The 56,489-nt window shown below is 61.7% G+C and carries 56 protein-coding genes and 1 pseudogene (2 of these 57 cut by a window edge); 29 read left to right on the top strand and 28 right to left on the bottom strand.

Features of this window, described 5'->3' with window-relative positions:
* The 5 genes in view from ATY77_RS07270 to ATY77_RS07290 are tightly spaced (at most 59 nt apart) and all read left to right on the top strand, a layout consistent with a single transcriptional unit that may run on beyond the window.
* On the top strand, positions 1-798 hold the 3' portion of the coding sequence (locus ATY77_RS07270; protein ID WP_088686748.1) for an arabinose isomerase. 630 nt of this gene lie to the left of the window's left edge; 798 of the gene's 1,428 nt are visible here — the last part of the coding sequence; its start codon lies off the left edge, out of view; the stop codon is at positions 796-798.
* 59 nt (positions 799-857) lie between these two features.
* On the top strand, positions 858-1,919 hold the full coding sequence (locus ATY77_RS07275; RefSeq protein ID WP_088686749.1) for a sugar ABC transporter substrate-binding protein: 1,062 nt from the start codon (positions 858-860) through the stop codon (positions 1,917-1,919).
* On the top strand, positions 1,916-3,415 hold the full coding sequence (locus tag ATY77_RS07280; protein ID WP_088686750.1) for a sugar ABC transporter ATP-binding protein: 1,500 nt from the start codon (positions 1,916-1,918) through the stop codon (positions 3,413-3,415). Before ATY77_RS07275 ends, ATY77_RS07280 begins: the two co-directional genes overlap by 4 nt.
* On the top strand, positions 3,408-4,409 hold the full coding sequence (locus tag ATY77_RS07285) for an ABC transporter permease (protein WP_088686751.1): 1,002 nt from the start codon (positions 3,408-3,410) through the stop codon (positions 4,407-4,409). Before ATY77_RS07280 ends, ATY77_RS07285 begins: the two co-directional genes overlap by 8 nt.
* Positions 4,410-4,418: 9 nt before the next feature.
* Positions 4,419-6,182: a CocE/NonD family hydrolase gene (locus ATY77_RS07290; protein ID WP_088686752.1), complete on the top strand. Its 1,764-nt coding sequence runs from the start codon at positions 4,419-4,421 to the stop codon at positions 6,180-6,182.
* A gap of 30 nt (positions 6,183-6,212) precedes the next feature.
* Here ATY77_RS07290 and ATY77_RS07295 read toward each other — a convergent pair whose 3' ends face one another.
* Together ATY77_RS07295 and ATY77_RS07300 are read right to left on the bottom strand one after the other, a co-directional pair.
* Positions 6,213-6,935, bottom strand: a complete 723-nt coding sequence (locus ATY77_RS07295) for a response regulator transcription factor (RefSeq protein ID WP_088686753.1) — start codon at positions 6,933-6,935, stop codon at positions 6,213-6,215.
* A gap of 12 nt (positions 6,936-6,947) precedes the next feature.
* A complete protein-coding gene (locus tag ATY77_RS07300; protein ID WP_088686754.1) occupies positions 6,948-8,186 on the bottom strand; it encodes a sensor histidine kinase in 1,239 nt (412 codons plus the stop codon).
* A gap of 278 nt (positions 8,187-8,464) precedes the next feature.
* Here ATY77_RS07300 and ATY77_RS07305 point away from each other — a divergent pair, with 278 nt between their 5' ends.
* The 6 genes from ATY77_RS07305 (at position 8,465) to ATY77_RS07330 (ending at position 14,377) form a co-directional block, all read left to right on the top strand.
* Positions 8,465-9,481 (top strand): ABC transporter substrate-binding protein, encoded by a 1,017-nt coding sequence (locus ATY77_RS07305; protein ID WP_088678123.1) that lies wholly within the window; start codon positions 8,465-8,467, stop codon positions 9,479-9,481.
* A gap of 70 nt (positions 9,482-9,551) precedes the next feature.
* Positions 9,552-11,003, top strand: a complete 1,452-nt coding sequence (locus ATY77_RS07310) for a sugar ABC transporter ATP-binding protein (protein WP_088686903.1) — start codon at positions 9,552-9,554, stop codon at positions 11,001-11,003.
* Complete coding sequence (locus ATY77_RS07315; RefSeq protein WP_088678122.1) at positions 11,000-11,947, top strand: ABC transporter permease; 948 nt, start codon at positions 11,000-11,002, stop codon at positions 11,945-11,947. Before ATY77_RS07310 ends, ATY77_RS07315 begins: the two co-directional genes overlap by 4 nt.
* Positions 11,944-12,894, top strand: coding sequence for an ABC transporter permease (locus ATY77_RS07320; protein WP_088686755.1), 951 nt, complete (start codon positions 11,944-11,946; stop codon positions 12,892-12,894). The genes ATY77_RS07315 and ATY77_RS07320 overlap by 4 nt, the downstream gene beginning before the upstream one ends.
* 14 nt (positions 12,895-12,908) lie before the next feature.
* Positions 12,909-13,823: an SMP-30/gluconolactonase/LRE family protein gene (locus tag ATY77_RS07325; RefSeq protein WP_088678120.1), complete on the top strand. Its 915-nt coding sequence runs from the start codon at positions 12,909-12,911 to the stop codon at positions 13,821-13,823.
* Between the two features lie 110 nt (positions 13,824-13,933).
* Positions 13,934-14,377 (top strand): pyridoxamine 5'-phosphate oxidase family protein, encoded by a 444-nt coding sequence (locus tag ATY77_RS07330; protein ID WP_088686756.1) that lies wholly within the window; start codon positions 13,934-13,936, stop codon positions 14,375-14,377.
* 1 nt (position 14,378) lies between these two features.
* On the opposite strand, the gene rbsK is transcribed toward ATY77_RS07330, so the two are convergent.
* The 6 genes from rbsK to ATY77_RS07360 form a co-directional block, all read right to left on the bottom strand.
* Positions 14,379-15,305 (bottom strand): ribokinase, encoded by a 927-nt coding sequence (gene rbsK, locus ATY77_RS07335; protein ID WP_088686757.1) that lies wholly within the window; start codon positions 15,303-15,305, stop codon positions 14,379-14,381.
* Complete coding sequence (locus tag ATY77_RS07340; protein WP_088678117.1) at positions 15,302-15,763, bottom strand: RbsD/FucU domain-containing protein; 462 nt, start codon at positions 15,761-15,763, stop codon at positions 15,302-15,304. The genes rbsK and ATY77_RS07340 overlap by 4 nt, the downstream gene beginning before the upstream one ends.
* Before the next feature lie 44 nt (positions 15,764-15,807).
* Entirely contained in the window at positions 15,808-16,836 is a 1,029-nt protein-coding gene (locus tag ATY77_RS07345; protein WP_088686758.1) for a LacI family DNA-binding transcriptional regulator, read from the bottom strand.
* A gap of 17 nt (positions 16,837-16,853) precedes the next feature.
* A complete protein-coding gene (locus ATY77_RS07350; RefSeq protein ID WP_088686759.1) occupies positions 16,854-17,765 on the bottom strand; it encodes a carbohydrate ABC transporter permease in 912 nt (303 codons plus the stop codon).
* Entirely contained in the window at positions 17,765-18,883 is a 1,119-nt protein-coding gene (locus ATY77_RS07355; protein WP_088686760.1) for a sugar ABC transporter permease, read from the bottom strand. The genes ATY77_RS07350 and ATY77_RS07355 overlap by 1 nt, the downstream gene beginning before the upstream one ends.
* A 68-nt stretch (positions 18,884-18,951) precedes the next feature.
* Positions 18,952-20,592 (bottom strand): extracellular solute-binding protein, encoded by a 1,641-nt coding sequence (locus ATY77_RS07360; protein ID WP_088678113.1) that lies wholly within the window; start codon positions 20,590-20,592, stop codon positions 18,952-18,954.
* 329 nt (positions 20,593-20,921) lie between these two features.
* Between ATY77_RS07360 and ugpC the strand changes: the two genes are divergently transcribed.
* Both ugpC and ATY77_RS07370 read left to right on the top strand, forming a co-directional pair.
* Positions 20,922-22,001, top strand: coding sequence for a sn-glycerol-3-phosphate ABC transporter ATP-binding protein UgpC (gene ugpC / locus ATY77_RS07365; RefSeq protein WP_088686761.1), 1,080 nt, complete (start codon positions 20,922-20,924; stop codon positions 21,999-22,001).
* 204 nt (positions 22,002-22,205) lie between these two features.
* Positions 22,206-22,463, top strand: a complete 258-nt coding sequence (locus ATY77_RS07370; RefSeq protein ID WP_088686762.1) for a hypothetical protein — start codon at positions 22,206-22,208, stop codon at positions 22,461-22,463.
* Between the two features lie 81 nt (positions 22,464-22,544).
* Here ATY77_RS07370 and ATY77_RS32775 read toward each other — a convergent pair whose 3' ends face one another.
* The 3 genes from ATY77_RS32775 to ATY77_RS07375 are packed head-to-tail and all read right to left on the bottom strand — an operon-like array spanning position 22,545 to position 23,130.
* Positions 22,545-22,718 (bottom strand): hypothetical protein, encoded by a 174-nt coding sequence (locus ATY77_RS32775; protein WP_190237596.1) that lies wholly within the window; start codon positions 22,716-22,718, stop codon positions 22,545-22,547.
* Entirely contained in the window at positions 22,715-22,912 is a 198-nt protein-coding gene (locus ATY77_RS32400) for a hypothetical protein (RefSeq protein WP_141103913.1), read from the bottom strand. Before ATY77_RS32400 ends, ATY77_RS32775 begins: the two co-directional genes overlap by 4 nt.
* Entirely contained in the window at positions 22,909-23,130 is a 222-nt protein-coding gene (locus ATY77_RS07375; protein WP_088686763.1) for a hypothetical protein, read from the bottom strand. The genes ATY77_RS32400 and ATY77_RS07375 overlap by 4 nt, the downstream gene beginning before the upstream one ends.
* Before the next feature lie 176 nt (positions 23,131-23,306).
* Between ATY77_RS07375 and ATY77_RS07380 the strand changes: the two genes are divergently transcribed.
* Both ATY77_RS07380 and ATY77_RS07385 read left to right on the top strand, forming a co-directional pair.
* Positions 23,307-24,113: a nucleotidyltransferase family protein gene (locus tag ATY77_RS07380; protein WP_088686764.1), complete on the top strand. Its 807-nt coding sequence runs from the start codon at positions 23,307-23,309 to the stop codon at positions 24,111-24,113.
* 10 nt (positions 24,114-24,123) lie between these two features.
* Positions 24,124-24,846 carry a metallophosphoesterase gene (locus ATY77_RS07385; protein ID WP_088678108.1) on the top strand — a complete coding sequence of 241 codons (723 nt, stop codon included), beginning with the start codon at positions 24,124-24,126 and terminating at the stop codon, positions 24,844-24,846.
* A gap of 14 nt (positions 24,847-24,860) precedes the next feature.
* Here the strand turns inward: ATY77_RS07385 and ATY77_RS07390 are convergent, their stop codons facing one another.
* Complete coding sequence (locus ATY77_RS07390; RefSeq protein ID WP_088678107.1) at positions 24,861-25,067, bottom strand: hypothetical protein; 207 nt, start codon at positions 25,065-25,067, stop codon at positions 24,861-24,863.
* Positions 25,068-25,259: 192 nt separating this feature from the next.
* On the opposite strand from ATY77_RS07390, the gene ATY77_RS07395 reads away from it, so the two are divergent.
* Positions 25,260-26,429 carry a zinc-dependent alcohol dehydrogenase gene (locus ATY77_RS07395; RefSeq protein WP_088686765.1) on the top strand — a complete coding sequence of 390 codons (1,170 nt, stop codon included), beginning with the start codon at positions 25,260-25,262 and terminating at the stop codon, positions 26,427-26,429.
* Between the two features lie 12 nt (positions 26,430-26,441).
* Entirely contained in the window at positions 26,442-27,242 is an 801-nt protein-coding gene (locus ATY77_RS07400; protein ID WP_088686766.1) for an SDR family NAD(P)-dependent oxidoreductase, read from the top strand.
* A 30-nt stretch (positions 27,243-27,272) separates the two neighbouring features.
* Here ATY77_RS07400 and ATY77_RS07405 read toward each other — a convergent pair whose 3' ends face one another.
* Positions 27,273-27,536, bottom strand: coding sequence for a hypothetical protein (locus tag ATY77_RS07405; protein WP_088686904.1), 264 nt, complete (start codon positions 27,534-27,536; stop codon positions 27,273-27,275).
* A gap of 36 nt (positions 27,537-27,572) precedes the next feature.
* Positions 27,573-27,815: a hypothetical protein gene (locus tag ATY77_RS07410; RefSeq protein WP_088678104.1), complete on the bottom strand. Its 243-nt coding sequence runs from the start codon at positions 27,813-27,815 to the stop codon at positions 27,573-27,575.
* Positions 27,816-27,970: 155 nt separating this feature from the next.
* On the opposite strand from ATY77_RS07410, the gene ATY77_RS07415 reads away from it, so the two are divergent.
* The 4 genes and pseudogenes from ATY77_RS07415 to ATY77_RS07430 all read left to right on the top strand — a co-directional run bounded on the left by ATY77_RS07415 (position 27,971) and on the right by ATY77_RS07430 (position 31,625).
* On the top strand, positions 27,971-29,953 hold the full coding sequence (locus ATY77_RS07415; protein ID WP_088686767.1) for a protein-L-isoaspartate(D-aspartate) O-methyltransferase: 1,983 nt from the start codon (positions 27,971-27,973) through the stop codon (positions 29,951-29,953).
* 67 nt (positions 29,954-30,020) lie between these two features.
* Positions 30,021-30,530: pseudogene (locus ATY77_RS07420) on the top strand (protein-L-isoaspartate(D-aspartate) O-methyltransferase); the annotation flags it as partial.
* Positions 30,531-30,540: 10 nt separating this feature from the next.
* A complete protein-coding gene (locus tag ATY77_RS07425) occupies positions 30,541-30,993 on the top strand; it encodes a YetF domain-containing protein (protein WP_088678102.1) in 453 nt (150 codons plus the stop codon).
* A gap of 104 nt (positions 30,994-31,097) precedes the next feature.
* A complete protein-coding gene (locus ATY77_RS07430) occupies positions 31,098-31,625 on the top strand; it encodes a DUF4142 domain-containing protein (protein WP_088686768.1) in 528 nt (175 codons plus the stop codon).
* Between the two features lie 36 nt (positions 31,626-31,661).
* On the opposite strand, the gene ATY77_RS07435 is transcribed toward ATY77_RS07430, so the two are convergent.
* From ATY77_RS07435 to ATY77_RS07465, 7 genes are all read right to left on the bottom strand, one after another.
* Positions 31,662-32,426 (bottom strand): FadR/GntR family transcriptional regulator, encoded by a 765-nt coding sequence (locus tag ATY77_RS07435; protein WP_088686769.1) that lies wholly within the window; start codon positions 32,424-32,426, stop codon positions 31,662-31,664.
* Between the two features lie 24 nt (positions 32,427-32,450).
* Positions 32,451-33,515 (bottom strand): four-carbon acid sugar kinase family protein, encoded by a 1,065-nt coding sequence (locus ATY77_RS07440; protein WP_088686770.1) that lies wholly within the window; start codon positions 33,513-33,515, stop codon positions 32,451-32,453.
* The gene (locus ATY77_RS07445; protein ID WP_088686771.1) at positions 33,512-34,504 is read right to left on the bottom strand and encodes an oligopeptide/dipeptide ABC transporter ATP-binding protein; all 993 of its coding nucleotides are present in this window, start codon (positions 34,502-34,504) and stop codon (positions 33,512-33,514) included. The genes ATY77_RS07440 and ATY77_RS07445 overlap by 4 nt, the downstream gene beginning before the upstream one ends.
* Entirely contained in the window at positions 34,504-35,511 is a 1,008-nt protein-coding gene (locus ATY77_RS07450) for an ABC transporter ATP-binding protein (protein WP_088686772.1), read from the bottom strand. Before ATY77_RS07450 ends, ATY77_RS07445 begins: the two co-directional genes overlap by 1 nt.
* Positions 35,508-36,467 carry an ABC transporter permease gene (locus ATY77_RS07455; RefSeq protein WP_037145951.1) on the bottom strand — a complete coding sequence of 320 codons (960 nt, stop codon included), beginning with the start codon at positions 36,465-36,467 and terminating at the stop codon, positions 35,508-35,510. The genes ATY77_RS07450 and ATY77_RS07455 overlap by 4 nt, the downstream gene beginning before the upstream one ends.
* Before the next feature lie 2 nt (positions 36,468-36,469).
* A complete protein-coding gene (locus ATY77_RS07460; RefSeq protein WP_088686773.1) occupies positions 36,470-37,426 on the bottom strand; it encodes an ABC transporter permease in 957 nt (318 codons plus the stop codon).
* A 134-nt stretch (positions 37,427-37,560) separates the two neighbouring features.
* On the bottom strand, positions 37,561-39,198 hold the full coding sequence (locus tag ATY77_RS07465) for an ABC transporter substrate-binding protein (protein WP_088686774.1): 1,638 nt from the start codon (positions 39,196-39,198) through the stop codon (positions 37,561-37,563).
* 329 nt (positions 39,199-39,527) lie between these two features.
* Between ATY77_RS07465 and ATY77_RS07470 the strand changes: the two genes are divergently transcribed.
* The 4 genes from ATY77_RS07470 (at position 39,528) to pdxA (ending at position 44,161) form a co-directional block, all read left to right on the top strand.
* Positions 39,528-40,433, top strand: coding sequence for a dihydrodipicolinate synthase family protein (locus ATY77_RS07470; protein ID WP_088686775.1), 906 nt, complete (start codon positions 39,528-39,530; stop codon positions 40,431-40,433).
* An 11-nt stretch (positions 40,434-40,444) separates the two neighbouring features.
* Positions 40,445-41,632: an exo-alpha-sialidase gene (locus ATY77_RS07475; RefSeq protein ID WP_088686776.1), complete on the top strand. Its 1,188-nt coding sequence runs from the start codon at positions 40,445-40,447 to the stop codon at positions 41,630-41,632.
* 357 nt (positions 41,633-41,989) lie between these two features.
* The gene (locus tag ATY77_RS07480) at positions 41,990-43,123 is read left to right on the top strand and encodes an iron-containing alcohol dehydrogenase (protein WP_088686777.1); all 1,134 of its coding nucleotides are present in this window, start codon (positions 41,990-41,992) and stop codon (positions 43,121-43,123) included.
* Positions 43,124-43,153: 30 nt separating this feature from the next.
* Positions 43,154-44,161: a 4-hydroxythreonine-4-phosphate dehydrogenase PdxA gene (gene pdxA / locus ATY77_RS07485; RefSeq protein ID WP_088686905.1), complete on the top strand. Its 1,008-nt coding sequence runs from the start codon at positions 43,154-43,156 to the stop codon at positions 44,159-44,161.
* On the opposite strand, the gene ATY77_RS07490 is transcribed toward pdxA, so the two are convergent.
* The 5 genes from ATY77_RS07490 to ATY77_RS07510 form a co-directional block, all read right to left on the bottom strand.
* On the bottom strand, positions 44,136-45,227 hold the full coding sequence (locus ATY77_RS07490; RefSeq protein WP_088686778.1) for an acyltransferase: 1,092 nt from the start codon (positions 45,225-45,227) through the stop codon (positions 44,136-44,138). The genes pdxA and ATY77_RS07490 overlap by 26 nt on opposite strands.
* Before the next feature lie 160 nt (positions 45,228-45,387).
* A complete protein-coding gene (locus ATY77_RS07495) occupies positions 45,388-46,893 on the bottom strand; it encodes a lipopolysaccharide biosynthesis protein (RefSeq protein WP_088686779.1) in 1,506 nt (501 codons plus the stop codon).
* A 25-nt stretch (positions 46,894-46,918) separates the two neighbouring features.
* Complete coding sequence (locus ATY77_RS07500; protein ID WP_088686780.1) at positions 46,919-47,998, bottom strand: polysaccharide pyruvyl transferase family protein; 1,080 nt, start codon at positions 47,996-47,998, stop codon at positions 46,919-46,921.
* Positions 47,999-48,195: 197 nt separating this feature from the next.
* Positions 48,196-48,678 (bottom strand): RES family NAD+ phosphorylase, encoded by a 483-nt coding sequence (locus ATY77_RS07505; RefSeq protein ID WP_088686781.1) that lies wholly within the window; start codon positions 48,676-48,678, stop codon positions 48,196-48,198.
* Complete coding sequence (locus tag ATY77_RS07510) at positions 48,675-49,106, bottom strand: antitoxin Xre-like helix-turn-helix domain-containing protein (RefSeq protein WP_088686782.1); 432 nt, start codon at positions 49,104-49,106, stop codon at positions 48,675-48,677. The genes ATY77_RS07505 and ATY77_RS07510 overlap by 4 nt, the downstream gene beginning before the upstream one ends.
* Before the next feature lie 361 nt (positions 49,107-49,467).
* On the opposite strand from ATY77_RS07510, the gene ATY77_RS07515 reads away from it, so the two are divergent.
* The 4 genes from ATY77_RS07515 (at position 49,468) to ATY77_RS07530 (ending at position 54,108) form a co-directional block, all read left to right on the top strand.
* The gene (locus tag ATY77_RS07515) at positions 49,468-50,481 is read left to right on the top strand and encodes a sugar ABC transporter substrate-binding protein (RefSeq protein WP_088686783.1); all 1,014 of its coding nucleotides are present in this window, start codon (positions 49,468-49,470) and stop codon (positions 50,479-50,481) included.
* Positions 50,482-50,544: 63 nt separating this feature from the next.
* Positions 50,545-52,095, top strand: a complete 1,551-nt coding sequence (locus ATY77_RS07520) for a sugar ABC transporter ATP-binding protein (RefSeq protein WP_088686784.1) — start codon at positions 50,545-50,547, stop codon at positions 52,093-52,095.
* Positions 52,085-53,104 carry an ABC transporter permease gene (locus ATY77_RS07525; protein WP_088686785.1) on the top strand — a complete coding sequence of 340 codons (1,020 nt, stop codon included), beginning with the start codon at positions 52,085-52,087 and terminating at the stop codon, positions 53,102-53,104. Before ATY77_RS07520 ends, ATY77_RS07525 begins: the two co-directional genes overlap by 11 nt.
* A gap of 2 nt (positions 53,105-53,106) precedes the next feature.
* Positions 53,107-54,108, top strand: coding sequence for an ABC transporter permease (locus tag ATY77_RS07530; RefSeq protein WP_088686786.1), 1,002 nt, complete (start codon positions 53,107-53,109; stop codon positions 54,106-54,108).
* Between the two features lie 24 nt (positions 54,109-54,132).
* On the opposite strand, the gene glpK is transcribed toward ATY77_RS07530, so the two are convergent.
* Positions 54,133-55,635, bottom strand: coding sequence for a glycerol kinase GlpK (glpK, locus tag ATY77_RS07535; RefSeq protein ID WP_088686787.1), 1,503 nt, complete (start codon positions 55,633-55,635; stop codon positions 54,133-54,135).
* A gap of 149 nt (positions 55,636-55,784) precedes the next feature.
* Positions 55,785-56,489 carry the 3' end of an ABC transporter substrate-binding protein gene (locus ATY77_RS07540; RefSeq protein WP_088678086.1) on the bottom strand. The gene runs 1,017 nt beyond the window's last position, so the window shows 705 of its 1,722 coding nt (coding positions 1,018-1,722); its start codon lies off the right edge, out of view; the stop codon is at positions 55,785-55,787.

Here is a 56,489-nt window from a genome sequence, read left to right on the forward strand (position 1 = left end):
ACGCACATCGAAATCGTCGAGATCGACGAGTTGGCGCGCCTGCGGCGCGAGGCGACGGACGAGGAGATCGCTCTGTCTCTGACGACCATCAGGCAGGAATTCGACATCGATCCGGATTGCGATCCAGCCGAACTTCGAAGGGCTGCCGGCACCGCCGTCGCCTTGCGCAAGTTCGTCGATGCGAGGAAGCTCGGCTCGCTCGCCTATTACTATGAATCCACGCCGGGCCATGAATATGAAGACGTGATCACCTCGGTGATCGTCGGCTGCTCGCTGCTGACGGCGCAGGGCGTGCCGGTTGCCGGAGAATACGAGGTCAAGAACGTCCAGGCCATGAAGATCATGGACAGTTTCGGCGTGGGCGGCTCCTTCACCGAATATTATGCGATGGACTTTCGCGAGGACGTCGTGCTCATGGGCCATGACGGACCCGGCCATATCAAGGTCGCCGAAGGCAGGACCAAGATCCGCCCGCTCATGGTGTATCACGGCAAGGTCGGATCCGGCGTCAGCGTCGAGATGTCCGTCAGGCATGGGCCGGTGACCCTTCTGTCGGTGATCGAGCGTGAGGGGCGGATCGTTCTGCTCTGCGCCCAGGGAGAGTCCGTGCCCGGACCGATCCTGGAAATCGGCAATACCAACAGCCGCTACAAATTCGAGATCGGCGCTCGCCGCTTCGTCGAGAGCTGGAACGCCGAAGGGCCGGCGCATCACTGTGCCGTCGGCGTCGGACATATCGCCGGAAAAATCGAAAAACTCGGTAAGCTTCTGGATCTCGAGGTGATCCAGATCTGCTGAACATGCATGGGCCGCGGGCTGACGCCCCGGTCAAAAACAACAGGTGAGGAGGACCTGACATGCCTATAGGAAATTCGACATATCCCGCCCGCGGACGCCGCATCGCCGGCCTGCTCGTTGCGGCCGTTCTGGCGCTGGGAGGCCAGACGGCCGGTGCTGCCGAGATCCATCTGGACGCCCCGGCGCCGACACCGCCTGCGGAAGTGGCAAAGTTCGAGCCGATCCAACCCGGCAGCGCCAAGGGACTGACACTTGGCTTTACCCAGCTCATCCTCGGCGTTCCCTTCACGGATGCACTGCAGCGCGGCATGGAGAAGGCCTCCGAAACTGCCGGCTTCAAGCTGGTGACCTGCGATTCCAAGATGGATGCCGCCACCGCCCTCTCCTGCGTCCGCCAGTTCAAGACGCAGAATGTCGATGGCCTCATCACATTCCAGGCAGACGCTGCGGCCGCCGCCAACATCTGCGCCGAAGGCCCCAAAGTTCCCGTCATCGCAATCGATATCGAACAGAAGCCGTGCGAAACCGCCTTTGTCGGCGCGGCCAATTCCTATGCCGGTGAAATCGTCGGCCATGAACTCGGCATGTATTTCGCCAAGAACTTCAATTGCGAATACGATGCCTTCGTATCGCTGGAATCGACGGCCGTGGGCGTCGTCAACGACCAGCGGATGGGCGGCATCCGCAAGGCCTTCGAGGCCATTTGCGGGCCGGTGCAGAACCTGCGCATCATCGATACGGGCGCCGGCGGCCAGGCCGATGCAGCGCAACGCCAGTACACCGACACGCTGACCGCTCTGCCCGGCGCCACTAAGATCATCACCGTCGGCATCAACGAAGACGTCATCACCGCAGCGCTGGCCGCTGCGCGCACGCAGGGACGGAACCAGGATCTCTATCTGGGCGTCCAGAATTTCGACCCCGACAATTGCCAGATCTGGACCGCGCCGCATTTCATCGCGACGGCCGCCTATTTCCCGGAGCGTTACGCCGATCTGATCGTCCCCAACCTGGTCAAGGCCATCAAGGGCGGGAAGATCCACAGCCAGATCCTGGTTCCGCATGAGCTGATTACCCCGGCAAATGTCGCCAAGATCTACCCGGAGTATGCCTGCAAATGACGACGGACTTCCTTGCCGTACGCGACATCCGGAAATCGTTCGGCCCGGTCGAGGTTCTGCATGGCGTGGACCTCGATCTCGCAGCCGGAACGATCACCGCCCTTCTCGGAGAGAATGGCGCCGGCAAGTCTACCTTCGTGCGCATCCTGGCCGGTGACCACCGGCCGGATGACGGGACGATTTCCGTGGACGGCAAGCTTGCATCCTTCCACGGTGTCGGCGATGCGCGGGAAGCCGGTATCAGGCTGATCGCCCAGGAAATCGCCGACGCCCCCACCCTGACGGTTGCCGAGAACATCGTCCTTGGCGCCTGGCCGACAAAGGGCGGCCTTCTTGATCGGCGGCTCATGCAGCGGATGGCACAGGAGGCGCTTGATCTGCTTGGCGCCGAACTGCCGCTGATGGAGAAAGTCGCAAATCTTCGTCTCGGCGAGCGGCAGATCATCGAGATTGCCCGCGCAACGATCGGCGCGTCGAAGTGCATCATCTTTGACGAGGCCACCGCCGCCCTGTCGGACGCCGAGGCGCGCAAGCTGTTTCAACTGATCCGTCGCCTGGCCGAACGCGGAACTGCCGTTCTCTACATCACTCACCGGCTCGACGAAGTTTTTGCCTTGGCGGATCGGGTCTGCGTGCTGCGTGACGGCCGCGTCTCACTGGACCGGCCGACCCGGGAGGTTTCCCAGGAACAGGTGATCGAGGCAATGGTCGGGCGCGCGGTCGCTCATACGCGCCATTCGTTTGCTGCTCCATCTTCCGCCGCAGAGCCGGTTCTCGAGGCCAAGCGCCTCGGATCGGATGCTTTCGCGGATATCTCCTTTGCGCTGCGGCCCGGCGAGATCCTCGGCATGTATGGCAAGGTCGGTTCCGGCGTCCCGGAGCTCGCGGCCTCGCTCGTCGGTGCCCGGACGTTCGATGGAGGTGAACTCCTCGTCGACGGCAAGTCCGTCCGTTTCCACCATCCGGCCGAGGCGATAGCCGCGTCGATCGGGCATCTGCCGGCAGACCGGGCGAGCGAAGGGCTGTTGCGCACGATGACGCTCGCGGAGAACCTGTCCGCACCAAGCTGGCCAAGGCTGGCCCGCTCCGGCCTCCTGAGCGGCGAGCGGCTGCGGTCCGCCTATTCCCGCTGGCATCGCAAGCTGCGCGTGAAGGCGGATGCCACCGGCAGCCAGATCATCACCGAACTGTCCGGCGGCAACCAGCAGAAGGTCCTGCTCGGCCGCTGGCTCGAGGCAAACTCCAAGATCCTGGTGCTGACGGAACCGACGCGTGGTGTCGATGTCGGCGCCCGCCAGGAGATTTATCGCATCCTCGCCGATCTGGCAGCCAAAGGTCATGCCATCATCATCGCCACCTCCGACTACGAGGATATCAATGCCGTCGCCAGCCGCGCGCTCGTGCTGGTCCGCGGGCGGCTGGTTGCGGAAATCCCGCACGATCGCACTTCAACCGAAACTCTGACCGAAGCCGCGGGAGGCGGTGTCCATGCATGACAAGCTTCAATCCGAGGCCATGACTGCCATGGCGGATATCGACGCGACTGGCGGTAAAACCGGCTTCTGGCGCAAGACGCCGGAGTCGGCGGCGCTCCTCGCCTTCCTGCTCGTCGAGATCATCTTTTTCTCCTTGAGTTCGCCCTACTTCCTGACCTGGGGCAACTGGGTCAACGTCATCACGGCCTTATCGATAACAGGCGTGCTTGCGGCCGGCGGAACCATGCTTTTGATCGCCGGCCAGTTCGACCTGTCGGTCGGCAGCGGTGTCGCCTTCGTAGCCCTCGTCATGGCGCTGACCGTCAACAGTATCGGCATCGTTCCGGCAAGTGCCCTCGCATTGCTCGTCGGCATGGGGATCGGCGTAATCAACGGCTTTCTGGTGACGAAGATCGGTGTCAACGCGCTGATCACCACGCTTGGCACACTGGCGATCTTCCGCGGCCTGACCCAATCGATCGGCGGCGGCAAGAATATGCTGATCTCCAACTTCGACTGGGCGATCTGGCGCCCCTTCCTCAACATTCCGCTGTCCGCGTTGGTCTTCGTTCTCGTCGCCATCGTCGTCGGCGTCGTCCTCAAACGCACGGTCTTCGGCCGGTCGATCTATGCGATCGGCGCCAATGAGAATGCCGCGCGCCTGGTTGGGATCAAGACGAAGCGCGTGGTCTTTTTGAGCTTCCTGCTGTCGGGCGCGTTCATCGGGCTCGGCGGGCTGATGAGCGCCTCGCAGCTCGGTTCGACATCGGGCACGACCGGTATCGGCCTCGAGCTCGCCGTCGTCACCGCCGTCATTCTCGGCGGCACGTCTCTGAAGGGCGGCACGGGTACGATGTTCGGCACGGTGATCGGGCTGCTGATCGTCGGCGTGCTGAACAATGGGCTGACGCTGATGAACATCAACTCTTCCTGGCAGCAGGCCGCCACCGGCTTCCTGCTCATCCTCGCGGTCTCCTTCGACCAGTTGCGGCAGCGACTTGTCGGCAGGCGCTGAGAACCGGATATGACGAAACAAGCAACCTTCAGGCTGCTCGACAATGTCGATGTGGTGATGCGCGACGGCGTGAAACTCAAGACCGATCTCTGGCTTCCGGCGGCGGACGGCGCCAGGCCGGTGCTTCTGCAGCGAACCCCCTATCGCAAGGAAGCGCCGTTCGGATCGCAATATATTTCCGCTTTGGAGTTTCAGGCGGCGCTGCGCCGAGGTTATGCGATCGCAATTCAGGATACCCGCGGCCGCTATCAATCGGACGGCGAGTTCACGCCCTTCGAATTCGAGGGGCGTGACGGCGCCGATACGATCGAGTGGCTGAGGCGCCAGCCGTTCTGCAATGGGAAGATCGGGATGTTCGGCGCGTCTTATGTCGGCGCCACGCAGGTGCTCGCGCTGTCGGAAAATCCCGCAGGTCTGAAAGCGATCGCGCCGCAGCTGACGACGGCGCGTCACGGCGAAACATGGATGTATCGTGGCGGCGCGCTGGAACTCGCCTTCCTGCTGCTATGGGTGATCGAGGCGCTGGGCGCCGATCATATCCTGCATCGGATGGCGATGATGCCGACTGACGTGCGGGAGCGCTCGCAGGCGTTTCTAGAGCTCTTGCAGCGGGATCCCTTTTCGGCTTTCGCCCGGCTGCCAATCTTGAATGAAGCGATCGCCGAGCTTGCGCCTTATGTCCGCGACTGGTTCGATCCCGAGGTGATCAGCGGCAAGTTCGCGTCAGATCGACCGGATTGGATCGAGACGAACGAAACCGCAATGCTGGTCGTCGCCGGATGGAACGATATCTTTCTCGAGGGTTCGATCGAACTCTTCGAGAAGGCAAAATCGCGTTGGATGGGACGGCGCGAGATACCCGACCGGCTCATCGTCGGCCCGTGGTCCCATGGCAATCCAAGCGACTGGCAGGGCGAGGAATGGCTGGGTTACGGCGCATCGAGCATCGACCTCCCGGAGGAGAACCTCGCCTTCTTCGACAGCATTTTTCAGGATCGCCAACCGACCTCGCCAATGGTGCGCTATTTCCGTTCGGGGTCGAACAGCTGGCACGCAGCGCCGGATTGGCCGCTGCCGGATACGGTCGCCGTGCCGCATTTCCTCGATTGCGGCCGAGCCACGCTCGGCTCGGCACCCGGCGCGAAAGCGAGCGCCAGCTATGTCTCCGATCCGACGAGACCGGTGCCGACCGTCGGCGGCGCGACTTTCCTTCCCGGCCTTCTTCTCGGGAGAAATTCGGGGCCGCTCGATCAGTCGACGATCGAGTCGCGAGACGACGTGCTGGTCTTCACCGGCCAGCCCCTTCGTGATGATCTCGAGGTGACAGGTTTGGTAACGGCCTGCCTCTGGGTCACCTCATCGGCTCCGACCTGCGATTGGACAGCAAAGCTTTGCGACGTGGCTCCCGATGATCGGAGCCTCGCCGTCGTCGATGGCATCGTCAGATGGAGCCGCGGCGGCGAAACAGGGGATGATCCCGCCGAAGTCATCATCCGGCTCGGACATACCAGTCGCCTGTTCAAGAAAGGGCATCGGCTGCGGCTTCAGATCGCCTCTTCGAACTTTCCCCGTTTCGACCGCAATCCGCAGTCGGAAGTCGCTTCCACTCTCGCGAAGGCCTCGGATTTCGCTCTGGCCAGGCAGCAGATCTTCTCCGGCGCGGCCTATCCCAGCCGCCTCATCCTGCCCGTGGTGACCACTGCCTATCCTGCTGCCAACTCACTCGCCGCGGTGACGGGGGAACTTGGCTCCACGGAGTCTGACGATAACTGATAGCCACGAGCATTCGCGGCAACGTCTCAGCTACTTCCCGTCAAGCCATTCCTGCAGCTCCGCCTCGGCCCGTTCGAGGGCGCTGTAGTTCAGGAGTTTGCGCAGGAAGGCGATGGTGACGGCGCGGGCGCGGAGGTTGAAGCGGCCGTCCTCGTGCTCGTCGCCGGCGGTCTGGTAGACGTCGAGCTTGTCGTAGAGCTGCTGCAGGCGGTTCTGCACGCTGCGCAGCGACAGGCCCCGGCGTTTGGCGATGGCGCGGTCTGTCAGGCCGAGGGCGATGTCGACGAGGATCTCGTATTCGGAATCGGTAAAGCCGTTCGTCTGGCCGAGGCTCTTCTGCTGAAGGCCCCGCACCTCGCGGTCGATGACGCATTGGCTCTCGATGAAGATCGAGCGCAGCGCAAGCTTCAGCCGCTCGTCGGAAGCGGATTTCAGCACATAGCCATAGGCCGCGCCATCCGGCACGATGCGCGAGACGCCGCGCACATAAGCCTCGTCCGAATAATTCGACCAGAACAGGATGCGCGTCTCCGGCCGCTCCTTCCAGATCGTGCGCGCCGCCTCGATGCCGTTGCGGCTCGCCATCTGCAGATCCATGACGATATGCGCGGACTTGTGGTCGCGGGCGAGCCTCTCGCCGGCGGTTCCGTTCTCCGCCTCGATCACCGTATCGCATTCCGGCAGAGCGGCGTTGACCGCCTCATGCAGATAGGACCGGTGCAGCGGGTCGTCCTCGACGATCAGAACCTTCATCGCGCTTTCTCCTCAGTCTGGCTCGCCCGCGGGGCGGTTCGGCGCAAGCGGCAGCACGACGCGCACCGCGGTTCCGCGATTATTGTGGCCGGGTCCGGTCGTGAAGCGCGCCGAGATCAGCCGCGCCCTGGTCTTCATATTGTCGATGCCGCCGCCGATCCGTCCCCGCGTCTTGGCAAGCCCGGTCCCGTCGTCGGAGATTTCGATCGACAGCTGCTCGTCGTCGGCTTCGAGCCGCACCATGATCGCCAGCGGGGCGGCATGGCGCACGGCATTGTTGATCGCCTCTTGCGCGATGCGGAACAAGGCAACGCTGACGGTCGGCTCCAGCCTTTCCAGCGCGCCGTTCGTCTCGTCGGCTAGGCCCCATTCGATGCCGGCCCCGGTGTCGCGGGTCGATCGGTCGAGATGGTGCTCGATTGCCTGGGCAAGACCGAAGAGCTGGAGCACGGAAGGTTTTGCCTGCTCGATGATCTGCCGCAGATCCTGCATGCAATGCTGCAGGGACCGCGAAACGGGTTCGAGCGCCTCGGGCGTCACTTCGCCGTTGCGCGACAGCCGGTCGATCCGGCGGGCAAGCCGCGTCAGATCGGCGAGCGTCTGGTCGTGAAGGTCCATGCCGATGCGCTGCCGCTCCTGCTCCAGGGCTTCGGTGAGTTTCAGCGCGCCTTGGCGCAATCCCTCTTCGCGGGCGCGCGCCTCCGCCTCGACGATCGCCGAACGCTGCGCCTGCTCGGCCGCCTGCAGCGCGAAGAAATAGGGCGTCAGAAGATCGGCGATGATGCGGGCGCGCTCGACGTCCTCCATCGTATAGACGCCGGCCCGGTGAGACGAACAGGAAAGGGCCGCGATAATCGTGCCCTGCACCTTCATCGGCACATGCAGGCGGCTCCTGAGCGATTGTTCGACGATCGGCCGCTTGAAGGCGCCCTCGAAATGAAAGCGCGGATCTTTCATCGCGTCGTCGGAGAGCAGGAAGTCGACTTCCCCCCGCAGGAGCGAGCGGATGGGGCTGTTGACGACAGGCGCTCCGGCAATTTCGCCCCAGGCGGTTTCGATGCCCGTCTCATAGGCCGTGTGATAGTTGCCGCCCTCCAGCAGCACGCAGACATCGAGATGATCGTGCGGGATGATGTGGGCGACCTCGGCCGCGACGGAACGGATCGCCGAACGGAAGTCGAGCTGGCCGGCAAGCAGCCGGGAAATGCCGAGATAATGGTCGAACAGGGCTGCCGGTGCGAGATGCAGCATTGTCAGTTCCTCCCCGTCGCGACAGGCTCCTCAACCCGCCGTGATCGTTTCCCAGTAAGCGCCCGCGAATGGGCCGCCGTCTTGCGTAAACCCGCAGCTTGTTGCGCAAAACCCGCAAACGACTTGCCGCCTTGCCCCTGTACAGGCCGGCTGATCTCCCGCATCCTGCCCTTACTGAGAGGAGGAAGCTCAGTGCAAGAACAATTTTCACTTCGGCCCGCTTGAACCGGCAGGAGTGAAGCGATCGGCCGACCGGCGCGATCATGAGGGAGGAAGACATGACAATCCGTAAGATGCTTCTGGCATCGGCCGCTATTGCTTGCGCCGCCATGCCCGTATCCGCCTTTGCCGACACGTCGGCCAAAAAGATCGCCCTTTCCAACAACTATGCCGGAAACTCCTGGCGCCAGGCCATGCTGACCAGCTGGGGCAAGGTGACGGGCGAAGCCGTCAAATCAGGCGTCGTTGCCGCAGCCGACCCTTTTACCACCGCCGAAAACCAGGCGACGGAGCAGGCGGCGCAGATCCAGAACATGATCCTGCAGGGCTATGACGCGATCGTGCTGAACGCCGCCTCGCCGACGGCGCTGAACGGCGCCGTCAAGGAAGCCTGCGACGCCGGCATCACCGTCGTTTCCTTCGACGGCATCGTGACCGAACCCTGCGCCTGGCGCATCGCCGTCAACTTCAAGGAGATGGGCCGCAGCGAAGTCGAGTACCTGTCGAAGAAGCTGCCGCAGGGCGGCAATCTGCTCGAGATTCGCGGCCTTGCCGGCGTCTTCGTCGACGACGAGATCTCGGCCGGCATTCACGAGGGCGTCAAGCAGTTCCCGCAGTTCAAGGTCGTCGGCTCGGTCCACGGAGACTGGGCCCAGGACGTGGCGCAGAAGGCGGTTGCCGGCATCCTGCCGAGCCTGCCCGAGATCGTCGGCGTGGTAACGCAGGGCGGTGACGGTTACGGCGCCGCGCAGGCGATCGCCGCGACCGACCGCAAGATGCCGACCATCATCATGGGCAACCGAGAAGACGAGCTGAAATGGTGGAAGGAGCAGAAGGACGCCAATGGGTATGAGACCATGTCCGTCTCCATCGCACCCGGCGTCTCCACCCTCGCCTTCTGGGTCGCCCAGCAGATCCTCGACGGCAAGCAGGTCAAGAAGGACCTCGTCGTGCCCTTCCTGCGCATCGATCAGGACAATCTCGAAACGAACCTCGCCAATACCCAGGCCGGCGGCGTTGCCAATGTGGAATACACGCAGGCAGACGCGATCAAGGTCATCGAGTCGGCAAAATAATCTCCCGGCGATTGCCGCGCGGCCGCGAATGGCCGCGCGGCATTCCTTGCGAGCAGATGTGGCAGGCAGCATGGATGACGTATTGAAGGCTGTAATCGCCGTCGACGGCGCCAAGGTGAGCTTCGGCGCGGTCAGGGCGCTTGACGGCGTTACGCTCCGCGTCATGCCGGGCGAATGCGTCGGGCTCGTCGGACACAATGGAGCCGGCAAATCGACGATCGTCAGCGTGATCAATGGCGGGCTGACGCCCCATGAAGGAAGTGTGGCGAGCGATGGCGAGCGGCTGGAGCGATACGGCATCAACGCCGCGCGCGGCCGCGGCGTGCGCTGCGTCTTCCAGGAGCTTTCGCTCTGCCCCAACCTCTCGATCATCGAGAATACGCGCATCATGCACCGCGATCTCGGCGGCTTCGGCTGGCGCAGGCGTGCAGCAAGAGTGATCGAAAAGAGCCTCGATACCGTCTTTCCCGGCCACGGCATCGACAGCGGCCGGGCCGTCGGAGACCTTTCGATCGCCGAGCGGCAGATGGTCGAGATCGCAATGGCCTTTTCCGACGCCGGCATTGCGCCGCGGCTGGTGATCCTCGACGAGCCGACCTCCTCGCTCGATGCAAGCCTTGCCCGCCAGATGCTCGACCATGTCCGCCGCTTCGTCGCAGCCGGCGGCTCCGTCATCTTCATTTCGCATATTCTGCACGAGGTCCTCGAAACCTCCGACCGCATCATCGTCATGAAGGACGGCCGTGTCGTGGCCGAACGTCCGGCGCATGGCTTCGATCATCATGGTTTGGTGGAAGCCATGGGCACCGTTGCGAAGGAGGAGACGGGCAAGCGCCCGGCGCGCGAACAGTCCTCGGCCCCGCTCGTTCTCTCCCACCAGACGGAGGGCCGCCCTTTTTCGGCCCGCAAGGGCGAGATCATCGGATTGGCGGGCCTTGCCGGCCACGGACAGACGGAGCTGTTGCTCGCCCTGCATGCCGCCCAGTCCAGCAACTGGCTGCCGGAGCGCGATCCGCTCGTCACCTTCGTCGCCGGCGACCGCCGCCTCAACGGCGTCTTCGAACTCTGGAGCATCCTGCGCAACTTTTCCATCGCCTCGCTTGGCGACCTATCGCGGCGCGGCCTCATTCTCGCCGGCGAAGAGGAGACGAAGGGCGCCGACTGGAAGCGGCGGATCGAAATCCGCACGCCCGACATGGAAAACCGCATATTGTCGCTTTCCGGCGGCAACCAGCAGAAGGTGCTCTTTGCCCGCGCGCTTGCAACACGCGCGCCCGTCGTCCTGATGGATGATCCGATGCGCGGCGTCGATGTCGGGACCAAGCAGGAGGTCTACGCGATCATCCGCGACGAAGCTTCGCGCGGCCGCACCTTCATCTGGTATTCGACTGAAATGGACGAGGTGCGCCTCTGCGACCGCGTTTACGTGTTTCGCGAAGGCCGCATTACGGCCGAACTCGCCGGCGATGCCGTCAGCGAGACGAACATCATCGCCGCCTCCTTCGAAGGGGTCGCAGCATGACGTTCCGGCTCTCGTCCGACGCCATGCGTCTTGCCATTCCGGCGCTGTCGCTGACGCTGCTGCTCGCCGCCGTCTTCTGGCTGCAGCCGCGCGCCATGAGCTATGTCGGGCTCAACCTGCTTTTCAACCTGGCTGTGCCGATCGCGCTTGCGACGATCGCCCAGATGCTCGTCATGGCGGTCAACGATCTCGATCTCTCCATGGGCACCTTCGTCAGCTTCGTCGCCTGCGTCAGCGCCACCTTTCTGCGCGATAATCCTGCCATGGGCCTGCTGATCCTTACGGGCGCGATCGCAGCCTATGCGGGCCTCGGCGTCGTCATCCATCTGCGCAATCTGCCCTCCATCGTGGTGACGCTCGGCATGAGCTTCGTCTGGGGCGGCCTAGCCGTTCTGCTGCTGCCGGCCCCGGGCGGGCAGGCGCCGGACTGGGTGCGCTCTCTGATGACCGTCAAGCCGCCGCTGGCGCCGATGGCGATCGTCGCCAGCATCGTCATCGCCGCCGTCGCCCATCTTCTCGTCATGCGTTCCTCGCTCGGCGTGCTGATCCGCGGCATCGGCGGCAACCAGCGCTCCGTCGAGCGCGCCGGCTGGTCGATCGTCGCGGCGCGCGCCGCAGCCTACGGTCTCGCCGGCTTCTTCGCGGTGCTTGCCGGTATCGCCCTCGTCGGCCTGACGACCTCGGCGGACGCCAATATCGCGCTGCGCTACACGCTGCTCTCGATCGCCGGCGTGATCCTTGGCGGCGGCGAGTTCATCGGCGGCCGCGTCTCTCCGGTCGGCGCCGTGATCGGCGCGCTGACGCTGACGCTCGCCGGCTCCTTCCTGTCCTTCCTGCGCATCTCCCCCGACTGGCAGATCGGGGCTCAGGGCGCGATCCTGATCATCGTGCTGGCGCTGCGCCTGATGCTGAACCGCCTGGAGAAGCGGGAGAAACGCCGATGACCCATGCCCTTCGTCTGTTCGGTAAACCCTGGATCTGGTCATGGCTTGCCGCCTTCGTCGTCTGGTTTCTGACGATCATGGTGACGCTCGGCGCCAGCACGCTCGGCCTGTCGCAGGCAGCACTCACCTTCGCGGCCTTCTCGGTCATCGTCGGCATCGGCCAGATGTTCGTCATCACGCTCGGCCCGGGCAATATCGATCTCTCCGTTCCCGCCACCATGACGCTCGCCGCCACAGTGGCGCTGAAGCTGATGAATGTCGAAAACGGCTTGATCCTGCCGGGGCTTCTGGTCGCCATCCTCATCGGCCTCGTCGTCGGCCTCTGCAACTATGCGCTCATCAAGGCGCTGCGCATTCCGCCGATCATCGCCACGCTTTCGGTGAGCTTCATCGTGCAGTCCGCGGCGATCTGGACCAACCGCGGCCTGCGTATCAAACCCCCGAGCATACTCGCGGAATTCACCACCTCGAACACGCTCGGCGTGCCGAATGTGGCGATCGTCGCGCTCTTGGTCTCGCTCATCGCCTGGTTCCTGCTGGAGAAGACGATCTACGGGCGCTGGATCTCGGCGATCGGCCAGAGCATGCCGGCCGCGCGCATGGCCGGGATCCCTGTCGACGGCACGCGCTTCGTCACCTACCTCTTCTGCGCCGTTCTCGCCTCCGTCGCGGGCTACCTGCTCGCCTGCTTTTCGGGCGGCGCGGCGCTCAACATGGGTTCGGAATATCTGCTGACTTCGATCGCCGTCGTCGTGATCGGCGGCACGGCGGTTGCCGGCGGCGATTCCAACGTGCCGGGCATCTGGGGCGCATCGCTCTTCATGTTCCTCGTCGTCTCCATGCTCAACACCTACGGGCTCGGCGCGGGCATCCGCCTTATCATGACCGGCCTCATCATCATCAGCGTCATCATGCTCGCCGGCGGCCGCCGGGCGGGCATGCGATAAACGGGAAGACCGAAATGGCCGAGGCCAGCATCTATGAAATCCACGACCCGCGCTTCCGGCAGTTGATCGTGACGAGCGCCGGCCTCGACGAACTCCATTCCGGCTGCCGCTGGGCGGAGGGCCCGGTCTGGTTCAACGATGCCAACCAGCTTCTGTGGAGCGACATTCCCAACCAGCGCATGCTGCGATGGGCGCCGGAGAGCGGCGTCTCCGTCTACCGGCAGCCCTCCAACTTCACCAACGGCCATACGCGAGACCGGCAAGGCCGGCTCATTTCCTGCGAACATGGCGGGCGGCGCGTCACGCGGACCGAGGTGGATGGCTCGATCACCGTGCTCGCCGACCATTTCAACGGCGCGCGGCTGAATTCGCCGAACGACGTGGTGGTGAAATCGGACGGCACGATCTGGTTCACCGATCCGACCTACGGCATCATGTCGAATTATGAAGGCTATCAGGCCGAGCCCGAGCAGGCGACCCGCAACGTCTATCGGCTCGATCCGGCGACCGGCGAGCTTACAGCCGTCGTCACGGATTTCATCCAGCCGAACGGGCTCGCCTTCTCGCCTGACGAGGCGATCCTCTACATTGCGGATTCGGCGGCCAGCCACGACGAAAGCCTGCCGCGTCACATCCGCGCCTTCGACGTCGTCGACGGCAGAAGGCTCGCGAACGGCCGTGTCTTCTGCCACATCGACAACGGCATTCCAGACGGCATCCGGACCGACGTCAATGGCAACCTCTGGTCCAGTGCCGGCGATGGCGTCCATTGCTTCGATCGAACGGGAAAGCTGATCGGCAAGATCCGCGTGCCGCAGACCGTCGCAAACCTCACCTTCGGCGGCCCCGGACGCAACCGCCTGTTCATCGCCGCGACACGCTCGCTCTATTCGGTATACGTCGCCACGACAGGCGCGCAAATACCCTGAGCCGGCGACAGCCGCATAAGGGACGGTCATCACGAACGATCCGGCGGCTCGGACGGGAACAAACTCCGAGCCTGCACGCTATCCCCACGTCCAAACGTGGGAGATGAAAAATGGCGTCCATGACACTCGAAGACCTCGCGTCGCAGCTGAAGAAGATCGACTTCTGCATGCTGACGACGAAGGCAGGATCCGGCCGTATCTCAAGTCGGCCGATGAGCAATAACGGCGACGTCGAGTACGATGGCGACTCCTGGTTCTTCTCCTACGAGGAAACCCGGAAGATTGCCGAGATCGAAAGCAACAAGGACGTATCGCTGACGTTCACGGCTCCGCCCAGCCTGCTTGGCAAGCCAGGCATCTTCATTGCGATCGAAGGCGTTGCATCGCTGGTGCGCGACAAAGCCGCCTTCGAAGAGCACTGGGTCGCCAATCTCGAGCGCTGGTTCCCTGAGGGGACCGACACGCCTGGTTTCGTGCTGATCAAGGTGTCGGCGTCCTCTATCCAATACTGGGACGGCGAAGTCACCCTCGCCGGTTCCAGCGCGCGGTCTTGAATCAAGAACGCAGCAAGGCGTCGATTTCGGACCGGGAAGGCATGGCGGGCGCGGTGCCCGGCCGTGTCACGGCAATTGCCGCCGTCGCGCAGCCGAAGCGGATGGCCTCGATCGGCGCACGTCCTTCGGAAATCGCCGTTGCGAAACCGCCGAGGAAAGCGTCCCCGGCTCCCGTCGTGTCGACGACATTGCCCGCGGATAAGGCCGGTACGAGCTCGCTCTGCCCGCCCGTGTGATAAAATGCGCCGCGTGCGCCGAGCGTAATGATCACCGCTCTCGCTCCGCGATCGACCAGCGTTTTGGCCGCCGCCCGTGCCTGTTCATCCGTTTCGATCGCATGTCCCACCAATTGGGCTGCCTCGACCTCGTTGGGAACGATGAAATCACACAAGCCATAGACGCTGTCCGGAATGGCCCGAGCAGGCGCGGGATTGAAGATCGTCGTGACCCCTGCCCTTTTCGCCATGGACAAGCCATGGATCGCCGCCTCCAGCGGCTGTTCGAGCTGCGTCATGAAAATGGCGGCGCGTTCGACCTCCGCCCGGTTCGCATCGATATCTTCGATGCCGATAAGGCCCGCAGCACCCGGAGCAACGATGATGGCGTTGTCGCCGCTCACTTCGTCGACGAAGATGAAGGCCGCGCCTGACGAAACGCCGTCCATCTTCATCACCCTGGCTTCGACGCCGGCCGCCGCATAGGCGGCAAGCGCCATCTCCCCGAACGGGTCGTTGCCGACCCGCGAAATGAAGCTCACCTTGCCGCCGGCCTTTGCCGCGGCAACCGCCTGGTTGGAGCCCTTGCCGCCCGGCCCCAGCGTGAAACCCGATCCCAGCAGCGTCTCGCCGATATGCGGCAGGCGCTTTGCCTTATAGGCGGTGTCGGCGGCAAAAATGCCGAGAATGACGATTCCGCTTTTCGCACTCATCTCAGAGCGTCCTCCGCCGGAATGACGCCCTTGGTCAGAAGGAAGCAGCCATAGAACCGCAGCTCGCCCGTGGCGATGACGCAATAAGCCTTCTTGGCGATATCGTAGAACGCCATGCGCTCGACGGGATACATGGGCGACGGCTTGCCTTCGGCGCGGTCGACGATGGCCTGCACTTCCTGCTGGATCGGCGGAATTTCATCCGGCTTGCCGATCACCTCCATGCGGCCCGCCGAAGGCTGGATCGGCGTGTCCAGCGGAAAGACGGACAGGATCGCGTCGATCGCCTGCGGTGCCGGAATGTTTTCCATGGTCAGGAGCCTGCCCAGACGCGTCTGACGGGCGATCGAATCCGATGGAAAATTCATGTCGGAGACGACGAGATAGTCTCCGTGTCCCATATTGCTGAGCGCTTGAAGAATGTCGCCGTTGAGTTCGGCCCTGATTCCCTTGAGCATTGATCCTTCCATCCCTTTCTGGCGGCCGCAGTGCCGGCCTTGCTTCAATTCCTGTGCCTTGGAGTATCCGGCTTGGGTTGCGGACATGGGCCGCTCGAACCACGCACGATCAGCGATCCGTCCACCATCTCGTCATCCGTGCTCGATGGCTCCTCGAGGAGAAGGCCGACCGCGCGCCGCGCCAGCATGTCGGCCGGCTGGCGTATTGTCGTCAGCCGCGGGACGACGAGATTGGCGAGCGAAATGTCGTCGAAACCCGTGACCGACAGCTTTCGCGGCACGTCGATCTTGAGATCGCGGGCCGTGCGCAGCGCCCCGATGGCCTGCTGGTCGCTCGCCGCCGCAATCGCCGTCGGCCGATCCTGTGGCGAGCGCGAAAGCAGGTCGCGGGCAATTCTCTCGCCGGATTCGTAATCGAATTTGCCGTAGGCGATTTCCAGTTCGACCGGCTCGCCTTTTTTGCCGAGCCGGCCGATACGACGGACGAAGCCTTCCTTGCGCATGCGCCCGGCCTCGGTGTCGGGCGGCCCGGCAATGTAGGCGATGTGACGATGGCCCAGCTCATAGAGATGGTCCGCAATCAGCGCGGCCGCCTGCGTATGGTTGGTCGACACCAGCGGAAAGGCGCCGAAGCGCCGGTCCAGCGATATGATCGGAACCGTTGTCTCCAGAGGAAGCCCCGGACCATCGCTCGAAGCCACCACGATGACGCCGCGCACCGACCGGTCGAGAAACGCCAGGACGTGGCTCTCCTCCGCCCCGCGATCGTCATGCGAGCTCGCCAGCATAAGGCTGTGCCCACGTTCGAGCGCCGCGCGCTCGACGCTTGCGGCAAGCTGCGAGAAGAACGGATTGGTGATGTCGGGAACGATGAGGCCGATCACATCGGTTCTGCTGGTGCGTAGCGCTCTTGCGGTCACGTTCGGCCGGTAACCGAGCGCGGAAATGGCCTCGTTGACCTTTTCGCGCAGCGCGGGTTTGACCGCGGCTTCGCCCGACAAAACGCGCGAAACCGTGCCCACGGATACACCGGCATATTCGGCGACATCCTTGACTGTGGGCATCCTTGGCATGTTCGAGCGTCCCGCGGCTATTTTACCGCTCCTGCCGTCATTCCCGCGATGATGTGCTTTTCCAGCACGACGCCGACGATAACAAGCGGAAGGATGCCGGCGGTGGAAAGGGCGGCCATCGACCACCAGTTGATGCCCTGGCTGCCAGTTTGGCTGGCGATCATCACCGGCAGCGTATTGGTGTTGGTCGAAGTCAGCAGCGCGGCGAAGAAATATTCGTTCCAGCAGAGGATCAGCGCCAGCAGGAACGCGGCAACCATGCCCGGCAGAACGAGCGGCACGATGATGCGGGCAAACGCCCCCCAGACCGACAACCCGTCGACCAGCGCAGCCTCCTCGAGCTCCACCGGCACAGTGGCGAACTGATCGCGCATGATCCAGACGACGATCGGCAGGACCATCAGCGTGTAGACGGCGATCATGCCCACATAGGTGTCCAGCAGCGCCAGCTCCTTGTAGAGAACCAGGAACGGCAGGGCGAGAACGACCGGCGGCATGATCAGCTGCGACAGGAAGAAGAATGAAATGTCCGAATTGCGCATATGGCCGAATTTATAGGAAAAGCGGCTGAGGCCATAGGCCGCGAGCGATCCGAGCACGACCGCAAGGGCGGATGCCGTGACCGAGATGATGACGCTGTTCCAGAGCCTGCGCATGAATTCGTCGCGCACCGTCGATATCTGGAAGGCCGTATCCGGGGATAGCCCGAGCGAGCGCCAGCCGAGCCAGCTGGGCGCAAAGTTGAACCAGGGGATCAGATTGCCGCGCATGACATCCGAGGCTGTCTTGAACGAGGTCGACACCGTCCAGAACAGCGGGAAGATGCAGACGAACGCCCAGATGACGAGCAGGCCGTAAACGACGAAACGCATGGCCCACCAGCGAATGCGTTGGCCGCGACCGTATTTTTCGAAATCGATTCGAACCATCAGAGCCTCCCCGTCATCCGCTTCACGATACGGTCGGAAATCTTCATCAGCCCGGTCATGCCGACGACGATAATTACCAGATAGACGAGCGCGAGCAGGGTTCCATAGCCGACATTCGAACGGTCGCGGTATTCGCGATAGATGAAGCTGGTGACGGAATCGGTCGCTCCGCCGGGACCGCCCGATGTCACCGTGATGATGATGTCGGCGAGCTTCAACTTGAAGATGATGCGGATCATCACCGCCGTCACCGACACCGGCAGCATCAGCGGGAAAATGACCTGCCAGAAGCGCTGCCACTTGGTGGCGCCGTCGACTTCGGCCGCCTCAAGCACCTCCCTGGGCAGGGCCTGCAGTCCGGCGAGCAGCATGATCATCATGAAGGGGATGAAGGTCCAGGCGTCCATGATCATGATCGAAAGCCGCGCCGTCAGCGGATCGCCGAAGAAGGAGGGATTTTCCCAGCCGAGCCAGCGGGCGAAGCGCGCGACCGGGCCGAAACGGGTCTCCATCATCGACTTGCCGACCATCCAGCTCACCGCGACCGGCGACAGCATCAAGGGCAACAGAAAGGTTACCCGCCAGAATTTGCGCGCAAGGATTTCCTGGTTGAGGAGCAGCGCCAGGCCGAAGGCGATCGCATATTCGATCGCGATCGCCAGGCAATAGAGGATCATGTTGAAGAGGGCGTTGGCATAGAAAGGATCGGCGATCATCCGGCGGACATTGTCGAGCCCGTTGAAGCGCCGGCCGGCCGAGGAGGCGAGGTTCCAATCGGAAAAGCCGATCCAGAGCGCAAAGAGCAGCGGAAACACCACCATCGACACGACGAAAAGCGCGGCCGGCAGGACAAAGAGCGCCTTCTTGCCGGCCTCGCCGTAAATGACGACGCGGGTGACGCACAGAACCGCAGCCCAGAAAAAATAGGCATAGAGAACCGGCCGCCAGTTCGCGAAACCCCAACCGGTCCAGCCCAGTTCATAAGCACCCTGCAATGCGAACGACGCTATGAACCACAGGGCGCTCAGCCACAGAGCCGCGCGGCCCCAGAAGCGGCGGCCCGCGGAAATAGAGCCGGCTTCGACTGTGTGAAGCAGGTCGCCTTCGACTGTCGACATGATATTCCTCGCCCGGACAGAATGGGCGCTGGCGAAATCGCTTCCGCCAGCGCGTTTTGGTCAACCGGTCAGAGCCCGAGGCTCGCCCGGTAAAGTTTCAGCTGGCTGTCGCGGCCGATCTGGTCGGTGATCTTCTCCCAGGCGGCCGCAATCGCATCCGCGGTCTCCTGCGCCGATTTGTACTGCCCGGCAAAGCCCTTTGCCAGCTCGTCCTCAGCCACGGAGTAATACTGGAAGATGCCCGGGATACGCGGTTCGATCGCAGCATTCGGGTGGTTGTAGCTGTCGGCGTTCGAACCCAGATAATCCTCGATATAGGCACGGTCGTAACCTGCCTTTTCCCATTCGTCATAGTTGAAGTTGGACTGACGGTAGGGCTGGAAGCCGGAGGGATAGGCCGAGGTCCAGAGCGACAGATCCTTGCCGCCGAGATGGGCGGCGGCGGACCAGGCCGCCTTGCGTTTCTTCTCGTCGCCGGAGACCTGCTTGGTGACGTAGATGCCCCAGCCGAGATAGGCCATGTTGGGCGCTTCGTTGTACTTGTCTTCCCATTGCCCGGTCTTGCGGTTGTAGACGCGGTCGGAGCCACGGTTGATGCCGAAGCCGACCACATCGCCAACGACCGACGTGTCCGAGGTGCGCGCGCCGGAGCCGACGTCGCCCCACCACATCAGCATTGCGCCGGTGCCGGCCAGGAACTGCGAGAAGGCGGTCGTGCCGGGGTCGGCGTTGATCTGGTCGGCCGGATAGGCCTTGGCCGCGATCAGATCGAGCACGTCCTGGATCGCCTGGACCCATGCGGGGTTGTTGACCAGCGGCTTCATGTTTTCGGGATCGAACAGCCAGGCCGGGTCGCCCGGATATTTGGCATAGGCGGTCGCACGGTTCTCGATGAAATAGAAGCCGAAACCGCCCCAGCCCTTCAGCGGATCGAGATAACCATAGGCCGGCTGGCCGGTCAGCGGATCGGTCTTGCCGATCAGCGCCTTGGACGCCGCGTTGACCTCCTGCCAGGTCTTCGGCGGCTCGGCCATGCCGCTGATAGAGCCCTCGCCGAAGTAGTCCTTGCGGTAGGCGAAGGTGTGGCAGTCGCCGTCGATCGTGACGCGATAGGTCTTGCCATCCCAGGTGCCGACCGGCGGCTTGAGGTAGCTTACCAGGTCGTCGGCTTCGATCTGCTTTGCCGCCCAGTCCGGCATCTCGTCGAGAAGCCCGCGTCCAGCGGTGTCGCCTTCGAAGGGTGCGCCCATTTCCAGAATGTCGAAATCAACTGTGCCGGTTGCGATCGACTGCTGGAGGCGGGCGTTGTAGTCGGCCTGGGCGAGGTCGATCCAGTTGATCTTGGCGCCGGTATAGGCCTCCCACGGCTTCAGGAAGCCACGGAACAGGAAGTTGTGGAGGTTCTGGTTGTTGAGCCCCATGAAGGTCAGCTCGACACCGGCAAATTCGCCCTCCTTGACATTGGCCTTGGTCGGGCCGAGGCAGAGTTCGCCGACCTTCTGCCAGTCTGCATCCGTCGGCGAGCCCTTGCCGACGCCTGGGATCTGGAGGATCTGGGCGCGCAGATCATCGGCCGCGAATGCCGTGCCGGGAATGCCGCCCATTGCGCCGGACAGGCCGAGCAGAGCCGCGGCACTCGCCGTTCCGCGCAGGACGTCGCGGCGACTGGCCTGACGGCGCATCAATGCATCGTATATTTCGACTTTCATGTCTTCCTCCTCCACGTTTCGTTGCGCTACCGCCGGCCGACCCGGCCTGGCCCAGTCCCATTTAGGACTGGCCTGGGGCAGAACTATCTGGTAAGCAGAAAATGAAACGTTTCATATTCTGCTTGAAACCGCTCCTCCCGGTCTCGCCGCGGAGGATCAGACGGCTCGCTGAAAAAGTCAACAAGAAATGAAACGTTTCACGGAGGAGGTTTGACACGTGTTTCCAATCAGGCGCCGAGGGGCATCTGCCCGGCAGATGATTTGGAATACGCGGCAAGGCATGCACAACCCTGACGCGGTTCAGGGGCCGGAAAGCAAGTGGGAGGCACATGGCTGAGGTCAATATTTCAGGGGCGCGCAAGGCCTATGGCGCCATGGATGTTCTGCATGGCGTCAATATCGAAATTCGCGACGGCGAGTTCGTGGTGCTCGTCGGTCCGTCCGGTTGCGGCAAGTCGACCTTGTTGCGCATGGTCGCGGGGCTCGAAGGCATCACTGCCGGCAGCATTTCGATCGGCGGAAAGGTCGTCAACAATCTGCCGCCGAAGGACCGCGACATCGCGATGGTCTTCCAGAGCTATGCGCTCTATCCGCACAAGACCGTCGCCGAAAACATGGTCTTTGCGCTGCGCCTGCAGAAGCAGCCGGCCGACGTGATCAAGCAGCGACTGCAGGCGGCGGCCGAAACACTCGACCTCGTGCCCTATCTCGACCGATATCCGCGTCAGCTTTCGGGCGGCCAGCGTCAGCGCGTCGCGATGGGACGGGCCATCGTCCGGTCGCCGCAGGTGTTCCTGTTCGACGAGCCTCTCTCGAACCTCGATGCCAAGCTGCGCGTGCAGATGCGCAAGGAGATCAAGGAGCTGCACCAGCGGCTGAGAACCACGACCATCTATGTCACCCATGACCAGGTCGAAGCGATGACCATGGCCGACAAGATCGTGGTGATGCAGGGCGGCAAGGTCGAACAGATCGGCACGCCTCTGGAACTCTACGACCGCCCCGGCAATACCTTCGTCGCGACCTTCATCGGCTCGCCGTCGATGAATCTGCTGAAAGGCCGCTACAAGGCCGATGGCGCGATCTTCGTCACTGAGTCCGGCGACGAGATTGCGCTCGGCTTCACGCCGGAAGCCGCGGACGGACAGGCCGTGCTGCTGGGCGTGCGGCCCGAACATTTGTCGCTCGCCGACGCGGGTCTGAAAGCGACGGTCGCCGTCACCGAACCCACCGGCCACGAAACGATGGTGTTCCTGCGCTATGGCCCTGGCGAGCTTGTCGCGGTGTTTACGGAACGCCACGATTTTGATCCGGGTCGGGCCGTCACGATAGCCCCACGGCCGGAGAAGCTTCATCTCTTCGATGCGGCATCCGGCAAGACGTTGCGATCGCAGACGCCTCGCCCCTAGAACAGGATGATTTTAGGCCCGGTTGACCTAAAAATCTGAATCCTGTTCTAAATTAAAGAGTTAGAGCATGATGTCGTCCGAAAACCGCTCACACTTTTCGGCATCATGCTCCAGGCGGCGTGGGAACGAAAGCCGATCGATTTGGTTAGCCCTGGAAAAGCGGCTCCGTGAGAGCTGCAAGATCGCGCATCCAGGGAGCATGCTGTGAATGTTATCAGCTTTAATAGAAGTCGGAACGGTCATGACGATCCAGACGCGGCTTTCGTGACGACCGGCATCGACGGCCGCCAGCTTTACAGGTTTGCCCTGCAATACGAGATGGATGGCAAGACTTGGGCGACCGACATTTGGGCCTATTCGTCCGAGGATGCCGAAAAACGCGTCGCCGCCATGCGCGGATCGCTGACACTGTGCGGACAGCTCTACGCCGAAGTGGAAGCCGACGCTCCTCATCATACTTAGGCGCATTGCGGCGAGGGGTTGATGCCGCATGAACTGCCACGCCGGCGACAGGCGAATTACACGAAGCAGAATTGTCTGCTCTTACGAGCCTTTGATGAGGCCATAGAAGACGATCGTTCCGTAGAGTACGAATGCGACGACGGCAACGGTGCCGACCAGCATCAGCGCTATTCTGCCGGCATTGAGCCTGGTCCTTTTCCCCTCGGGGGACGACGATGGCCGCTGAATGGGGTCCTTTTCCGAATTCTCGCTCATCGTACCTGCTCCGTTGCCGGCGCCGGTGCTTTTTCATCAGGCTCGCCGGGATGGGTAATCAACATGAAAGCCAGGGCGAGAAGACAGGCAATGAGGAAAATCGTGATGACGAATATCAACATTCGTCGCGGCGGCTTCGAATTGTCGTGCCGCACTCCCGAGGCCACCGTCCTGTCTTTTCTGCTGTCGCTCACGGTGCGCCCCTCTGGGGAAGATCGGTCTGTTCGTCAAGTTCGTCCTTGAGATCGTCAAGGCGATCGCGCGACAGTGAACTCTTGATGCGTTGCGCTTCCTCATCCGTAACTTCAACCATTCTGCCGCTGTCGTCAGGAATACCGGGGCCGCTTTCGGCAATCGTCTCGTCCCTCGGCCTGTCGTTCATGCCGGTCGATATCTTCGCTTGCCTGTCCATCACATTCTCCAATTCAAATCGTAAGTCTGCGGACGCGGAATTGCGTCTCGTTGTCCGAACGAAGCGGCGGTAGCGAAGTTCCGATCCGGATTGACAGGTTTTGCCTCAAACCGAAGCTGTCCGGGAACATCAAGCCTCTCCACGTGTTGCTGTGCGTATCAACACAGGGACCGACGATGACCGCGAAAAATGCTGGCAAGGGTGACGACGATGACATGCTGATGAAAGTGAAGGCGGTTCCGCAACTGATCGATCCAGACGCAGAGCCGTTCGTGACCGAAGTGGTTCGCGAGCTTGCCGACTCCCACATCCCTTTCCTCGTTGCCGGCACCTATGCCGTCTGCGCCTATACGGGCATCTCGCGGCAGACCAAGGACTTCGACATTTTTTGCAAGGCGGGCGACTACGCACGCATCCTCGGACATTTCAAATCAAAGGGTTACGCCGTCGAAGTGGAAGACGAGCGCTGGCTTGGAAAGGTCTTGAAAGGCAATCATTTCTTCGACGTGATCTTTGCTTCTTCCAACGGGACCATGCCTGTCGGCGAGGACTGGTTCGAGGACGCGCGCAAGGTCGAAATGTGCAGCCATACAGTGAGGATCGTGAGCCCGACCGAACTGATTTGGTCGAAATGCTTCGTCCAGCTGCGGCACCGCTACGACGGCGCCGATATCGCCCATGTCATCCTCAAGGCGCATGATCAGATCGACTGGCGCAAGCTGCTCGCCTATCTCGAAGTTCATTGGGAAGTCCTCCTGATCCATCTCCTCAATTTCAGATGGATCTACCCGACCGAGCGCGACAAGATCCCGCAATGGCTGCTGGAGGAGCTTCTGGACCGGATCAAGGCGCAGCAGGAGCTGCCGCTTCCGCAGATGAAGATATGCCGCGGCCGGATGTATTCGCGCGTCGATTTCGAAATCGATGTGAAGGAATGGGGCTTTGCCGATGTCGGCGGCGAAGGTGAGCTACGAGGAGATTAGGAGAAGCGTAATGGACGATCAGCGAAAAAGCGTGCGAATCGCGGCGGTGGCCGACCTTCACGTGACGGAGGACGGCGCAAAATCCTACAAGGATCTTTTCGCCGAAATTTCTTCAGTGGCCGACGTTCTTGTCATCGCCGGCGATCTGACCGATCTCGGCAAGCCGAAGGAAGCCGAACTGCTCGCAAGCGACCTGCGCCATTGCACCGTGCCGACGGTCGCGGTCCTCGGCAATCACGATCACGAAAGCGGGCATGTCGACGAAGTCTGCAAGATCCTCACGGATGTCGGGGTCAAGCTGCTGAATGGCCAGGCGGCCGAGGTCGCCGGCGTCGGCTTCGTCGGAGTCAAGGGTTTTGCCGGCGGCTTCGGCCGCCATATGCTGGGTTCGTTCGGTGAGGCGGCGATCAAGGCGATGGTTGCCGAAAGCGTCGAGGAATCGATGCGGCTCGAAAATGCGATGCGGCAGGTCCGCGCCGACCGCTCGCTCGTCGTACTGCACTACGCACCGATCGCCGAAACCGTGGCAGGCGAACCTCTGGAGATCTATCCGTTTCTCGGCTCTTCACGGTTGGCTGAAACCATCGACCGTTTTCGGGTGGATGCGGTAGTGCACGGCCACGCCCATCGCGGCTCCTATGAGGGTCGCACGCCAGGCGGCGCGCCCGTCTATAATGTGGCTGCGCATATCGAAAAACCGACCGGCAAACCCTATGCGCTGATCGAACTCTGAATGATCCTGCCTCGTTACTTGTTGGTGCGGCCGCGATGTCGCGGATCGACGCCGCCCTGGGGTGTCGTATCGTTGGCGGTATCGCCTTCGACCGTATTGTCGGCTTGAAGAGCTTCGTCATCTGGCGGCGAGACGATGCCGCGCGAGCGACCGATGCCTGGATCGTCGGTGTTGTCCTTATCAGTCGGCTTCGTGGATTTGGCATGTTTGGGCGAGGTCATGGCGCCCTCCTTCTCATGATGTGCGTTGCTGTCGTTGCCCGGCTTGCTCAGGAAGGAACTTGCCGCACCACCCTTGGTTCCCCTGATCCACGCAGCGTTTGAACCTCCCCAAGCCGAAAGCTTCATTGACGGGAACATTTCGCAAAAGTTGAGGTTGGAGCGCCATCGAAGGATCGGCCGAGGAGAAACACCGTGAGAGCTCTCACATGGCACGGCAAACATGATATCCGCTGCGACAGCGTTCCCGATCCCAAAATCGAAGAGGGACGCGACGCCATTATCAGGGTCACCGCCTGCGCGATCTGCGGATCGGATCTGCATCTCTACGACGGCGTCATGCCTGATATGCACAGCGGCGACGTCATGGGCCATGAGACCATGGGCGAGGTGGTGGAAGTCGGCAAGGACAATACAAAGCTCAAGGTCGGCGATCGTGTCGTGGTGCCCTTCACCATTTCCTGCGGGGAATGTTTCTTCTGCAAGCGCGGCTTCTATTCCGGCTGCGAACGATCCAATCCCGACCGATCGAAGGTGACGAAACTCTGGGGAAATTCGCCGGCCGGCCTTTTCGGCTACTCGCATCTGCTGGGCGGCTATGCCGGCGGACAGGCGGAATATCTGCGCGTGCCCTATGCCGATGTTGGGCCGGTCAAAGTGCCGGAAGGGCTTTCCGACGAGCAGGTACTGTTTCTCTCCGATATTTTCCCGACCGGCTACATGGCCGCAGACTTCTGCAATATCCAGCCTGGCGATACGATCGCGATCTGGGGCTGCGGTCCGGTCGGCCAGATGGCGATACGCTCGGCCTTCCTGCTCGGCGCCGAGCGGGTGATCGCCATCGACACCGTGCCCGAGCGATTGGCGCTGGCGCAAGCGGCCGGAGCCGTCACCCTCGATTTCCTGGACAAGGACATCTACGACGAAATCATGGCGTTGACCAATGGCCGCGGTGCGGATGCTTGCATCGACGCCGTGGGAACAGAGGCCGAGGCGGCCGCCAGTTGGGATTCCCGCCTCGACCGCATCAAGGTCGCATTGTTCATGGGCACCGACCGGCCGCATGTGCTGCGCCAGGCCATCCACTGCTGTCGCAACTTCGGCACGGTCTCGATCGTCGGTGTCTATGGCGGTTTTCTCGACAAGATCCCGATGGGGTCCGCAATTAATCGCGGCCTGACGTTCAAAATGGCGCAGACACCGGTCCAGCATTACCTGCCGATCCTCATGGACCGGATCCAGAAGGGCGAAATCGACCCTTCCTTCGTCATCACGCACCGCGGCACGCTGGAAGATGGTCCCGAGCTCTACAAGACCTTCCGGGATAAGCAGGACGGATGCGTCAAGGTCGTTCTGAAACCTTAAAGGAGAAACATCATGGCTGATCATGAATCAGATAAAGGCCTTGCCGTCGTCACCGGCGCATCGACCGGCATCGGCTATGAACTGGCAAAATGCGCGGCGCAAGATGGCTATGATCTCATCATTGTCGCCGACGAAGAGCGCATCAACCAGGCCGCAGCACATCTCAGGGAGTTCGGCACATCGGTCGATGCCGTCGAAGCCGATCTTTCGACGCTTGAAGGCGTCGACCGGCTCGTCGAGCGTATTGCCGCCGGCGGCCGCTCGGTCGATCTCCTGATGGCCAATGCCGGACGCGGCCTAGGCAAGGGCTTCCTCGACCAGAATTTCACCGAAGCACGCAAGGTCGTCGACACCAACATCACCGGAACGATCTATCTGATCCATAAAGTCGGCAACCAGATGCGCAGCCGCGGCGAAGGCCGCATCCTGCTGACGGGCTCGATCGCGGGTTTCATGCCCGGCTCTTACCAAGCCATCTATAACGGCACCAAGGCCTTCATCAACAGCTTTTCCTTTGCGTTGCGGGAGGAGCTGAAGGACTCCGGCGTCACGGTCAGCTGCCTCATGCCGGGAGCGACAGAGACCGAGTTTTTCCGGCGCGCCGACCTTCTGGATACGTCGATCGGCCAAGCGAAGAAGGATGATGCCGGCGAAGTTGCGCGGATCGGCTACGACGCGATGATGGATGGTGAGGGCGACGTCGTCAGCGGCTGGAAGAACAAGCTGCAAGCGGCCGTCGCCAATGTCACGCCGGCGAGCGTGCTGGCCCATCAGCACGCCAATATGACAAAGCCGGGTTCAGGCGCCAAATAGCGGAGCCGGCGGCGGTGAGCCGCCGAACGTTCAGCCACGCTCAACGAATTTGTTGAAGCGGCTCGTCTTTCCGTCCTTGGTCTTGTCTTGGTACAGAAAGGCGAGCTTGCTTTCGTCGAAGATCTTGAAGAATTCCTCCCAGCCGATCTCGTCGAATTCCTCTTCCTTTTCGCCGAAATCGATGCGCAGGACACCGCCTTTGCCGCCGGCTCGGATGACCGCCGGCCTGCCCTTCCTTTCCTCCGCCCATGCACGGATCGCCTTATGGTCCGTTGTCGTCTCGGAACTGCTCATCGAAGCCTCCATTCATTTCGGTTCTATTTGCCGCAGTCAAAGAAGCGGCTGTCTCTGCTTCCAGTCGCGATAGGGCGCGAGCACCTGGCCGGGAAATCGCCGTTCGATTTCGCTCTCGGTCAAAGCGATCCGTGGAAGAATCTCGGCCGCTTCGTCCGGGGCGGCCTCGCTTGCTTTTTCCAGCTCGCTCATGGTCACGAACAACTCGTCCTCGGTCATCGCCTCCAGACGCGAGGCAAGATCTTCGACCGGTTCGGTGATGAGTGGATTTTCGGACATTGGCGCCTCTTCGCTCATGCCTGTCCAACTTCGCTCTTCAGACTAAGTTCCGTAACCGAGCGGAGCAAAACCGCTCGCCCAAGGAACTCTCCGGACGACCTGGTGTTTTGCCTTCTTATGACTCCCGAAATTACAATCGACGACGGAGCCGATCCATGGATATGACGCGCACCCGAGATCGCATGGTAGAGCAACAGCTGACGCGGCGCGGTATCTGCGACCAAAGCGTCGTCAGGGCGATGCGCGCGGTACCGCGCGAAAGGTTCGTCGATCCGGGCTATGAGGAATTCGCCTATGAGGATGCGCCACTCTCGATCGGCGACGGCCAAACCATTTCACAGCCGTTCATCGTCGCCCTGATGCTCGAAAAGGCAGATCTCGACGCCGGAGACAAGGTGCTCGAGGTCGGAACCGGCTCCGGTTATGCTTCGGCCCTCATCAGCCGGATCGCCAAGCACGTCTATTCCGTCGAGCGCCATGAGAGGCTGGCGTTTCAAGCCAAGGAGCGGTTCGAGAGGCTCGGATACAGCAACATCGATGTTCGTGTCGGCGACGGCAGCAAGGGCTGGGCGAAAGCCGCTCCGTTCGATACCATTATCGTATCCGCCGGTGCACCCGAGGTGCCGCTTGCCTTGAAGGAGCAGCTGGACCTAGGAGGACGGCTTATCATTCCCGTCGGCCGCGGCGACGCGCAGCGGCTGAAGCGGATCACGCGTATCGGGGCCGAAGCCTTCGAGGAAGACGATCTCGGCGGCGTATTCTTCGTTCCCCTGATCGGCGATGACGCCTGGACCGCAGCCCATCCGATGTATACGGCGACGGCCCCGTCATCGCGCCCGGAAGAGCTCCCTCACCGGCTCATCGCAGACGCGGCGGAAGAGTTCTCATCCCTTGATGACCAGAACTTTGCCGCTCTTTTCGATCGGTTTGCCGAAAGCCGCATCGTTCTGCTCGGCGAATCCACCCACGGCACGGCCGAATTTTACGAGGCCCGCGCCGCCATCAGCCGCCACCTCATCGAGCATCACGGGTTCAATCTGATCGCGGTCGAAGCAGACTGGCCTGATGCCGCCGCGATCGATCGATGGACCAAAGGACAAGCACTAAAAGGCAGCCCGCCCTTCGGCCGTTTTCCCGAGTGGATGTGGCGGAACATGGAGTTTTCAAAATTCGCCAATTGGATGAAAGAGGAGAACCAACGGCGCGCGGCTTTGCAAAAGGATCCGATACGGTTCTACGGGCTGGATCTCTACAACATGTCGGGCTCGATCCGCTCCGTGCTCGACTATCTCGAAAGCGTCAGTCCGGAAACCGCAGCCGTCGCCAGGGAACGCTACGGCTGCCTCAGCCCCTGGCAGAGCAATCCGGCGACTTACGGCAGAGCCGTCCTCACCGACGCTTATCGATCATGCGAGGATGCGGTGCTGAAACAGTGCACGGAACTCCTCGCCCAGTCGCTAGATGACGAGGCCTCCGATGGCGACGATTTTCTGAATGCCGCTCAGTCGGCACGCTTGCTCGCCGCGGCCGAACGATATTACCGCGTCATGTATTATGGCGGTTCGCAAGCCTGGAATCTCCGCGACACCTATATGGCCGATACGATCGAACACCTGCTCGACTTTCACGGATCGGCGGCGAGGATCATCGTGTGGGCTCACAATTCGCATATCGGCGACGCCCGCTACACCGACATGGCGGCCGCCCGCGACGAACTGAACCTCGGCCAGCTCTGTCGGCAGCGCTTTGATGGAATGACCAGTCTCATAGGATTGGGAACGCATTCCGGCGAAGTGATCGCCGCGAGCGACTGGGATGGAAAAGCCGAGAAAAAACAAGTCAATCCGTCGCTGCCGCAAAGCTGCGAGCGCCTATGTCACGATTCCGGAAAGCCGCGATTTCTCCTCGATCTCAAAGCCAATGAGGAGCTGCACGCAAACCTCGTCGAGCAGCGGCTTCAACGCTTCATCGGCGTTATCTACCGGCCGGAAACGGAACGGTTGAGCCATTACATGCCGACATCGCTCTCCCGGCAATATGACGCCTTCCTCTGGTTCGATGAGACCCGTGCGCTTTCGCCGCTGGCGCCGCGCGAGCCCGGCATTGGTGATCAGGAGACTTTTGCGTTCGGCTTCTGACCGTTCCCACAACCGTCAGGTAGTGCGGGAACTTTTAGGCTCAACGCCAGTTCTATGCGCAACGCGTAAGGGAGTGCGCATGGGAAAAATTCGTGAGCCCGCACTGCCGGAGGGCCTGGTCGATACCACCGATTTCCAGAAAAGATTCTGGGCAGTTCAACGCATTTCCTGGATCATCTTCACGCTCCTCCTGGTCGCCTGCCTATTGGGTTTGCTTGGGCGGGGAGGTGCGTTTTCACGCCAAACCCTCGTATTGCCGGAGGGTTCGGTAGATTTCCCGGCCATTTCGCGGTGGAATGCTCCCGAGCACATGATCTTGAACTTTGGGCCGTCATCCGAAGACAGGGTCTTCACGGTCGACGCGGAATTTCTTCAAACATTTTCGATAGAGGGGATCGATCCGCCTCAAAAGACGACCTTCGCCCGAAATGGCCGGATAGGCTACGTATTCCCCGCCGACCCGGCAGGACCAGCGCAGATCGTGTTCCGCCTGCAGACGGAGCTTGCCGGTCCACGACGCGCCACCGTCGGGATCGGTGCTGATACCCGCACCCAATCGACTTTCATCTTTCCGTGAGGGCGCCACCGTGGATGCCGTATTACGCGGACTGACGATCTATTTCACGCTGCTTGTGATCATCCGCCTGTCGGGAAGACGGACGCTCGCTCAGATGACACCCTTCGATCTCGTCATCGTGCTGGTGATCTCCGAAACCACGCAGCAGGCGATGCTCGGAGACGACTTTTCGATCACCAACTCCGTCATCCTGATCCTGACGCTGTTCACGACTGACATCGGGCTGTCTTACGTGAAGAGATGGTGGCCGCGCGCTGGCCACGTCATTGATGGCGTGCCGACTGTACTCGTGACGGATGGCGTCTATGACGAGCGTGCCCTCAAGGGAGCCAGGCTGCAAAAGGAAGACGTCATGGAGGCGGCTCGGAGCCAGGAAGGCATCGAGAGCGTTACGGAAATCAAATTTGCGATTCTCGAAGTCAGCGGCGCCATCAGCATCATCAAAAAGCAAAAATCCGACTGACGATCGATATTCTATCGTGACGCCCAATCGGGACATCGAAACAAGATCACGGGAACTCTCGTCTTTCTCGAAAGTTCGGCAGACCATCAACCGAGGAGATCCCGATGAAACGCCTTGTTATTGCTTCGCTCGCCGTCTCTCTTGCCGTTCCCGCTTTTGCGCAATCCGCCGCCGAAAAGACGGGCGTCAATTCCTTGATGGGCGTCCCGCCGAAAACGGAGGATTTCGTCCAGGAAGCAGCCGCCAGCGATATGTTCGAAATCGCCTCCAGCAAACTCGCTGCCGAGCGCGGCGACGATGCGACGAAGGCCTTTGCGCAGCAGATGGTCGCCGATCATCAGAAGACCAGCGACGAACTCAAGGCACTGGTGTCGAGCGGCAAGGTCAAGGCAACCCTTCCGAGCGCCATGACATCGGAGCAGCAGAGCATGCTCGACAAGCTGAACGGCCTGCAGGGAGACGATTTCAACAAGCAATATCACTCTGATCAGGAAGCCGCTCACGAGGACGCAGTCGATCTCTTCAAGCGATATGGCGACGAAGGGGACAATCCCGAGCTGAAGGCCTGGGCCGCAGCCACACGTCCCGCCCTGGAGCATCATCTCCAGATGGCCGAGGAACTCAACAAATAAGCCTCAGAAGCGTGAGGCGTTACCCCCGCGACCGGCTCAAAATGACAGGTCGAGCACCCTGCCCTCGAACAGGCGATCGCGAGACCCTTCGAGATGCGCTTTCATTAACCGTTGCGCATCGTCGGCGCGACCGTCGGCGATCGCCTTGTAGATGGCGTTGTGCTCCTCATAGACCTGTTCCAGCCCCTGGCGTGGGCCGAGCAGGGAGAGGCCGTGGAGATGCATGCCGACGGCGATATGGGCCTTCAGCGCATCAATCGACGCGGTGTAATAATGATTGTTGGCCGCTTCCGTCACGGCGCGATGGAAGGTGAAATCGGCGTCTGCGCGGTGAAGCTGGTGGCTTGTCGCCTCGCGCAGATCCGCCAGCGCGCTGGCGATCTTCTGGATCGCCTGCTCATTGCGCCGCTTGGCGGCGAAATAGGCGGCGGCCGGCTCTATCGTCAGGCGGAATTCGTAGCAGCGCTGAATATCGGCAATGGTCTTGACGGGCGAATAGGCAAGCTGCGTCGTCGGCGAGCCATGGGCGCTGACGAAGGTGCCGGCGCCTTGCCGGGCATAGACCATGCCCTGATCACGCAGCCGCGCCAGCGCATCCCGGACGATCGGCCGGGAAACGCCCAGCATCGAGGCCAGCTCGTGTTCGCCGGGAAGGCGTGAATCCGGCGGATAGTTTCCGCCGCGAATGCGCTCGAGCAGCTGGTCGAAGACACGATCGACCAGCTTGACGGCCTTGCCGCGTTCGGGCTTGCCCGGCGGGCCGGCTTCCGCGTTCAAAGATTCGCCATTCGCTTCAACCACGTCATTCTCCCCGACGGTATCCTACTAGGCCGCCTGATTCCGAAGAACCAGTCTTAGCAAACTATCGGGCGTGCCGAAGCCCCCCGACTTGACGGCGCACCGAAAATGCCGCCCGTCAGCGGCCGTGACATCGAACCAGGGAATACCGGCTTCGATCTCGCCCTTCGGCACCAGCACGCTGACCCCAAGTGCACGGAAAACGGCAAGGGCGGTATCGCCGCCGCCGACCATCAGCATATCCGCCCTCGTATCACCGATGACAGTCCTGACGCCTGCCGCAAAGCGGCTGGCGACGAGCCCGGCATCGGCCGCCATGTCGCCGGTGCAGCGCAGCAACACGGGCAGCGCCAGGCCCTCTCCGCATTCGATCTTACCCATCGGCGCGTCCACCACCATGCGCAGGGAACCCGAGGCTTCGAGCCGGTTCATCTGGACTTCGGTAATCGGATCGCGCGAGCCGAAGGCAAACAGGGTGCGCGGCGTCGCAGCAAACTCCGTCGCCGGCCGGCCTGCCTCGCCGAGCCAGCGGGCGAGCGCCGCGCCGAGGCCGCGCGCACCGACCGCGAGCGTCTTTCGCCAGTCATGACCTTCAGCGATCTGGTCGAGGTCGCTATCGTCCTCGGCATCGGCAACGACGACATTTTCCGCGCCTCTGTCCTCGAACAACTTGGCGATCGGCAGCGGCTTGTTGACGCCGCGTCCGACGACACAGCCCCGGTAAGTCAGGCGCTCCTGATCGGGAATGGCGGGCGCCACGAGAATATTCTGCAGGCCGAACACATCCGCCAGCACCAGGCTTTCGGCCGCGACATTGCCCTTCAGCCGGGAGTCGATCTTCTTCATGATGATGCCGGGCTTCACGTCGCGAAACATCCTGGCCGCCGATCGGACCCTGTCGGCGGCTTCACGCTCGCCAAGGGCGCGAGAGGCGGTATTGACGACGACGACATCGCACCCGGTGGCAACCGCATCCTGCGCCGCCTCGATATCGACGGCGACCGCGACCGAAAGGCCGGCCGCGACGAAGGGCGTGCCGGTGTCGAGCGCGCCCGTCAGATCGTCGGCAATGATCGCGGCCTTCAGCGTCATGCGATCTCTTCCGTATTGACGGCGTGGCAGGCGACGAGATGACCGGGCTTGGCTTCCTTCCAGACGGGTATGACCTTGCTGCAGACATCCATGGCGATCGGGCAGCGCGTGTGGAAACGGCAGCCGGAGGGCGGGTTCAGCGGGCTCGGTACGTCGCCCTGCAGGATCTGGCGCTGACGGGTGCGTTCATGTTCCGGATCGGTCTCGGGAACGGCCGACAGCAGCGCCCTGGTATAGGGGTGCAGCGGATTGTCGAAAAGCTCCTCGCGGGTCGCAAGCTCGGCGAGCCGCCCGAGATACATGACGCCGACGCGGGTGCTGATATGGCGCACCACCGCAAGATCATGGGCGATGAAGAGATAGGTCAGGCCATATTTCTCCTGCAGATCGAGCAGCAGGTTGATGATCTGCGCCTGGATCGACACGTCAAGCGCCGAGATCGCCTCGTCGCAGACGATGAATTTCGGCTGGCAGGCGAGCGCGCGGGCGATGACGACGCGCTGGCGCTGGCCGCCGGAAAGCTCGTGCGGGTAACGCTGGGCGAAGCGTGTGGGCAGGCCGACATCGGTCAGCAGCGCCGCCACCTTCTCCTTGAGCTCCGCCTTGGTGCAAAGCTTGTGAAAGAGGATCGGCTCGCCGATCGCCTCGCCCACGGTCATGCGCGGATTGAGCGTCGAATAGGGATCCTGGAAGACGATCTGAAGGTCGCGGCGGAAGGGCCGCATCTGCTTCTCGTCGAGTGTGGCGAGGTCCTGTCCCTTGTAGACGACCCTGCCGCTGGTTGCCTTATAGAGGTTGAGGATGGTGAAACCGGTCGTCGATTTGCCGCAGCCGGATTCGCCGACGAGGCTCAGCGTCTCGCCCTCCATGATGTCGAGATCGACATTGTCGAGCGCATAGACGGTCGCCGAGCGTTCGCCGAAGGCGCCGAGCTTGACGTGGAAATGCTTGACCAGGTTTTCGACCTTGAGCAGCGGTTGAGCGCCCATCACGCGGCCTCCTGCATTCTCTGGACGACGAAACAGGCGGCGCGGTGATTGCTGCTGCCGCTCAAGGGTTCGAGCCGCGGCACCTTCTCGTGACAGATGGCTTCGGCGAGCGGGCAGCGCGGTGCAAAGGGGCAGCCCTTCGGCCGGCGGCCGGGTTCCGGCGGCGTGCCGCCGATCGAGGAGAGCCGGCTTGCCGGCGGATCTGACAGTTTCGGGATCGAGGAGAGCAGGCCGCGCGTATAGGGATGACTCGGCCGCGCATAGAGCTCGTCGACCGGCGCATCCTCGACGACCGTGCCGGCATAAAGCACGGCGACGCGGTCGACGAGGCCGGCGATCAGCGCCAGATCATGGGTGATCCAGACGACCGACATGCCGAGCTTGGCGCGCAGATCCTTCACCAGATCGACGATTTGGGCCTGGATGGTGACATCGAGCGCCGTCGTCGGCTCGTCGGCGATCAGGAGCTTTGGATTGCAGGCAAGGCCGATCGCGATCATCACGCGCTGGCGCATGCCGCCGGAGAGCTCGTGCGGAAAGGCTTGCAGCCGCTCTTCGGGGCCAGGAATGCCGACCAGGCGCAAAAGCTCGACGGCGCGGGCGCGGGCCTCCGCCTTTTTCATTTTGCGATGATAGATCAGCGGCTCGCAGATCTGGTCGCCGACGCGCATGACGGGGTTGAGCGAGGTCATCGGGTCCTGGAAGACGAAGCCGATATCGCCGCCGCGCACCTTGCGCAGCTCGCCATTCGACATCGTCTGCAGGTCGCGGCCGTCGAAGCTCGCCGTTCCCTTGGCGACCTTGATCTTGTTCGGCAGGAGCCGCATCAGGCTCAGCATGGTGAGGCTCTTGCCGCAGCCGGATTCGCCGACGACGCCTAGCGTCTCGCCCTTGTCGACATGCAGATCGATGCCGTCGACGACGACGGCCGGGCCGTTGCGGCCGTCGATCTCGACGGTGAGGCCCCTGACATCGAGCAGGCGTTCTCTGTTTTGCGTGTCCATCATTTGCTGCCCCGCGGATTGAGCGCGTCGTTGAGGCCGTCGCCGAGGAAGCTGAAGGCAACCGAGGCAAGGCCGAGCACGGCCGCCGGAGCGGCGAGAAGATGCGGATAATGCTGCCAGACGCGAAGGCCGTCCGAGATCATGTTGCCCCAGCTCGGCGTCGGCGGGTTAACCCCGACCCCGAGGAAGCTGAAGGCGCTCTCCAGCACCATCGCCGTGCCGAGACCGGCGCTGACCGAGACGATCAGCGGCCCGAGTGCATTCGGCACGACATAGCGCTTGATGATCACCCAGTTCGAAAGCCCGAGCGCCTGGGCCGCGGTAATATAGGGCCGGCTGCGGATCGACAGAACCTGGGCGCGCACCAGGCGGGCATAGGGCGGCCAGGAGATCAGCGCCATCGACCCGAAAACGAGGATGAAATCCACCCAGATCGTCTGGCGGTAGAAGGGATTGAGGGTCTCGAGATAGCGCGCTTCCATCCATCGGGTGATCGGCGATTTCAGCGAGGCGTTGATGACGACGACGAGCAGCAGGTTGGGGACCGACATCGTGACGTCGGTCAGCCACATGATGGCGCGGTCGAAGGGATTGCCGAAGAAACCGGCCACCGCGCCGAGGGTGAGGCCGATCAGCACGGCGAAGAAGGTGACGATAACGGCGACGAGGAAGGCAGTGCGCGTGCCGAAGACGACGCGGCTGAAGACGTCGCGGCCGAGATCATCGGTTCCGAAGAGGTGGCTCATCGACGGCAGTGCGTTGCGGGCGTTGAGGTCCTGACTGAGATAATCATAGGGCGTGAGATACGGCCCGAAGATCGCGGTGAAGGCGAGGATCAGGACCACGACGAGGCCGAAGACGGCGAGCTTGTTGCGCCGCAGCCGATGCCAGGCGTCGCGCCACAGGCTGACCGGCGGCTCCTCGATGGTCTCGGTGGTGGAAAGAGGGATTGCGGACATGGTCAGCGGCTCCTTCTTGAATCGTTGGCGCGCGGATCGAGCAGCGGATAGAGCACGTCCACCAGCAGGTTCGACACCATCACCAGGAAGGATCCGATCAGTGTGATCGCCAGGATGACGGGATAATCGGAATTGATCAGCGCCTGCACCGTCAGGCGGCCGAGGCCCGGCAGGCCGAAGACGAGTTCGACGAAGATGGCTCCGTTGACGATGGTGATCATGATCAGGCCGAGCTGGGTCACTACGGGCGTCAGCACCGGCCGCAGGATATGGCGCAGCGCCACGACGATCTCCGGCACGCCCTTGGCGCGCGCGGTGCGGACGAAATCCTCCGACAGCACCTCGATGACGGCGGCGCGCGTCTGGCGCACGATCAGCGCGATCGGCTGGAAGGAGAGCACCAGCAGCGGCAACAGGATGCGGACATCGAAGATGCCGCCCCAGCCATAGGGCACGCTCGTGCTCGGCAAGAGGACGATGAGGCCGACCATCAGCAGCGGACCGGCGACATAGGCGGGGATCGCCCAGAGGAAGAGCGCCGAGCCCAGAATGACGTAGTCGAGGCGCGAATTCTGGTTCAGCGCCGCGATCATGCCGAGCGGGATCGCGACGACGGCCGTCAGGATGATGGAACAGAGGGCAAGCTGGAAGGAGACGGGTGCCGCGGCCGAAACCATCGCCCAGACGGCGCGGCCCGATGTCAGCGAATTGCCGAACTGGCCGTGCAGCAGGTTCCAGATGTAAAGGCCGAATTGCTCGATGAAGGGCTTGTTGAGACCGGCACTTTCGCGAATAGCCTCGATGCGTTGCGGATTGTAGGCGACGTCGCCGGGCGCGCGCAGGAAGATGAGCTTGATCGGATCGCCGGCGCCGTAGAAAGCCAGCGCGTAGACGGCCAGCATCACCACGAGAACGGACGGAATCCAGATGGCGAACCGGGTTAGCACGTAGCGCAGCAAGGCCACCTCCCACCTGTTGTACGATGCGTTCCCGCCCTTTGCTAAAGCCCGGCGGATCGCCTCTCTTCTTCTTGAAACTTGCGCGAAGGCTTTGCGGCCCTCGCGCGCTCATCGCCAGAAACGATAGTTCCGGATCAGCCGATGGAGATGTTCCAGGGCTCGGCGATCTGCCAGTCGAGGTTCTTCTCCATGCCCTTGACCTCCTTGGTGGCCCAGCGCGACATCGCCTGAGAATACCATGGAATGAAGGCCCAATCCTCGCGGAACGCCTTCTGGGCTTCCTGGGCGAGAGTGACGCGCTGCGGATCGTCCGCAGCCTTGGTCGCCGCTTCCGCAAGAGCGCTGTCGACCTTGTCGTTCTTGTATCCGCCGAGCTTGTTCTGTGCGTTCGACGAGGTCGAGGCGATGCTGCCCGCCAGATAGGAAACGGCATCGGGAACACGGGTGCCGACGTCGTCGCGGAAGATCTGGACCGAGTTCTGGTCCGGACCGGCATAGGCGTCCTGCTGCGGCTTCATGTCGACGGCCGTGATGCCGAGATTCTGGCGCCACTGCTCGGCGATGAACTGGGCGGCGGCCTGAATGGCCGGCGCCGAGATGCCGACGAACAGGAGCTTCGGCAGGCGCTCTGGCCCGCCATAGCTCGATTCGGCAAGCAGCTTCTTGGCGGCTGCCGGATCATAGGGAAAAGGCTCGAAGCCGGAATTGTCGGCGCCGGGAACCGAATTGAGGATCTGATCGGCCTTCTTGTGCGGCCCATCCGGATAGGAGGCCTTGAACAATCCGTCGCGATCGACCGCCATGATCAGCGCCTGGCGCACCTTCGGATCGTCCATCGGCGCGCGGGAAGTGTTGAACCAGAAGTGCTGGCTGGTCGGGATCAGCGGGCCGGCCGAGAATTCCGGGCCGAGATCCTGAATGATCGTCGAGGTGACGAGCTCGGTATGGGCGTTGAACTCGCCCGACTTGATCAGCGACGTCGCAGTGACATTGTCCTCGATCGAGGTGATGTCGATGCGCGCAAGCTTCGGCTTCTGCCCGAAGAAGTTCTCGTTCGGCTCGAAGGTGATCTTGCCGGCATCGATATCGATGCTCGTCAGCTTGAACGGACCGGAGAAGACTGGGTTGTTCTCCGGCTTGTACCAGTCGATGATTTCCTCGCCGTCGCTGCCGCGCGACTGCGATGCCTTGGTGATCGGCGCGATGTGGTTTGCGAGACGCATGAAGAAGATCGGATCGGCGGCGGCGAGCGTCACCACGACCGTCCCCTCGTCGGGCGTCGCGACACCGGTCAGTTCGTTGCCCGAGCCGGCGGCGATTTCGGCGTAGCCCTTGACCTTGCTCAGCACCTGGTCGGCGCGCTGGCTCTTGGTGTTCGGCATCGAGGCGACTTCCCACGATCCCTTGACATCGGCCGAGGTGATCTTGCTGCCGTCGGAGAAAACGGCCTTGGGGTCGATCTTGAAGGTCCAGATCGTGTTGTCGGCCGATTCCCAGCTGGTGAAGACGTACGGCTTGATATTGCCTTCGCTGTCGAAATACATCGGCGAAGCCCACCAGATCGAATTCCAGCGGAAGGTCCTGCCGCCGCCGCGCAGCGGCGACCAATCCTGGTCGAAGGCCGGATGCGCGACCTTAAGGACCTGGCCTTCATCGGCCATCACGATACGGGCATTCATTCCGAAGACGGTGAGGCCGACGCCGGCAGCAAGGCCAAGCTTCAGCGCATTGCGACGCGAGATATTGGTTTTATCAGATTGATCAAAAGACATGCGTTCCTCCCACGGTAAATTCGGCAGCGCTCTCCCTGCCCCTTGCCAGGCGCAGCACAATCCGGTCCCATATCGTTCTCCCGTTATTGTAAATATGTCAACAAAAAATCGCGTTTTTCAGTCGAACAAAATATACCTCTAAAAATAAACAAACAAAATCAAATAGATAGTTTTTTGGTTTTCCACGAGGCCATTTTGTCTTCTTGACAAAAGCGCTGCAATGGAAAAGTTCTTGGCACTCCATCGCGACAGGCGAATGACAAATGCACGCGCAACCGGCCGGTTCGGAGATAGATCGGCAAGATGGGACGCGCCGAAGGGAGGACAGGATGAGCCATCACAGGATCACGGGCGTTTTCAGCGCGGCCGCAACGCCGCTGACCGCAGAGAACAGGCCGGACCTTGCCCTTTTCACCGATCATTGCCGGCGGTTGCTGGCTGAGGGTTGCCATGGTGTGGCCCTGCTCGGCACGACCGGCGAGGCCAATTCCTTCTCCTCCAGCGAGCGCCGCGCCATTCTGGAAGCGGCGCTGGAAGCCGGCATTCCGGCCGACAGGCTGCTGCCGGGCACCGGCGTCGTCGCCATTCCCGAAACCGTGGAACTGACGCGGCACGCCCTGTCGGTCGGCGTCACCAAGGTCGTGATGCTGCCACCCTTCTACTACAAGGGCGTCTCCGACGACGGCCTCTTCGCCGCCTATTCGCAGGTGCTGGAAAAGATCGCCGACACGCGCCTGCAGGTCATTCTCTACCACATCCCTCAGGTTTCGGGCGTGCCGCTCTCCATCCCGCTGATCGGCCGGCTGATTGCCGCGTTCCCCGAAACCATCGTCGGAATCAAGGAATCTGCCGGTGATTTCAATAACATGCAGGCGATCATCGCCGCCTATCCCCGCTTCTCCGTTCTCGCTGGCGCCGATCCGCTGCTGCTGCCGCTCCTGAAGGCCGGCGGCGCGGGCTGCATTACCGCAACCTCCAATCTCGTGGCGGATTCGCTGCGCACCGTCTACGACCATGTCCATGACGAGGCGCGCGCCGCCGATGTCGAGGCGGCGCAGGCGCGCATCAACGCCTACCGCACGCTTTCCAACTCTTACGTCCAGATCCCGACCATCAAGGCAATGGTGGGGCTGAAGACAGGCAATCCCGCCTGGAAGCGCACACGCGCGCCGCTGCTGCCGCTCGGCGATGCTGACTATGCCGCGCTCGCCGAAAGCTACGCCAAGCTGCCTTGAGGAGATCCGCCATGAGTTTTACCGGCCTTTCCCCAGAAGCCGTCCCCGCCCTGATGACCGGGGCCATCACCCCTCATCCCACCGTCGCGGGCCGTGCCGATGCCTATCTGCCGTCCCCCTGCATCCAGAACCATGCGGCCAATCTCGCCTTTCTGCCTGACGACACCCTAAGCTGCGTCTGGTTCGGCGGCACGATGGAAGGCATGGGCGACATCTCGATTTACATGTCGCGACTGGCGCCGGGCTCGAAGCGCTGGTCCGAGCCGGAGAAGATGAGCGACGATCCGCAGAAATCCGAGCAGAACCCATTGATTTTCAATGCTCCTGGCGGAAAGACATGGCTGCTCTATACCTCGCAGACCTCGGGCAATCAGGACGGTTCCGTTGTCAAATGCCGGATCTCCGATGATGGCGGCCGAAGCTTCGGCCCGGTCCGCATCCTTTGCGACAGCCCCGGCACATTCGTGCGCCAGCAGATCGTCGTCAACGGCAGGGGCGAATGGCTGCTTCCGGTGTTCCGCTGCGTCGGCCTCAACGGCCAGCGCTGGAGCGGCGACGCCGATACGGCGGCCGTGCTGATCTCACGCGACGGCGGCGCAAGCTGGCAGATGCACGACATTGCCGACAGCATCGGCGCCGTGCATATGAACATCCTGCCGCTCGGCGGCGACCAGATGATTGCCTTCTACCGCAACCGTTTCGCCGAGAGCATTCTTTCCAGCCGATCGAGCGATGGCGGCAGGACATGGAGCGCGCCCGAGCCCACGGAACTTCCGAACAACAATTCCTCCATTCAGGCTACAGTCATGAATAATAGAGGAATCGCAATGGTTTACAACCATTCGAACGCCGCTATGTCGGATGCGCGACGCCAGTCTCTCTATGACGAAATCGAGGGCGACGACGCCGGAGAGACGGCTGCCGCCGTTGCCGATATCCGCCGGAAAGCGATCTGGGGTGTTCCGCGTGCGCCGCTGAGCCTCGCAATATCGAGGGATGGCGGCAGGAGCTTTCCGTATCGGATCGATCTCGATACCGGCGACGGCCACTGCCTCAGCAACAATTCCAAGGATTCGCTGAACCGCGAATTCTCCTATCCCTCGGTCATCCAAAGCGGCGACGGCACACTCCATGTCGCCTATACCTACTATCGGCGCGCCATCAAATATGTGCGCCTCGAACCGAACGCCCTGCCGTAAGCAAGGCAGCGGCCAGCCAATTGTAAACCTGCGTCCGATCAACACCGAAAGGACGCGGGTACAATGGTTTTTGGCCGATCGAACAGCCATGAATTGACAACAGCCCTGACCGGTCGGCTGCCGCGCGACGGACTCGGCCTCTCCTAAGCCAAATGCCCGCCCTAATCGGCGAAATTCGTATATCTTATTGTTTTATATACAGAATAATCGTGCAAACTTCATCTGAAAACTTGCTCCGGCGAACATCGCGCGACAAAATTTCAGGCTCTCGGGAATGTCGGCTTGACTTTGACATTACAACTTTACAATAAAGAGAGCGACACTATTGCCGCAAGATCCTGCAGGGAGGACTGGTTCATGGCCAGCTTGGGTTCGCCAATCACGATAATTCGGCCGCATCAGATCGAATTCGGCATCGGCACGGCAGGAAAGCTCGGCAAATGGGCCAGCGAAAGAGGCTATCGGCGCACGCTTGTCATCTCGGATGCTTTCAACGCTTCGCGCATCGACGTGCTGGAGCTGAAGGGCGAGGTGACGGTCTTCTCCGAAGTGACGCCGGAGCCGGATACGGCCAATCTCGATAAGGTGCTGGCTGCGGCCAATGCCGCCGATGCGGAGCTGATCGTCGGTTTCGGCGGCGGCAGCGCCATGGATCTGGCAAAGCTTGCCGCCGTTCTTGCCGGCTCGGCGCAGACGCTGCACGAGGTCGTCGGCCCCAATAAGGTGCACGGACCTCGCAAGGCCGGGCTCGCCCAGGTGCCGACAACCTCGGGCACCGGCAGCGAGGCCGGCATTCGCGCACTCGTCACCGATCCCAAGACGATGGCGAAGCTTGCCGTCGAAAGCCTGCATATGCTCGCCGACATCGCCGTCATCGATCCGGCCCTGACCTTCACCGTGCCGGCTCGCACTACCGCCGCCACCGGCGTCGATGCGATGGCCCATTGCGTTGAGGCCTTCACCAACCGCAAGGCCCACCCGATGGTCGACATCTACGCGATCGAGGGGACGCGGCTGGTCGGCAGATATCTCGCCCGCGCCGTCAGGGACGGCAGCGACGCGGAAGCGCGCGCCGGACTGTCGCTCGCCTCGCTTTACGGCGGCTTCTGCCTCGGGCCGGTCAACACAGCCGGCGGCCACGCGCTTGCCTATCCCCTCGGCACGCGCTGGCATGTGGCGCATGGCGCGGCGAATGCGCTCATCTTCCCGCATGTTCTCGCCTTCAACACGCCCTCGGCTCCGGAAAAGACGAAAGCGGTGATGGCGGCGCTCGGTTATGAGGCCTCGGACAATACGGCATCCGTCTTCGATGCGGCTTACGCTTTCTGCGCCGAACTCGGCATCGAAATGAAGCTCTCCGGCCTCGGCGTGCCGGAAAGCGATCTCGACGCCATGGCCGACGACGCCTTTGCCATCCGCCGTCTGCTCGACAACAATCCGCGCGACCTGACGCGCGCCGACATTCGCTCGATCTACGCAGCCGCGTTCTAGGCGACACGGTTTTCAGAAGGAACTTTGATGATGGACAGGAATGCAAAAGTCGCCGTGACGCTTGGTGATCCCGCCGGCGTCGGCCCCGAAGTGATCGTCAAGGCCCTGGCGGCCCTTCCCAAAGAAGAGCGCCGCGACTTCGTCATCGTCGGCAATGTCGAAGCGCTGGAGCGCGCCGACCGCGCCACCGGCGCCGGCCTGCGGTTCGGCCCCGCCGATGCCGCCGGCGATGGCAGCATTGCCGTCGATGAAGTTCCGCTGGGCGCAGCCCTGCCCGAAATCGGCAAGGTCAGCCCGGTCGCGGGCGACGCCTCGGTGCGCTATATCACCCGCGCCGTCGATCTCGCCATGTCTGGGAAAGCCGATGTCATCGTCACCGCGCCGATCAACAAGGAGGCGATGAACCTTGCCGGCCATCACCATGACGGCCATACCGGGCTTCTCGCGCATCTCACCGGCTCGAAGAGCTCCTTCATGCTGCTTGCCTCCGAGCGGCTGAACACCATCCATGTCTCGACCCATATCTCGCTGAAGGGCGCGATCGAACGTGCCAAGACGGAGCGGGTGCTGGCGACCATCGAAGCCGGACACAAACATTTCCTGCGCCTCGGCAAGAAGGCCCGCATCGCCGTGGCCGGCCTCAACCCGCATTGCGGCGAAAACGGCCTGTTCGGCACCGAGGACACGGAATTCCTGGCGCCCGCCGTCGAGCAGGCGCAGGCCAAGGGCATCGATGTCGTCGGGCCGATCTCGGCCGATACGGTGTTCGCCCGCGCCTATAACGGCGCCTTCGATCTCGTCATCGCCCAGTATCACGACCAGGGCCACATCCCGATCAAGCTCGTCGCCTTCGAAACGGCGGTCAACGTCTCGCTCGGCCTGCCGATCGACCGCGTCTCGGTCGATCACGGCACCGCCTTCGACATAGCCGGCACCGGCAAGGCCAACCACGTCAACATGCTCTCTGCCATCGCCTATGCCCGGCTGATGGCGCGCTCGCCGCGGCGGGCTGTTATCGAGCCCGGCGGGTCCGCATAGCCATGGTTTTGTCTAGGAGACGAGCGGTCACATAGGCGAAACAGACGACTGCGCCGAGAAGCACGAAAAACGCGAGAGGACCATTCACCCCGATCGACCCGGCAACCGGCTTGAAAACACCGATCACCCCTCGGTGCAGGATGTAGACGGGGTATGAGATATACCCGATCCGCGTCGCCAGCGCCTCTAATTTTGCCGGTATCTCCAAAAAGAGACCAAGCATCACGATGAGCGGCGCCAGGGCCATCGCGAACATCAAATCGTAATAAGGCCGCAGCACGGAAGGAACCGGCGCCGCGATGCAGATCATCAGCAGCAGGCACGGCACCAAGGCGGTCCAACCCTTCCTCCAGGCGGGCATGCCGCCGAACAGACGGCTGATCACCACCCCTGCCGTAAATGAAAACATCACCCTTGGCAGTCCACCGATAGCGGAAGGCCATTCCCAGCCGATATTCAACATTCCGTACTTGAGACCGACAACAACCAAAAATGCAGCCGAGGCCAGGGCCACGAGGCAAAGGGCACGGACGGAGAGCCGAAAAAGCCATACTGCGAAGAGTATGTTCACCAACAGTTCCCAGAACATCGACCATGCCGGACCATTGATTGGAAACATCCCCTGCATCGGGCTTGCTTGAAGTAAATACATCGGGCTGGGCAGAAAAGCCCCGTTGGCAACTGTCGACACCATGAGGTCAATGACACTTTGACCTCTCAGCCCCCAGCTTGTCAGCAGAATGATTTGCACGAGACCGACTGAAATGCCGATCAGATAGAGCGGATAAAGACGCTTGATTCGAGCCGCCATAAAGGACTGGAATGGCAGACCGCCCGAAAGCCGTTTTCCGTAAATGTCCGCGATAATAAACCCGCTGAGAACGAAGAAAAAGTCGACTGCCAGATAAGCGGACGGGGCATATCTTTCCTGGAAATGTGTAGCCACAACGCAAATGGCGGCAAAGCCGCGCATTGCGTCGAGAGAATAGTAACGGCTGCGGTCGGCAATCGAGACTCCTGCGCTGTCCATCGCTGGTGGCGCATAACCGCGGTCGAGACTGGTCATCTTGTCGATTATCCTATCGCCGTTGTGCCTGAGGGCACCAGAGGTAGTGGATCACAAACGGCATGAAGTGACGTATGCGAATGGCAAATGCCCCTTTGAACACCAGTCGGTTCAAAATTCACAGATCGTTGGGACGTGTCTGTACATCACGATTGATGTGCTACGGTGCTGATAGTAGCGCCCCTTTGCGCTGCCGTGCCTGCTTTATAATGCCCATCAAGAGATTTAAACGGGGCCTGCATAGGATAAATATTAGGCAACCGTAGGCAATGGCACCTGCGAGGATCTCCACCGCCAAACGCGGATAAGCTGACCAATGAATTAGCGCTTCATGGAGCAGCAAAACTACAGCAATCATACCTGCAGAAGCCATGCTAGGCCGAAGGAATTGCATCAAGTATGCCCCGATACTCAGATCAATATGCCGCGAAACTTTCCAGCTGGTAATCGGCCAAAATAACAGAACCTGAATCATTATCGCGAAGACAATTATTGTAACCCCATAAGGATAAAGAATTGCGATGGACAACAGCGTGAGGATATTTCGTGCGAGCTGGTAGTAAAACCACCAATCCATTTCGCCTTGGCTTTTTATCAAAGACGCTTGAACGTAGCCGATCCCAGCCATCAACCCTATAACGCAATAGAACCGAACGGGCCAAACAGCCTCAATCCAATGCGCACCGAATACTGTCGGGATCACATCATCAGCGACTGCGGCAAGGCCAATAAATACGGGGTACGATACCAGAGAGCAACCAAACGTCGCCATTAGGAATGCTTCACGAACTTTCTTGTGATCTGACCGCAACGAAGAAAGCAGGACGTGCGTGACAGATGTTAAGCCCCCGGCGATAACGTTATTGATCATATCAAACAAACGCTTCGAAAAGTTATACATACCGAGCGCTGATGGGCTCAAGAGCACGCCTATGATAAGGTTGTCTAAGCTCATCGTCTGTAAAAACCGAGTGCCAGATGCAAAAAAGCCGTAGTGAAGGAGGTCGTTCAGGCTTGCTCTCTTGAGGTGAAGTCCCGGTGACCACCCCGCACCCCAGAAGGAAGCGCCGCACGATGCCGCGGTGGCAGCAATCTGCGCAATCGCAAGCGCCCACAAGCCAAAACCCGCGAGAACTAAAACAAGGCAAATGCCAGCAGAAGTGATGGTAGCTATAACAGTACGGACAGCTACCAGATGAAATGACATCTTCCTATTGACAATCGCATTCGGAACGATGGTCATGAAGTCGAAGAATACCTTCAACCCCATGATGTAAATCAAATACCTGACTTCCCCGTGTCCCACGTATTCCGCGATTGGAGAAGCGGCGACACACAAAGCTCCATAGATGAAAAACGAAAAAACAAGCGAAAGTAGGAATATGGTGTCCAGGTGGCTGCGTTTTATTTCAGCTCTCTGTATGATCGCCTCGCCAAATGCAGTCGGTCCAAAACTGCCTGCAAACGACACTATGCTGAATGACAGCGCGACAAGACCAAAATCCTGGGGTTGAAGAACTCGTGAAGTCACCACAAAAACTGCGAAGGTGAAGACTGTTGGAATAAATGTACTCAGCGCCGACCAAAATGCGCCCGTTACGGCTGCGGCGGATCGGTTCTCGTTCACATGGCTGAATAGAATATCATCGTCTCGTGCAACCGACAAAACTGAACTCCTACGGGGAATCAAACTATAGAGGGATGGGGACGAGATCCGGGGCGGGAAGACCGGGACGCAGATCTATCGGTCTACTCGACTTGTACCAGGTGCCGTTCATCTCATACGGAAGGCGGGACATGGCCGCCAAAATCTCACTGGCATTTGTCGCTTTCTCCACCAACAGAGTATCGCCGGTCCAGCTACCGATGAAGTCGTGCAGCCTGCTTCCGCTTCTCGCAACCGCGACATGCGGCTTATTGAGCAAAAGACAAAGAGTATGACCATGGAGGCGGTTGGTGATAATCCGTTGCGCGCCGGACAGCATCTTCACGCCATAATCGACATACCGAGCAGCGACATCCTCGCAATGTTGGGCCACCATCTCGGAACGGCTAAAGCCACGCCGCATCGCGGCCTTGAGGACACTCGACTTGCGCAGGCGCGACAAACTATCCGGACCGTTGATCCAATTGGTAAGAGGTCCGTCGACGATCGCTCTGGCTTCAGCTATATCGACGTCGTCCTCCCCAAAAGGCTGCATGACGTATAATGCCCGGAGAGGATCGGCTTCGAACGGTTTAAGCATGTCGATAGCGAATGCCGTGTCCGGCCCAGCCTCGACATCGCAATCGAAGTTCGCTTTTGCCAGCTCGAAACTCTGCTCGTCGCGCGTCATAAAGAAAAATTTGCGATGCCTCCCAATCGTACGCTTCGCGTAGTCCATAAGGGCCTCGTTGGCGAAATCGATTGTTTGAGGCATCTGAATGATGGTTCGGTCCGGATATTTGCACGCTAACCGGTAGCGAACATCGTCTCTGCCGGTCCGCGCATCTCCGAAGTCGGCCCACCCGCAAATGAATATTGGAGCGTCGCCGGGCGTGGATTTTATCTCGTTAATACTTTGAAGAGAGCCGCCGGTAAGTACCGGCAGGCGCCCTGTTACCTCCTGCAATACCTTTGCCAATCCCAACCAACTTGCGTGGTGGCCGGGATCTTTATTGGATGGAAAATCCATTATAATGTAAGGCTGTCCTCTACTAACAAATTTCCTTACCGATCTAATCAACTTTTCCTGCAATCGCCGGATTACAACTTCGCCGAGATGATACATATATTCTACTTGCATTTTCAAAATTGGATCAGCAATTACATGCCCAAGTTTAGGAGTCAATTGGACTGCCGTGCGTCATAGCTACGCACCAAATTTGCCTTACTTTTTAAGGTAAATGAGAACGAGGTTCGGACCTTGCGCGCAACGGTGGAAAGGGATGCGGAAGCATGACTAGGATGCGCAAAAAATCGGGCTTATCACATGTCGAACAAGCGGCGGTCCCAGTAGACGGGTTGGTGGAGGCTGACCGTGATCGATGGGAATTCCGGGTGGGCCGGGTTGATCAGCACGTTGCGGTCGACCCGGGCAACGACGCTCGGCACCAGCAGGATGGCGCTGCGCTTTTCCTGGTACCACTTTTCGCCGAAAGCCTTGCTGACGCCGGCCGGCATGCTGTCCCAGCCCGGCAGCGCCGGCTCGGAGAAGATCTCATAACTGAGCCCGCGCGGCATTGATATCGTGACGTAATGCTGATTGGGCGGCAGCCTGCCGCTGCCATGGACGAGCTTTTCGAGCAGCGCCGTCGGATAATGCTCGCTCGTATAGATAATCGGGCTGCCCGACGTGTTCCACCGCCCCGGCGCGACGGTCGAGCCGGTGGCATCGAAGATCGGGTAGGTTCCGTTGGGATCTCCGATCCGGACGGATGTCAGCGTACGGTCAAGAAGCCGTGCGCTCACGCAGCGCTGCCGTATTTCAGGCTTCCAAGGACATCGAGCACGAGCTCGCCGCCGATCTCGCTCTGGATGACGACGTCGATCGGCCGCCTGTCCTCCAGCATCGCATGCGGGCGAAACAGGAAATCGCGCGCCTCGGCCTCGGTCCGCCAGACATCGAGCGCCAGCCCCCAGACACGCGCGAGACGGGCGAGCCTTATGCCCTCATCGGAGGAGAGCCGATGCTTGGACTTGCGCCGTTCATAAGTGGCTTTGGGAACGAGCCGGTATTTGAACTGGGCGTCGCTTGGGGCGAGAAGCAGCGCCATGCGGTCAAGCGCCTTGACCGGCAATCCCGCCTCGATACTGGAGAGCAGGCCGAAGGCCGAACGCGAGGCCGGTTCTCTGGCAGGCAGTCCGAGAACGTCGGCAACGACAGCAAATCCCATCATCACAATGGCTCCTTTTCACTTGAGGATATATTTAGTCTCAAGTGGACCAATGATCAAGTACGTCATTTGCTGAGCTGCCGATGAAGGCGGATTATGAGTCCCGACCGGGGGGTTCGACACCCAGGGCATCGATCTTTCCGAACTCGGCGAGACGATCGACAGACAGCTTGAACAAGGCCTCTGGGATTGCCGGCATGATCCCTTACCGCGTGCCATCGATCGTTGCGGCAAACCTCGGCCACGAACGAGCTTGCGGCCCGCCCAGTCTTTTTCCCAGAGAGCATCTTTTTGGAAATTCCTTTCTCCTCATTCCGATTAGTCTACTTAATTTATAGAAATAACTTAATTGGAGAGAGTGGTCATGAGCATCGAAAAGTCCGGAAGCCGCTTCGGAAGACGAGACCTGTTGAAACTGTCCGCAGCGGCTGGGGTCGCCGTCGCCGGCGCTTCGCTTGTCGGGCAAAAAACGGTTCTGGCAGCCGGCGAAGAACCGTCGCTGAAAGGCAAGCGCATCGCCATCAGCGCGACCGGCACCGATCACTTCTTCGACCTGCAGGCCTATAATGCCCAGATCGAAGAGGTGAAGCGTCTCGGCGGCGAGCCGATCGCCGTCGATGCCGGCCGCAATGATGGAAAGCTGGTCTCGCAGTTGCAGACCTTGATCGCGCAGAAGCCGGATGCGATCGTTCAAATCCTCGGTACGCTCAGCGTCATCGATCCCTGGCTGAAGAAGGCGCGCGATGCCGGCATTCCGGTCCTGACCGTCGACGTCGGCTCGACCAATTCGATCAATAACACCACGTCGGACAATTGGGGCATCGGCAAGGATCTCGCGCTGCAGCTCGTCTCGGATATCGGCGGCGAAGGCAATATCGTCGTCTTCAACGGTTTCTATGGCGTCACGCCCTGCGCCATCCGCTACGACCAGCTGGTCAATGTCGTCAAATATTTCCCGAAGGTGAAAATCCTCCAGCCGGAACTGCGCGACGTCATCCCCAACACCGTGCAGGACGCCTTCACCCAGATCACGGCGATCCTGAACAAGTATCCGGAAAAGGGGGCGATCAAGGCGATCTGGTCGGCCTGGGATATTCCCCAGCTTGGCGCCACCCAGGCGCTGACGGCAGCGGGGCGGACGGAAATCCGCACCTACGGCGTCGATGGCAGCCCCGAAGTGCTGCAGCTTGTCGCCGATCCGAATTCGCCTGCCGGCGCCGACGTCGCCCAGCAGCCGGCGGAAATCGGCCGGACCGCCATCCGCAACGTCGCGAGGCTCCTCTCCGGCCAGACGCTGCCGCGCGAGACCTATGTGCCGGCGCTCCTCGCCAACAAGGCCAATGTCGGCGAAGTCACCAAGAAGCTCGGCATCGGCTGACGCTCGCCGATGGGCGATCCGGCATGGCCGGATCGCCCGGAGCATGACGACCGGAGAGATCCTATGACGGCCATTTCGCTGACGCCGCCGGCAAGGGCGCGCGACGACATCATCCGCTTCGAAGGCATCGTCAAGCGCTTCGGCGGCGCGCAGGCGCTGGCCGGCGCGTCGTTGTTCGTCAAGCGCGGCACGATCCACGGTCTTGTCGGCCAGAACGGTGCCGGCAAGTCGACGCTGATCAAGCTGCTTGCCGGTCTTCACCAGCCGGATGACGGCCGGATCGAGATCGAAGGGCGGACATTCGACAGGCTGACACCGCATCTGGCCGAAGAACTCGGCATCCACTTCATTCACCAGGACCGGCTGCTGGTGCCGACCTTCACGGTCGGCGAAACCCTGTTCCTCGGCCGGGAACCGCGCCTATCGGGCACGCCCTTCCTCGACCGGCGGCTGATGCAACGCCGCGCCTCCGATATTCTCAACGATTATTTCGGCCTCCGCCTGCCGAACACTGCCCTGATCGGCGAATTGTCGACCGCCGAAAAACAGATCGTGCAGATCACCCGCGCCCTCCTCAACCAGCCGAAGGTTCTGGTCTTCGACGAGCCGACAGCCGCGCTGGTGGCCCGCGAGGCTGCTATCCTCTTCCGGCTGATCCGCCGCCTGCGCGATGAAGGCGTGACCATCATCTACATCTCGCATTATCTCAACGAAATCGAGGAGCTCTGCGATCACGTCACCGTGCTGCGCAACGGGCTCACCGTCGCTTCGGTGCCGATCGGAGGGACTTCGGCCGCCGCAATCGCCCGGCTGATGGTCGAGCGCGATATCAAGGAGATGTTTCCGAAGCCGCAGGTCACATCAGGTGAGGAAATCCTCAAGGTCGAGCAATTGTCGTCGCCAGGGAAATACACCGACATCAGCTTCTCGCTGCGCCGCGGCGAAGTGCTCGGACTCACCGGCCTACTCGGCTCCGGCGCCAAGGAGCTGGTACGTACCCTCTTCGGGCTCGAGAGGTCGGCGTCCGGCCGCATCGAGATCAATGGCAAAGCTGCCTGTTTCGCCAATCCGAAGCAGGCGGCTGGCCACGAGATCGCGCTGGTGCCGGAGGATCGGCGCCGCCATGGCATCGCGCTCGACCTCAGCGTTGCTGAAAATGTGAGCCTTTCCAGTCTCGGCCGGTTCACGCGTTTCGGCTTTCTCGACCGCAAGCGCGAGCGGCGCGAAATCGATGCCCTGATCACCCGGCTGCAGGTGAAGACCAGCGGCCGGAATGCGCTTCTGCGGACGCTCTCGGGCGGCAACCAGCAGAAGGTGGCCATCGCCAAGTGGCTGAGCCGCCACTCCGAGATCTATCTCCTCGACGAGCCGACGGTCGGTGTCGATATCGGCTCCAAGGTCGAAATCTATAGGCTGATCGGCGAGCTTGCGGCGCGGGGTGCGGCCGTCATCGTGCTGTCCTCGGACCTGCCCGAACTCGTCGGCATCACCGATCGCATCCTCGTGCTCTTCCGCGGCCGCGTGGCGCGGGAATTCATATCGTCTGAGACCACGGCGGATGCCGTGCTGGCGGAATCGACCGGATCGTTAGAGGGCAAGCGCCATGTCGGCTGAAGTGGAATTCGCACCTGCCGGGTTTTCGGCGATAGAACCGCCGTCCCGGCCGGCCGGCAACATCGCCGCTGGCGTCTTGCGCTTCGGATCCTTGATCGCTTTTGCGGCCATTCTGATCATCTTCTCGCTCACCGCGCCCTATTTCTTGAGCGTCGGCAATATCGGCAACGTGCTCGGCCAATCCGCCATATCGGGCGTGCTGGCCATCGGGCTGACGGTCGTTCTGGTTGCCGGCGGCTCCAATGTCGTCACCGGCGGCATCGACCTGTCGCTGGCGGCCAATATGGGCCTCAGCGCCGCCGTCTATGCCAGCCTGACACAGCTCGGCTACGGCGACGCGACGGCCATCACTGCCTCAATCCTGACCGGAGCGCTGATCGGCACGGTCAATGCCGTTGCCGTCGTCTATGCCGGCATCGTGCCGCTTCTTGCCACGCTTGCGGTGATGAACGTCGTCGCCGGGCTGGAACTGGTGCTGACCCAGAATACCGTCCTGCCGGCCTCCACGCCGTTCCTCTCGGCGCTTTCGGGCTCCGATCCCTTCGGCCTGCCGGTGCTCGCCTATGTGCTCATCGGCTTCACGGCAATCGCTACGGCGATCATTCAATATACGCCGCTCGGCCTGCGTCTTTATGCCGTCGGCGAATTCCCGGATGCGGCGCGCGCCGCCGGCCTGCCGCTTCGCCGGCTGCTCGCTGGTGCCTTCGTCGCCAGCGGCATATCCGGCGGCATCGCCGGCATCCTGTCCGTCTCCTATCTCAGCGGCAGCACGACCGGCTCCGGCGAGATGCTGTTGCCAGTCGTCGTGATCGCCCTGCTCGGCTCGGTCTTTTCACGCCGGCTGGTCCCGACGGTCACCGGCACATTCCTCTCGGCCCTGCTGATCGGCTTCCTGACCAACGGCTTCCAGCTGCTCAACATTTCGAGCACGCTGGTCAGCGGGGTCCAGGGTGTGCTGATTCTGATCGTGGTCTCCGCGACCACGCTGTTGCGCCGGCAGGAGGCCTGATCATGTCGCTCGAGACTTCGACGCCCGCCGCCGCCAACCTGCCCCGCCTGATCGCCGCCGGCGCACTGCGCTACGGGCTGATCCTCGCGCTCGTGGCGGTGTCCGCGATCTTCTCGGCGGCAACGCCGACATTCCTGACGCCAGCGAACCTCCAGAGCATCCTGGTCAACAATTTCACGCTGCTCGCCATCGTCTCCATCGCCATGACCTTCGCCGTCTCGTCGGGCGGCATCGATCTTTCTGTCGGAACGGCGATGGATTTTGCGAGCTTCGCCTTCGTCTCGCTCGTGCTCGCCGGACAGCCGGTGGCACTCGCCGCTCTTGCCGGATTGGCGGCCGGGGCGCTCGTCGGCGCCTTCAACGCGCTGCTGATATCAGGGATCGGTGTGTCGCCGTTCCTTGCCACGCTCGGCACGCTGTTCATCGGCCGCAGCGTCCAGCAATTGCTGACCAATGGCGGCAATCCAGTCTACCTACCGCCGAGCGGCGTGCCCGAGGCTTTCCGTTTTCTCGGCCATGGCACGATCGCCGGCTTCCCCGTGCCGCTTGCGGCCGCCATCGCGATCATCGCAGCCGCAGCGGTCGTCTTTGCCCGCACCCGCTTCGGCCGCGTCATTCTCTCGATCGGCATTCAGCCGGCGGTCGTGCGCTATTCCGGCATTGGAACATCCGCCCATATCGCCGTGACCTTCATCATCGTCGGCTTGATTGCCGCCGTCGCCGGGCTGATCCTGACGGCGACAGTCACCGTCTATATCCCGTCCTCCGGCAATGCCTTCCTGCTGAATGCCATCGGCGCCACGTTCATCGGCACGACGCTCAGCCCGCTCGGGCGGCCGAATGTCGGCGGCACCGTGCTTGGTGTCCTGCTGCTCAGCATCGTCGCCAACGGGCTGCTGCTGACCGATCTGAATTTCTACTGGCAGCAGGTCGGCACGGGCACGCTGATCTTCGCGGTTCTCGCGCTCAGCTTCATCAACAGGAAAGCCGCCGGCCGTGCGTAAAGCGAGCCACATACAGGGAATGCGTCAGCCGGCCGAGGCGTCCGAGATCATGCGCGATACGGCATTCTTCCAGCCGATGATCTTCCCCTGCCGCTCGGTCTCTTCCATCGCGGGGCTGAAGCGGCGGTCGCAAGCCCAGGCCTTGGCAAATTCGCGTTTGCCGGGCCAGATGCCGGCTTTCGATCCGGCAAGCCAGGCGGCGCCGAGCGCCGTCGTCTCGCGGATCGCCGAGCGGTCGACGGGATTTCCCGTAATGTCGGCCAGGCACTGCATCGTCCAATCCGAAGCCGCCATGCCGCCATCGACGCGCAGCACCGTTTCCAGCTGGTTGGCGCCCCAGTCCTTTTTCATCGCCACCAGCAGGTCGAGCGTCTGGTAGGCGACGGATTCGAGCACGGCGCGGGCAAATTCCGCCGGGCCGCTGTTTCGCGTCAGGCCGAAGATCGCGCCGCGCGCGGCCGGATCCCAATAGGGCGCGCCGAGGCCGGTGAAGGCAGGAACGATATAGACCTGCTGCCCGGGATCGGCCTTGGTCGCCAGAATCCCGGCTTCGGAGGCCTGATTGATGATGCCGAGACCGTCGCGCAGCCATTGCACAGCGGCACCGGCGATGAAGATCGAGCCTTCGAGCGCATAGGTCGTCTCGCCGTCGAGCCGGCAGGCGATCGTCGTCAGCATGCGGTTGGAAGAGGAAACACGGTCCCTGCCGGTATTGAGCAGGGCGAAGCAGCCGGTGCCATAGGTGGATTTCATCATGCCGGGCTCGAAGCAGGCATTGCCCACGGCCGCCGCCTGCTGGTCTCCGGCCACACCGAGGATCGGGAGGGCAGCGCCGAACAGCGCCTCGTCGACCCGGCCGAAATCATCGGCGCATTCCCTCACCTCGGGAAGCACGCCGGCCGGGATGCCGAGAATGCCGAGAAGCTCCTCGTCCCATGCGCCATCATCGATATTGTAGAGCAGCGTCCGCGACGCATTGGTCGCATCGGTGGCATGCACGCGACCATCAGTCAGCTTGTAGATCAGCCAGCTGTCGATCGTGCCGAAACAGACTTCGCCCGCCTCCGCCTTCTCGCGCAGGCCATCGACATTATCGAGCAGCCAGCGCAACTTCGTTCCGGAGAAATAGGGGTCGAGCAGCAGGCCGGTCTTGGCGCTGAATAGTTTTTCATATCCGTCGGCCTTCAGGCTATCGCACATTTCGGCCGTACGCCTGTCCTGCCAGACGATCGCGCGGTGAAGCGGTGTTCCGGACCGGCGGTCCCAGACGACCGCCGTCTCGCGCTGATTGGTGATGCCGATCGCGGCGATTGCGGCGGCGTTCAAGCCGGCATCGGCGATTGCCCCGCGCACGGTATCGATGACGGACTGCCAGATTTCGGCGGCGTCGTGCTCCACCCAGCCGGGCTGCGGATAATATTGGGTGATCTCCGCCTGCGCCGAGCCGGTCATTTTCATGTCGCCATCGAAGATGATGGCGCGCGAAGATGTCGTGCCCTGGTCGATCGAAAGAATATAGCCGCTCATATCCGTCTCCGGCTCACGCGAAACCGCTCCGCCTGCCGGAAACGGCAAGACGCGGACATCTCATGAGAAAGATTGTGGGGTGCCACCGGCATGCAGCCGGTGGCGGGAAGTGATGGCCGGAAGCCTCGTCGCTTCCGGCCGGGTCCGCCTTACTTCTGCCAGCTCTTGACGAGTTCGTCGTAGTTGACGGTAAGCGGCTTTTCCTTCTCGTTCTCGATCTTCAGCTGCGGCGCAAGGTTGCCCTTCTTCACCGCATCCGCGTTCCAATAAGCGAGATCATGCTCTTCGGCGAGTTTCGGGCCGATATCGCCCTGGACCTTGGCGCGTTCCAGGCGCTGGAGCACCTTTTCCTGCTCGGAGCACAGCGAGTCCATCGCTTCCTGCGCCGTCTTCGCGCCGGAAGAGGCATCACCGATCGCCTGCCACCAAAGCTGTGCCAGCTTCGGATAGTCGGGAACGTTCGTACCGGTCGGCGACCACTGCAGGCGGGCCGGCGAACGGTAGAATTCGACGAGGCCGCCGAGCTTCGGCGCGCGGTCGGTGAAGGACTTATGATCAAGCGTGGACTGGCGGATGAAGGTCAAGCCGACATGGCTCTTCTTCACGTCGACAGTCTTCGACGTCACGAACTGGGCATAGAGCCAGGCCGCCTTGGCGCGATCGTCGGGCGTGGACTTCATCAGCGTCCAGGAACCGGCGTCCTGATAGCCGAGCTTCATGCCGTCCTTCCAGTAGACGCCGTGCGGGCTCGGTGCGAAACGCCATTTCGGCGTACCGTCGGCATTGACGACCGGCAGGCCTTCCTTGACGAAATCGGCGGTGAAGGCCGTATAGGTGAACATCTGCTGGGCGAC

It is taken from the genome of Rhizobium sp. R634, assembly GCF_002211305.1.
Classification (GTDB): Bacteria; Pseudomonadota; Alphaproteobacteria; order Rhizobiales; family Rhizobiaceae; genus Rhizobium.

Bases quoted from the DNA above. Each gene is read 5' to 3' on its own strand.
- ATY77_RS07350 (WP_088686759.1), bottom strand. From the start codon at position 17,765: ATGGTTCGAATCGATTTCGAAAAATACGGTCGCGGCCAACGCATTCGC.
- glpK (WP_088686787.1), bottom strand. From the start codon at position 55,635: ATGAGCGGCTATATTCTTTCGATCGACCAGGGCACGACATCTTCGCGC.
- ATY77_RS07295 (WP_088686753.1), bottom strand. From the start codon at position 6,935: ATGAAGGTTCTGATCGTCGAGGACGACCCGCTGCACCGGTCCTATCTG.
- ATY77_RS07520 (WP_088686784.1), top strand. From the start codon at position 50,545: ATGACGGCCATTTCGCTGACGCCGCCGGCAAGGGCGCGCGACGACATC.
- ATY77_RS07530 (WP_088686786.1), top strand. From the start codon at position 53,107: ATGTCGCTCGAGACTTCGACGCCCGCCGCCGCCAACCTGCCCCGCCTG.
- ATY77_RS07455 (WP_037145951.1), bottom strand. From the start codon at position 36,467: ATGTCCGCAATCCCTCTTTCCACCACCGAGACCATCGAGGAGCCGCCG.
- ATY77_RS07310 (WP_088686903.1), top strand. From the start codon at position 9,552: ATGGATGACGTATTGAAGGCTGTAATCGCCGTCGACGGCGCCAAGGTG.
- ATY77_RS07315 (WP_088678122.1), top strand. From the start codon at position 11,000: ATGACGTTCCGGCTCTCGTCCGACGCCATGCGTCTTGCCATTCCGGCG.
- ATY77_RS07515 (WP_088686783.1), top strand. From the start codon at position 49,468: ATGAGCATCGAAAAGTCCGGAAGCCGCTTCGGAAGACGAGACCTGTTG.
- ATY77_RS07410 (WP_088678104.1), bottom strand. From the start codon at position 27,815: ATGTCCGAAAATCCACTCATCACCGAACCGGTCGAAGATCTTGCCTCG.
- ATY77_RS07385 (WP_088678108.1), top strand. From the start codon at position 24,124: ATGGACGATCAGCGAAAAAGCGTGCGAATCGCGGCGGTGGCCGACCTT.
- ATY77_RS07355 (WP_088686760.1), bottom strand. From the start codon at position 18,883: ATGTCGACAGTCGAAGGCGACCTGCTTCACACAGTCGAAGCCGGCTCT.
- ATY77_RS07475 (WP_088686776.1), top strand. From the start codon at position 40,445: ATGAGTTTTACCGGCCTTTCCCCAGAAGCCGTCCCCGCCCTGATGACC.
- ATY77_RS07340 (WP_088678117.1), bottom strand. From the start codon at position 15,763: ATGCTCAAGGGAATCAGGGCCGAACTCAACGGCGACATTCTTCAAGCG.
- ATY77_RS07325 (WP_088678120.1), top strand. From the start codon at position 12,909: ATGGCCGAGGCCAGCATCTATGAAATCCACGACCCGCGCTTCCGGCAG.
- ATY77_RS07360 (WP_088678113.1), bottom strand. From the start codon at position 20,592: ATGAAAGTCGAAATATACGATGCATTGATGCGCCGTCAGGCCAGTCGC.
- ATY77_RS32775 (WP_190237596.1), bottom strand. From the start codon at position 22,718: ATGAGCGAGAATTCGGAAAAGGACCCCATTCAGCGGCCATCGTCGTCC.
- ATY77_RS07320 (WP_088686755.1), top strand. From the start codon at position 11,944: ATGACCCATGCCCTTCGTCTGTTCGGTAAACCCTGGATCTGGTCATGG.
- ATY77_RS07305 (WP_088678123.1), top strand. From the start codon at position 8,465: ATGACAATCCGTAAGATGCTTCTGGCATCGGCCGCTATTGCTTGCGCC.
- ugpC (WP_088686761.1), top strand. From the start codon at position 20,922: ATGGCTGAGGTCAATATTTCAGGGGCGCGCAAGGCCTATGGCGCCATG.
- ATY77_RS07440 (WP_088686770.1), bottom strand. From the start codon at position 33,515: ATGACGCTGAAGGCCGCGATCATTGCCGACGATCTGACGGGCGCGCTC.
- ATY77_RS07490 (WP_088686778.1), bottom strand. From the start codon at position 45,227: ATGACCAGTCTCGACCGCGGTTATGCGCCACCAGCGATGGACAGCGCA.
- ATY77_RS07480 (WP_088686777.1), top strand. From the start codon at position 41,990: ATGGCCAGCTTGGGTTCGCCAATCACGATAATTCGGCCGCATCAGATC.
- ATY77_RS07465 (WP_088686774.1), bottom strand. From the start codon at position 39,198: ATGTCTTTTGATCAATCTGATAAAACCAATATCTCGCGTCGCAATGCG.
- ATY77_RS07390 (WP_088678107.1), bottom strand. From the start codon at position 25,067: ATGACCTCGCCCAAACATGCCAAATCCACGAAGCCGACTGATAAGGAC.
- ATY77_RS07300 (WP_088686754.1), bottom strand. From the start codon at position 8,186: ATGCTGCATCTCGCACCGGCAGCCCTGTTCGACCATTATCTCGGCATT.
- ATY77_RS07290 (WP_088686752.1), top strand. From the start codon at position 4,419: ATGACGAAACAAGCAACCTTCAGGCTGCTCGACAATGTCGATGTGGTG.
- ATY77_RS07510 (WP_088686782.1), bottom strand. From the start codon at position 49,106: ATGATGGGATTTGCTGTCGTTGCCGACGTTCTCGGACTGCCTGCCAGA.
- ATY77_RS07405 (WP_088686904.1), bottom strand. From the start codon at position 27,536: ATGAGCAGTTCCGAGACGACAACGGACCATAAGGCGATCCGTGCATGG.
- ATY77_RS07280 (WP_088686750.1), top strand. From the start codon at position 1,916: ATGACGACGGACTTCCTTGCCGTACGCGACATCCGGAAATCGTTCGGC.
- ATY77_RS07330 (WP_088686756.1), top strand. From the start codon at position 13,934: ATGGCGTCCATGACACTCGAAGACCTCGCGTCGCAGCTGAAGAAGATC.
- ATY77_RS07400 (WP_088686766.1), top strand. From the start codon at position 26,442: ATGGCTGATCATGAATCAGATAAAGGCCTTGCCGTCGTCACCGGCGCA.
- ATY77_RS07275 (WP_088686749.1), top strand. From the start codon at position 858: ATGCCTATAGGAAATTCGACATATCCCGCCCGCGGACGCCGCATCGCC.
- ATY77_RS07445 (WP_088686771.1), bottom strand. From the start codon at position 34,504: ATGGGCGCTCAACCGCTGCTCAAGGTCGAAAACCTGGTCAAGCATTTC.
- pdxA (WP_088686905.1), top strand. From the start codon at position 43,154: ATGGACAGGAATGCAAAAGTCGCCGTGACGCTTGGTGATCCCGCCGGC.
- ATY77_RS07285 (WP_088686751.1), top strand. From the start codon at position 3,408: ATGCATGACAAGCTTCAATCCGAGGCCATGACTGCCATGGCGGATATC.
- ATY77_RS07380 (WP_088686764.1), top strand. From the start codon at position 23,307: ATGACCGCGAAAAATGCTGGCAAGGGTGACGACGATGACATGCTGATG.
- ATY77_RS07450 (WP_088686772.1), bottom strand. From the start codon at position 35,511: ATGATGGACACGCAAAACAGAGAACGCCTGCTCGATGTCAGGGGCCTC.
- ATY77_RS07415 (WP_088686767.1), top strand. From the start codon at position 27,971: ATGGATATGACGCGCACCCGAGATCGCATGGTAGAGCAACAGCTGACG.
- ATY77_RS07345 (WP_088686758.1), bottom strand. From the start codon at position 16,836: ATGCCAAGGATGCCCACAGTCAAGGATGTCGCCGAATATGCCGGTGTA.
- ATY77_RS07525 (WP_088686785.1), top strand. From the start codon at position 52,085: ATGTCGGCTGAAGTGGAATTCGCACCTGCCGGGTTTTCGGCGATAGAA.
- ATY77_RS07500 (WP_088686780.1), bottom strand. From the start codon at position 47,998: ATGTATCATCTCGGCGAAGTTGTAATCCGGCGATTGCAGGAAAAGTTG.
- rbsK (WP_088686757.1), bottom strand. From the start codon at position 15,305: ATGAGTGCGAAAAGCGGAATCGTCATTCTCGGCATTTTTGCCGCCGAC.
- ATY77_RS07430 (WP_088686768.1), top strand. From the start codon at position 31,098: ATGAAACGCCTTGTTATTGCTTCGCTCGCCGTCTCTCTTGCCGTTCCC.
- ATY77_RS07375 (WP_088686763.1), bottom strand. From the start codon at position 23,130: ATGGACAGGCAAGCGAAGATATCGACCGGCATGAACGACAGGCCGAGG.
- ATY77_RS07470 (WP_088686775.1), top strand. From the start codon at position 39,528: ATGAGCCATCACAGGATCACGGGCGTTTTCAGCGCGGCCGCAACGCCG.